A 57,671-nucleotide genomic window follows, 5' to 3' on the forward strand; every position below is an offset into this window, starting at 1 on the left:
TCTTGCGGTCAATCTGACGGTAACGCGGGAGGCAGATAATACGCTTTCCCGCCACAGAGTCAATCACTTAATTTACTCTGACCGACTCGGCTACTTTGTGAAGTTGCTCACAGCACCGTCTCGATGGATGCGCATTATAGGGAGCCGCTTCAGAATGGCAAGGGTTTATATTAAAGATTATTTCGTTTGCTGATTATTTATACACAATGATTATTTGTGCCGCATTTTTATCGCTTTTGGCAGGTCCGCTAGGCTATTAAGCACCCAATCTGCCGCCGCTTCGCCTTCTGCGGTAACAGGCTTACCTGTGCGCACCAACACTTTAGTACCAATATTTGCTGCTAATGCTGCCTGCATATCTTCAATTTTGTCACCAACCATATAAGAAGCAGCCATATCGATGTTCATTTCATTCTGCGCTTGCAGTAACATGCCCGGCAATGGCTTGCGGCATTCACATATTTCACTGAACTCTGCGACACTGCCATCGGGGTGGTGAGGGCAGAAATAGATACCATCCAAATCAACACCACGGTCAGCAAGGGACCAATCCATCCACTCGGTGAGGCTTAAAAATTGCGCTTCGGTAAACATACCGCGAGCAATGCCCGATTGATTGGTGACTAAGACCAAGGCAAAACCCATTTCTTTCAATTCACGACAGGCATCTATTACACCGTCTATAAATTGAAAATTATCTATTTCGTGAACATAACCGTGGTCGACATTAATTGTGCCATCACGATCTAAAAATATTGCGGGAACGGGCTGAGTCACTTATATGCTCCTGAAGGCTGTAAACCCCGCTAGTATCGCATGTTTCATTACCGATTGAGAATGGAAGAGAATCAGTGTTGCCAGTTGACTTAGCCGTCTAGACGCCTTAACATCCAATCCATACTTTGGTTCTGCTGAAGTTTACTTTTTATCTAGCCACGGAAATAACGATAAAATAAGAATAATATGATTAAACTTTCTCACATCAGCAAAGTGTTCCAGCAGGGTTCGCGCACGATTACCGCGCTTTCAGACGTGAGTCTACACGTCCCCGCTGGACAAATTTATGGCGTTATTGGTGCTTCGGGTGCCGGTAAAAGTACGCTAATTCGGTGCGCCAATATGTTAGAACGCCCTACTAGCGGGCAAGTTCTGGTCGATGGGCAAGATCTTACTGCTTTATCTGAAGGCCAACTGACACGCGCTCGCCGCCAAATCGGCATGATTTTTCAACATTTTAATCTGCTTTCATCTCGTACCGTGTATGGCAATATCGCGTTGCCACTCGAATTGGACAACACACCACGCGCAGATATAAAGAAGAGAGTTACCGAATTATTAGATTTAGTGGGCTTGGCCGATAAGCAAGATGCCTATCCCGCCAACCTTTCGGGCGGCCAAAAGCAGCGTGTCGCTATCGCTCGTGCACTGGCTAGCAACCCAAAAGTACTGTTGTGTGATGAGGCCACCAGCGCACTGGACCCAGCAACGACTCGCTCAATTCTGGAATTACTGAAAGACATTAACCGCCGTTTGGGCCTGACTATTTTACTGATCACCCATGAAATGGACGTTGTGAAACGCATTTGTGATCAGGTTGCCGTTATCAGTGACGGTAAATTGATTGAAAAAGACAGTGTGAGCGAAGTGTTCTCTCATCCAAAAACGCCGTTGGCTCAACAATTCATTCAATCAACGCTACATTTAGATATTCCAGAGGATTACGCCCAGCGAATGACCCAAGAGCCATCTACCGACCGTGTGCCATTGCTGAAATTGGAATTTACCGGTAAATCTGTCGATGCGCCGTTGATTTCACAAGCCGTTCGCCGTTTCAACATAGATATCGGTATCCTGAGTTCGCAAATGGACTATGCCGGTGGCGTTAAATTTGGCGTCATGTTGGCGGAGCTGCATGGCGATAATCAAGATGGTCTCGCTGCCATCAAGTTTTTGCAAGATCATCATGTAAAAGTAGAGGTTCTAGGTTATGTCTGAGGCAATGATGTGGTTAATGGGCCGAGGCGTCTGGGAAACTCTGATGATGACTTTTGTGTCTGGTTTCTTTGGCTTTGTTTTAGGATTGCCGGTCGGGGTTCTGCTGTATGTCACCCGCCCAGGGCAAATTATCGCCAATAATAAGATTTACCGCAGCCTTTCTGGGGTAGTGAATGTCTTCCGCTCCATACCTTTTATCATCTTATTGGTATGGATGATTCCATTTACCCGAATGATTGTTGGAACCTCCATTGGTTTACAGGCTGCGATTGTGCCATTAACTGTTGGGGCCGCACCATTTATTGCACGTATGGTTGAAAACGCGTTACTGGAGATCCCATCCGGTCTGGTTGAAGCGGCGCGTGCAATGGGTGCAACACCCATGCAAATTATTAAAAAGGTGCTGTTGCCAGAGGCCCTTCCGGGCCTGGTTAATGCTGCCACTATTACCCTAATTACCCTTGTAGGCTATTCCGCCATGGGGGGAGCAGTCGGTGCCGGTGGTCTAGGCCAAATCGGTTACCAGTATGGTTACATTGGTTATAACGCCACTGTAATGAATACAGTATTAGTATTATTAGTAATTCTGGTTTATCTCATTCAGTTCAGTGGCGATCGGATAGTAAAAGCCGTCACCCACAAATAGTTATCACGCTATACATTATATCGCGACTGCCTCACACAGCGGCGCACCTTAACGAAGGTCTATAGAGGAAGGGATATGTCTTTAAAATTCAAATCTATCGCGGCAGTCAGCGCACTTATTGGTACTCTGGCTCTCGTGGGTTGCGGCCCAGCAGAAAAAGATCCAAACCACATCAAAGTGGGTGTTATTGTCGGTGCTGAGCAACAAGTTGCTGAAGTCGCACAAAAAGTCGCAAAAGACAAATACGGTCTGGATGTGGAGTTGGTGACGTTCAACGACTATGTGTTGCCAAACGAAGCGCTGAGTAAAGGTGATATCGACCTGAACGCTTTCCAGCATAAACCTTATTTGGATCAGCAAATCAAAGACCGTGGCTACAAATTGGTTTCAGTCGGTAACTCATTCGTCTACCCAATTGCTGGTTACTCTAAAAAAATCAAATCATTGGAAGAACTGCAACCGGGTTCTCAAGTTGCATTGCCAAACGATCCAACTAACTTAGGCCGTTCGCTGTTACTACTGGAAAAAGTGGGTCTGATTAAACTGAAAGACGGTGTCGGCTTGCTGCCAACCGTACTGGATGTGGTTGAGAACCCTAAAAATCTGAAGTTAGTTGAGCTGGAAGCACCTCAGTTGCCACGTTCTTTGGATGACCAACAGATCGCATTAGCGATTATCAATACCACCTATGCAAGCCAAATTGGTCTGACGCCAGCGAAAGATGGCCTGTTTGTGGAAGATAAAGAATCACCTTATGTTAATTTGATCGTCGCTCGCGAAGATAATAAAGATGCGGAAAATGTGAAGAAATTCGTCCAAGCATACCAGTCTGACGAAGTTTATAACGCCGCTGATAAAGCCTTTAACGGCGGTGCAGTTAAAGGTTGGTAATCAATAATTGATTACATTGCTGGATATAACACCGGCTAAATACGGTGTTTAGGAAATATATTGCAAGACGGGCTATGGCCCGTCTTGTTATTTGCAAAATAGATTGCTTCAATAGCGCCTCTTAAATAAAAAGGCTGAGGAATTTCTATGCGCGCGTTACCTCTGTGCCTGTTGGCCCTTTCGCTAACTGGATGCTCCATGTTTCAATCAAAGCCATCCATCACAGAAACTCCGGTAAAACAACCACCGCCAGTGACTAAAACCAGTCCAACGGTCGCCCCTCGTCCTGCGCCAGTAAAACTCTATAAAAGTGCAGAAGAGCTTGTTGGTAAGCCTTTTCGTGATTTAGGCGAAGTGTCTGGTGAATCATGTCAATCGACAGTTCAGGACTCTCCACCCAGTATCGCGACTGCCCGTAAAAGAATGCAGACCCGCGCTTCTTACATGAAGGCCAATGCAGTCTTGCTACATGAATGCGAAATTCAAAGCGGTGTTCCTGGCTGCTATCAACAAGCTGTGTGCCAAGGTTCTGCGCTGAGTGTTTCATCAAAATGAGTGTTTTTTCCTTTAATCAGATCGGGGTGATCCGTTCACCCTATAAAGAAAAGTTTGCCGTACCGCGACAACCTGGTCTGATTGAAGATGGTGGTGGTGAGTTGCAATTATTAGCGCCTTATAACCAACCTGAAGCTGTGCGTGGCCTATCTGATTTTAGTCATCTTTGGGTGATGTTTGTTTTCCATCAAACCATGGAGGGTGGCTGGCGTCCCACTGTTCGACCACCTCGTTTGGGAGGCAATGCCCGAATGGGCGTCTTTGCTACTCGCTCCACTTTTCGGCCCAATCCTATTGGGATGTCTTTGATTGAGTTGAAAGGTGTGCGCTGTCAAGGCAGTGAGGTGGTTTTGGAACTAGGGAGCCTAGATCTAGTTGATGGTACGCCAGTCATTGATATAAAACCTTATTTGCCCTTTGCAGAGAGCCAACCGCAAGCACGAGCGGGTTTTGCTCAATTGGCACCTGATGCCAATATGCAGGTTGACTTCTCCACGGCCGCTGAACACCAATTGTCACAGCAGCAAAAACGCTATCCGAATCTACGACGTTTCCTTACTCAGGTGCTAGCGCAAGACCCACGCCCTGCTTATCGAAAAGAAGATAGCGAAAGCCGAGAATATGCGGTTCTACTGCTGGAGTTTAACGTGCGTTGGCGGGTTATTGACCAGCAAACAGAAGTGTTATCCATCGACCCGTGTTAAATTTGCCCTGCTCTCTTTTGACATCCCGTTCTCACTGGTAAACTAAACCACTTTTTACTTTTTTGGCTGCCTCTAACTTGCAGTGCTAATGGAACCAAAACATCATGCGTACTAGCCAATATTTGCTCTCCACTCTTAAGGAGACACCTGCTGATGCTGAAGTGATCAGCCATCAACTCATGCTCCGTGCTGGGATGATTCGTAAACTGGCATCAGGTCTTTATACCTGGTTACCGACCGGTGTACGGGTGTTGAAGAAAGTCGAAAATATCGTGCGTGAAGAGATGAACAACGCCGGTGCTATCGAAGTTTCTATGCCTGTCGTGCAACCAGCCGACTTGTGGCAGGAAAGTGGTCGTTGGGAGCAATATGGCCCTGAGTTATTACGTTTTGTCGATCGCGGTGAACGTCCTTTCGTACTCGGCCCGACTCATGAAGAAGTGATCACTGACCTGATTCGCGGTGAGATCAACTCCTACAAACAACTGCCACTGAATTTCTTCCAAATTCAGACTAAGTTCCGTGATGAAGTTCGCCCACGTTTTGGCGTAATGCGTGCTCGTGAATTCCTGATGAAAGATGCCTATTCTTTCCATACAACTCAGGAATCGCTGCAAGAAACTTACGATGCGATGTATACCGCTTACAGTAAGATTTTTGAGCGTATGGATCTGAATTTCCGTGCTGTACTCGCAGATACTGGCTCAATTGGTGGCAGTGCATCCCATGAATTCCAAGTACTCGCTGAAAGCGGTGAAGACGATATCGTCTTCTCAACCGATTCTGATTACGCCGCAAATATTGAGTTTGCTGAAGCACTAGCGCCAACAGAGCCACGGGCAGCTGCATCGGAAGAACTGCGTATCGTGGATACGCCAAATGCAAAAACCATCGCTGAATTGGTCGAGCAGTTCAAACTGCCAATCGAGAAAACAGTGAAAACCCTGTTGGTCCATGCTCATGAAGAGAGTGGACATAAGCTGGTCGCGCTGCTGGTTCGCGGTGACCACGAATTAAACGAAATCAAGGCTGAGAAATTACCACAAGTTGCCAAGCCACTGACATTCGCCACCGAAGAAGAAATTCGTGCTGCACTCGGCGCAGGTCCTGGTTCACTGGGCCCAGTTAACTTACCACTGCCGATTGTCGTTGACCGCTGTGTGGCAGTGATGAGTGATTTTGGTGCTGGTGCCAATATCGATGACAAACATTACTTCGGCATTAACTGGGAGCGTGATTTACCGCTGCCACACATTGCTGACTTGCGTAATGTCGTTGAAGGCGATATCAGTCCTGACGGTAAAGGGACGCTGCAGATTAAACGCGGGATCGAAGTGGGTCATATATTCCAACTTGGGACCAAGTATTCAGAAGCAATGAAAGCAACGGTCCAAGGCGAAGATGGTCGTAACCAAGTGATGACCATGGGATGTTACGGTATCGGAGTCTCTCGTGTGGTTGCAGCAGCAATTGAACAGAATTATGACGACCGTGGCATTATTTGGCCGGATGCAATTGCACCTTTCCAAGTTGCCATTCTGCCAATGAATATGCACAAATCTTTCCGTGTGAAAGAACTCGCAGAAGAGTTGTATGCCACGCTACGTTCTCAGGGTATTGACGTTATTCTTGACGATCGCAAAGAGCGTCCGGGTGTGATGTTTGCCGATATGGAATTGATTGGTGTGCCACACAATATTGTGATTGGCGATCGCAACCTCGATAGCGAAGAAGTGGAATACAAACATCGCCGTGCAGGTGAGAAGCAAATGATCAAAACCAGCGAAATCATTGATTTCTTACTGAGCCAGATCAAACGCTAAGTTAGGGATTTTGCTGATAAGGCCACTGGTTAACCAGTGGCTTTTTTTATCATTAATTAACGTACTTTATTGGCTGTCACAGTTTTTATTCGCATTAAACTGAATATCATCACCTGCCGGAATCAGCATTTTATCCAACTGCCCTTCTTCCATCGAAGGCCGAATATCAAAATGACCATTAAGCGTCAGGAATACAGGTTCGCCTGCATTTTTACGAGCCTTCAAATATCCCTTTTCCAACGCAATATTATTCTCTACTGGGAATGTTTTTCCCGTCGCGCAATCCGTGAAAACCGCTGCATCTGCAAAATATTTATACATACCACTTAATGGCATCGGGGTTTTAGGTGTAGCTTGATCGCTCGGCGCCAATTGATAATTCAACTTCGATTGGATAGGTAAACCTTGCTGATCGAGCATAACCAGATTCTTACCGACAGGTCGGAAATAACGCTTATCTCCCCGCCCGTTAGTTAAGACTAATTTATCCGCAGTACGCGCCCACTTACCATACTCAGCAAAGGACTGATCACCGTCTTTGCTGCCAAGATAAACCTCTTTCAGGATAAACGTACCATCGCTATCAAGAAAAAGTGAGGTATCCAATCCACTACAATCTGCACAGGGTAATACACCCTGATAACTTTGCTGCATCGGTTGTAGTGCCTGCTCAACCGGCTGATGCCGATTGTTGCAACCGAATAGTGACAGCGCACCTACTGCCACAAACAGCGAAATTGCTAATTTATTCACAGTTATTCTCCCGTACTGTGTTCGATAATAAGATTTGAAGCCTTTTTAGCATCATGCCTGATGTATTTTACCGCGCAGTGCTTTTATTGCGCCTTTGCGGACTTTGCCTTCAACTCGTCTAATTTTTGAGCCTTTGGTGGGTTTCGTCGCGCGGCGGGACTTTTCCACCACCATCGCCTGACGAATTAATGCCACCAACCGCGCTAAAGCTGCCTCACGATTCATATCTTGGCTACGGTATTCCTGCGCTTTAATAATGACGATGCCGTCAGCCGTCATCAAATGACTATTAAGTAATAATAACTTTTCTTTATAATACTCTGGCAGGCTTGATGCCTTGATGTCAAAGCGCAAATGAATAGCAGTTGAGGTTTTGTTAACATGCTGGCCACCCGCCCCCTGCGATCGAATCGCGGTCAATTCAATCTCACTGTCGGGTAAGCTAACGTTATTAGATATAATCAGCACGTTTATTGTCCATTGCTTTGCCATTCAGCAAAACTAATTTCCAGACTATTCTCATCATCTGATAGCCAGATAGTCCCTTCTTGCAGCGTAGCTTGCAATGACATATTTCGATTAGACAACGCAGCCAACTTTGCCATCTGTTCGTCATCGAGGAAACGCACTTTAAGATTGCGGTGCCCTGATAACTTCTCCTGGACTTGTGGCCACCACACTTTAGCTGCCCGTTCACTATAAGCGTACAAAACAACTTGCTGCGATTGATTGCAGGCTTTTCGTAGCCGTTTTTCTTCTGGAAGCCCTAACTCTACCCAAAGCTCGATGCCATTATGATCATTGTGACGCCAGATCTCTGGCTCATCATCAGCACTCAGCCCTTTGGTAAATTGCAAACGCTCGTCAGCATGACAAATCCATGCCAACAAGCGTAACATCATGCGCTGGTCGGTTTCAGAAGGGTGTTGCGCTATCGTCAGGTTAACATCCTGAAAAAAATTACGATCCATATCCGCGATATTAACAACAGCTTTATGGATGGTTGCTTTTAGTGCCATGAGTGACCTCTTAAATATCTGACGCACAGTGTACTTGATCAGGTCTGCCAGCAGCCAGCCAACCATGCGTAAAGAGAGCTATTAATGGTATCAATACAAGAAATAAACCTTATATAGCACTCTAATATCTCCATCACTCCTGTGCTATAGTCCTTATAAGTTCAGAGTTTATCTTCGTAGGTTGACGGTGTGGCGTATCCACTGAGAATCTACTGGGTTAAACTTTTCCAGGAGGATTACTGTGCAGCAATACTGTGAATTAGTACGCCGTTTTTATGCCGAAATAGGAAGTGGTGATCTTGGTTACGTACCAGACGCCCTGCGTTGTGTATTGAAAGCATTGGACGAAGTTGCGGCTAACGACGCACTCCCGTCCTCCGTTAGGGAACAGGCGGCCTTTGCCGCCGCTAACTTATTGGTGAGCGATTATGTCGATGAGTGAAGAGTATCAACCCATCAATTGTGATGACTACGATAATCTGGAGCTCGCCTGCCAACATCACCTGATACTGACGTTGAAGTTGAGAGGCGGTGAGATCGTAGAGGGTAAAGCTAGCGATCTGCTGCTGAGAAAAAAGGTCGAGTACCTGATTGTTGAACAAGACGGCGCTATGCGCGAGTTACGTCTAGACCATATCGCCAGTTTCAGTCACCCCGAAATTGGGACTGTCGTGGTAAGTGCCTCATAATTCCCTCGCTTTATATGGGCCGCTGAAAAGCGGCCCTAATGTTTCAGCCGCCCTCAGTTCCAGACCGTTATGGCTTTAGACTGGCTGGTTATGGTTTTAGACTGGCATAGTAAGCGGCCAGATCAGAGAAATCCTCGTCAGATAAATTAGCGACATAAGCACGCATCACTTCAGCTTGCCCCCCTGTACGCCCACCTTTTTTATATGCCGCTAAGGATTGCTCCAAATACAAGGCATTTTGACCCGCTAAATTGGGGTACATTGGCACTGATACTTTGCCATTCATACCATGGCATGCCACACAACTGGCAGACTTTGCTCGCCCGGCTTCGATGTCATTTTTGGCGAGTACTGAAAAACTGCACAATCCCAGTAACACTAACGTACTGACGACTAATTTCATCATTGCTCCTCACTCAATATCCTTCAAATTGCAGGTTGCTAGATGACTCTGGTTTGCCACCGTCCTGCACCGTACGTCGTACTTATTATTTATTTTAATTCCCCATTAGCCCAATTCAGGTACCAACAGCTCTCACCTTCTTTCGCTTGGCCGGCCTGAGTCACAAAGACGCCAGCGGCAGCAATCAATTGTTCACCGAAATAGAGTAATGGTATACGCTCCCGCTGCCATGGCGGAACACCCAGCTCCTGCCATATCTTCTTGCCAGGGCGTGAATGATGTCGCCCAACAATTTTGATGTCCCCGCGTAGTCCAAAACCGATACTGACTTCATCGCCGACAGTTGGCGTTCTAATGGCTTGGCCGCCACTGGATACAAAGCTCAAAACGCCCAAATTAGCAGGTAAGGCCAACGGTTCTGGCGGTACATCTGTATCTTGAACTATCGTCCAAGGCAAATGCTGCACATTAATCTCATCTAGCATCGGTACAAAATACAGATATTGCCGGAACCGACGAACCTGGTAAGCACCGAGCGTTAACTGTGGTTCTGCATCCTGCCTAGCCATAGCAACCTCCAGCCACAAGCGTTGCAATTGGCTATACGATGGCATTGCGGCTCCCTGTCCTGCAAGCCAACGGCGCAATAACGCTGACCGTTTTGCTTCTGAGGCCTGCGATAGCCCTTCAATCGATATCGCACCATGGGGCGTTTTCAGTTGTTGCAGATTATCTGCAAGCAGTTCGTCCAGTAGCTGTTCCTGTTCAGCACATAAACTCGCGCTACGTGCCGTCGCTTGAGCAAAATGCGGCCAGCGCTGATTGAGCAACGGCAAGACATTTAACCTCAGGAAATTGCGGTCGAAGCGATCGTCCTGATTGCTGTCATCTTCAATCCACTGCAGTAGATGCACTCGAGCATAACTTTCGAGTATTTGGCGCGAAAAGCCCAGTAAAGGTCGCAGTAACTGGCTATGAGCGAAAGGCATCTGAGCGGCCATTGCTGATAGTCCCGCAGGACCACTCCCCCGTTTAAGCGCGAGCAAAAATGTTTCACATTGATCATCCAAATGCTGAGCCGTGAGTAATACTTCATCAGACGCCAAATGAGAAGAAAATGCTTGATAGCGTGCTGTTCTGGCGGCTGCTTCGATACCATTATGGCGGGGATCAATGTTCACTCGTACCACGACGAGCGGAATTTGCCATTGATCACATTGCTGCTGGCAATGCTTTACCCACTCATCTGCTAACGGATTTAAGCCATGATGGATGTGTATAGCACGTATTTTCAGCTCAGGAATAAGTTGGTCGCGTATACAGACCAATAAATGCAGCAATACGCTGGAATCCAAACCGCCACTGAATCCTACCAAAAACTGACGATGCTTCCCCAACTGAGCGAACACAGGGTTAAGTAAAACATTTGGTGTAGCAGGGGCAGCGTTCATGTTATTCCGGCATCAACTCATAGAGTTCCAGCGGTAAGCCATCTGGATCATTAAAAAAAGTAAAACGTGATTGAGTATAAGGGTCAATGCGTATCGCTTCGCAAATAACGCCACCAGCCTCTAATTCACTGACCGCCAGTTCAATGTCATCAACCTGAAAAGCCAAATGTCGCAAGCCGCAGGCTTCCGGACGACTTGGACGAGGTGCGGATTTAGGGAATGAGAATAATTCGATGGTGTAGTGACCCTTTAGGGCGAGATCCGCTTTCCACGAATCACGTTCTTCACGATAAACCTCGCTCATCAGACTGAAGCCCAGCACTTCACAGTAGAATTTTTTGCTGACCTGATAATCTGAGCCAATAATTGCGATATGGTGAATCTGACGAATTGCCAGCATGTGCCACTCCGACTTAATGATCAACTCGCGTAGGTGATTTTACTTAGCTTGATAAAAAAATCCGGAGGCCAGCTCCGGATTTTCCAACTACGATGACATTACCGAATGAATAAAATCAGCAATAGCCGTAGTTCATCAAACGCTGATAACGACGATTCAGTAGCTCTTCTTCATTCAGTACATCTAGATCACTAAGATCTGCCAGCAGTTGTGCTTTCAATGAAGCGGCAATCGCTAAATAATCACGGTGTGCACCACCTAAAGGCTCAGGAATGACTGAGTCAATCATTTTCAGCTCTTTCAAACGATGCGCAGTAATACCCATCGCTTCGGCAGCTAACGGGGCTTTGTCGGCGCTTTTCCACAAAATGGATGCGCAACCTTCTGGGGAGATAACTGAATAAGTGCTGTATTGCAGCATATTCACTTTATCGCCAACACCGATGGCTAATGCACCGCCAGAACCACCTTCACCGATAACGGTACACACGATAGGTACATTCAGGCGTGACATCTCGCGTAAGTTACGTGCGATAGCTTCGGATTGGCCTCGTTCTTCTGCTCCCACGCCCGGATAGGCTCCTGGGGTGTCAATGAAGGTAATAATTGGCAGCTTAAAGCGCTCAGCCATTTCCATCAAACGCAGTGCCTTACGATAGCCTTCCGGCGCTGGCATCCCAAAGTTACGACGGATCTTCTCTTTGGTTTCGCGACCTTTTTGATGACCAATGACCATCACTGGGCGGCCATCCAGACGAGCAAGCCCGCCTACGATGGCTTTATCATCAGCATAAGCGCGATCACCGGCCAGTTCTTCGAAATCAGTAAAGATATTAGCGATATAATCCAGGGTATAAGGACGACGCGGATGGCGGGCCAGTTGGGCAATCTGCCATGCGCCAAGGTCCGAGAAAATTTTCCGCGTCAGCTCAAGGCTTTTCTCACGTAGACGCTGGACCTCTTCATCCAGATTAATATCTAATTTTTCGTCTTGACGGCTGACTGCAGTCAGCGAGTCAATTTTCGCTTCCAGCTCTGCAATCGGCTGTTCAAAATCAAGAAAATTAAGACTCATAGCATTCCTATTTTAGTCAAATTCCAGTTCCACCTGCTCATTACCTACCAGCGTTCGCAAATCTATCAATAAGCGATCGGTGGGCGTCACGCGCCATGTGGCTCCAAACCGTAGCCGAGCGCGAGCATCTTCCCGTTGGTAATAAAGATGCACTGGGATCGTCCCCGCTCGATGGGGTTCCAACGATTGACGGAGACGGTTCAAAAGCTGGTCATCAATTTGCCTGTCAGTCAGCGATATAGCAAGCCCACGGGCATATTTTTCACGAGCTTCACTGATGTCCATTAACTCACGGGCAGTCATTTTAAGTCCACCGCTAAAGTCATCAAAGCTGACCTGTCCAGTGGCTATCAGGATACGGTCTTTTTCCAATAAATGCTGATATTTTTCCAACGCATCGGTGAATAACATCACCTCTAGACGCCCAGAACGGTCATCTAACGTACAAATACCAATTCTATTCCCGCGCTTGGTTAACATCACCCTAGCAGCGATAACCAACCCCACTGCTGTGGTCATTTTGCCCCGATCCGTCGGATGCATATCTTTCAAACGCTGCCCACCGGCATAACGTTCTATTTCCTTTAAATATTGGGTAATCGGGTGACCCGTTAGATACAGCCCCAACGTTTCCCGTTCACCGTCCAAGACAATTTGTTCCTGCCACGGCGGCACATTAGCATAAGATTGCTCAACCTGCTCAGGTGCATCAGCCAGTACCCCGAACATATCTGCCTGACCAATGGCTTCGGCCTTGGCATGCTGGTCAGCCGCTTTTAAGGCTTCTCCCAACGAACTCATCAGTGCAGCACGGTGCGGCCCCAAACGGTCGAACGCACCGGACATAATCAGTTTTTCTAAAATTCGACGATTGAGCTTTTTGGTATCAACTCTGGCACACAAATCAAAGAGTTCTTTGAAGTGCCCCCCCTCTTTACGGGCTTCCAGCATAGCCTCAATGGGTCCTTCGCCTACGCCTTTGATAGCACCGATACCGTAAACGATTTCGCCTTCATCATTGACATGGAAATGATATAACCCGCTGTTGATGTCAGGAGGCAGAATTTTCAGCCCCATACGCCAACATTCATCAACCAAGCCCACCACTTTATCGGTATTATCCATATCAGCGGTCATGACAGCCGCCATAAATTCAGCCGGAAAATGCGCTTTCAGCCAAAGCGTTTGGTAGGAAACTAAAGCATAAGCTGCAGAGTGAGATTTGTTAAAACCATAACCGGCAAATTTCTCTACTAAGTCAAAGATTTTAATGGCCAGCTCACCGTTCACACCCTGCTCTTTTGCACCATCTTCAAATACAGAGCGCTGTTTAGCCATCTCCGCCGGATTCTTTTTACCCATCGCACGGCGAAGCATATCTGCGCCACCGAGTGAGTAACCAGACAGAACCTGAGCAATCTGCATGACCTGTTCTTGATACAGGATAATGCCGTAGGTCGGTTCAAGCACGGGCTTCAGGGATTCATGCTGCCATTCAATATCCGGATAAGAGATTGCTTCACGGCCATGCTTACGGTCGATAAAGTTATCTACCATCCCCGATTGCAATGGGCCAGGCCGGAACAAGGCCACCAGTGCGATCATGTCTTCGAAGCAGTCAGGTTTCAGCCGCTTAATAAGATCTTTCATGCCTCTGGATTCAAGCTGGAATACGGCTGTCGTTTCTGAACGTTGCAGCATATCGAAGCTTTTTTTATCTTCCAGCGGAATAGAAGCGATATCAATGGGCTCTAATCCCGTTTTGGCGCGCCGAGCATTAATCATCTCTAATGCCCAGTTGATGATAGTGAGTGTTCGCAAACCAAGGAAGTCGAACTTCACCAGCCCAGCGTATTCCACATCATTTTTATCAAACTGGGTAACGGGGTTATTACCTTCAGCATCGCAATAAAGCGGGGCGAAATCGGTAATTTTAGTCGGCGCAATAACTACGCCACCAGCATGTTTACCGGCGTTACGAGTGACCCCTTCCAGCTTACGCGCCATATCAATCAGCGCTCTAACCTCTTCATCTGCCTCATAGATTTCAGGCAGTTGAGGTTCAGCGGCGAAAGCTTTTTCCAGCGTCATACCAGGGTCTGGCGGGACTAATTTGGATATTCGATCGACAAAACCATAGGGATGGCCCAGAACACGGCCCACATCGCGGATAACCGCTTTGGCCGCCATCGTACCAAAGGTAATGATCTGGGAAACCGCATCACGACCATACATGTCCGCAACATGTTCAATCACCAGATCGCGTTTCTCCATGCAGAAGTCAACGTCGAAGTCGGGCATAGAAACACGTTCTGGATTAAGAAAACGTTCGAACAGTAAGTCAAATTCCAGCGGGTCAAGGTCGGTAATTTTTAGCGCATAGGCAACGAGTGAACCCGCACCTGAGCCTCGCCCTGGCCCTACTGGTACGCCATTATCTTTGGACCACTGGATGAACTCCATGACGATCAAGAAGTAGCCGGGAAAACCCATCTGGTTGATAACTTTTAGTTCAATATCCAAACGCTCATCATATTCAGGGCGCTTTTGCGCCCGAACTTCCGGATCGGGAAATAAGAACTCCAACCGTTCTTCTAAACCTTGTTTGGACTTTTCAACCAGAAAATCTTCTGTACTCATCTCACCCGTTGGGAACTGTGGTAAGAAATACTCCCCAAGACGGATGGTCACATTACAACGTTTAGCGATTTCTACACTGTTGATCAGTGCCTCAGGAATATCCACGAACAGCTCACACATCTGCTCTTCGTTGCGCATAAATTGCTGAGGGCTATAATTTTTGGGGCGCTTAGGATCGACCAATGTAAAGCCATCATGAATGGCAACGCGAATCTCATGTGCGTCAAAATCTGATTCATCGATAAAGCGCACATCATTGGTCGCCACGACTGGCAGACCCCGTTCAGTCGCTAATGCGACAGCGGCATGCAGATAGTTTTCTTCATCTGGACGACCGGTGCGAATCAATTCTAGATAATAACTGTCAGGGAAATGTTCTTGATAAAACGCCAAGCATTGATCAACCTGAGCTTGATTTCCACGCAAAATAAACTTGCCAACATCCCCCATCCGGCCACCAGAAAGCAGGATCAATCCGTCTCTGTGCTTGATCAACCAATCACGGTCAATAATAGGACCAGCGGCACCATAACCTCGTTGATAAGCTTCGGAGATCAGCAGAGTCAGGTTTTGATAACCTTCGTTATTACGTGCCAGTACAGTGATATGAGCTAATTCATCCCCCAGCAGATCACTCTGTACGTAAAAATCTGCACCGATAATGGGCTTAATGCCAGCACCATGCGCGCTACCGTAGAATTTCACCAAGCCACAGAGGTTAGTAAAATCAGTGATGGCCAGAGCGGGCATGCCTAATGCTGCAGCTCTTTTCACCAAAGGTCCAATCTTAGCTAATCCATCAATCATGGAATAGTCACTGTGAACACGAAGGTGGATAAAACGAGGCTCGGCCATATCGAGGATACTCAAAATTAGTGGATGGAATCATGCCATCAGCAATTCATTGCTGAGAAATCATATCCAAATGCAATGAATATTAAGTTGCGCTTTACACCAAACCCAGCACACGTTTAACTGGGCCAAAACTACGGCGATGATGTTTTGTCGCACCGAAGGCAGACAATTTTTCCAGATGGACAGCGGTTGGATAACCTTTGTGCTGCGCAAAACCATATTCAGGAAAGACCTGATCTAACTCGGTCATTTCACGATCTCGGGTCACTTTAGCCAGAATCGAAGCTGCGCTAATTTCAGCTACTCGGCTATCACCTTTCACCACAGCTAACGATGGCATAGCCAATTTCGGGCAGCGATTCCCATCAATCAAGACATAATCAGGTGCGATATGCAGCCCCGCAACCGCTCTTTGCATCGCCAGCATCGTAGCATGCAATATATTCAGTTGGTCTATCTCTTCTGGTTCAGCACGACCAAGGCTCCATGATAGGGCCTTTTCGGTAATTTCGTCATACAGTGATAAGCGACGCTTTTCACTCAATTTTTTCGAATCAGCCAGCCCAATGATAGGCCGTTTTGGGTCAAGAATCACAGCAGCCGTGACAACTGCGCCAACAAGGGGGCCACGGCCGACTTCGTCCACACCGGCAATGAGATTTGCCTGCGGGTAGATAAATATTTCCGTCATCGTCCAGCTAACTCCATGACTGCTTGCGCTGCCTGCTCATCGGCACCACAGCGAATACTCTGATGCAAAATCAGAAAACGCGCTTTTAATTCTTCAACCACTTCACCGCCTTGCAACAACGGCAACAATGCATCAGCCAATTCTTGCGGCTGACATTCTTGTTGCAGCAATTCCGTCACCAACTCTTCCCCTGCTAACAAGTTTGGTAATGATACATAGGGGGTTTTGACTAGACGTTCAGCCAACCAGAAAGTGAACGGTTTCATACGATAACCGACGACCATTGGGCATTTTGCCAACATACATTCTAATGCAGCAGTACCGGATGCCAACAGCGTCGCATCGCTGGCTATCATTGCCGCACGAGCATTACCGTCCAGTAAATGTACCGATAGATCAGGAGCAACCTCAGCTTTGATACGTTCAAATTGTTCGCGTCGCTTACTATTGACCAGAGGCACCAAGACTTCCAGTTCAGGCAGTTGCTGCTTCAGGAGGACAGCGGTACGCAGAAAATCACCACTGAGCATTTCAACTTCTGAGTGGCGGCTTCCTGGTAGTAAAGCTAAACAAGGCACGTTTGACGCAATGCCTAATTCAGCTCTTGCTGCTGACTTATCTGGGGTTAATGGCATGGCGTCGGCCATGGTATGACCAATAAAGCGGCAAGGAACATTAAAACGATCGTAAAACGCTTTTTCAAAAGGAAGAAAAGCGAGCACCATATCAGTCGCTTTACCTATTTTGAAAACACGTTTTTGTCGCCAAGCCCATACTGATGGACTGACATAATGAATGGTACGAATACCACGTTGCTTCAAGCGCCCTTCTAGGGTGATATTAAAATCAGGCGCATCAATGCCCACAAAAACATCAGGAGCTAACTCACTAAAACGTTGAGTTAGCTCTTTTCGGATTTTCAGCAACCGTGGCAAGCGTTCTAGTACTTCAACAACGCCCATCACTGCCAATTCTTCCATCTCAAACCAAGCTTCACATCCTTCAGCTTGCATCAGAGGCCCCGCAACGCCAACAAAGCGAGCATTAGGCACCTGAGCTTTCAGCGCACGAATTAATCCGGCACCTAAGATGTCGCCAGATGTTTCTCCAGCGACTAAACCTATCGTTAAAGGACGTTCGCCACTTAATGGACGATCAACAGCTAATGGGCTAATTTGCATAGATCAGCGAATAATGCCGCGAGTCGAACGAGCAAAGAAATCACTAAATGCTTGAACGGCTGGATATTGCTCCGCCAATTCAGCAATTTCAGGTTTCACTTCATCTAACGTTCTACCACTGCGATACAGTAACTTGTATGCATTGCGGATAGCATGAAGCGATTCTTTGTCGAAACCACGACGTTTCAGCCCTTCGATATTGATACCGAACGGTGTCGCGTGGTTACCTTGTGCAATGACAAACGGAGGCACGTCTTGAGCAACGCCAGAACAACCACCCACCATAACATGCGCACCGATCACGCAGAATTGGTGAATGGCAGTCATACCACCGATAATGGCATAATCGTCAATTTCCACATGACCACCCAGCGTTGCATTATTCGCAAGAATGCAACGATTGCCGATAATACAGTCATGGGCAATATGGGCATTGATCATCAGTAAATTATCGCTGCCTACTTTCGTCAATTCCCCACCTTGCACTGTGCCACGATGGATAGAAACGCTTTCACGGATACGGTTACGATCACCGATCTCGACTCGAGTTGGCTCACCTGCATATTTCAGATCCTGATTTGCTTCACCAATAGAAGCAAATTGGTAAATCTGATTATCGCAGCCGATTTTTGTTATTCCATTAACGACGACATGGGATTTCAGTTCCGTGCCAGCGCCGATTTCCACCTGGGATCCGACAAAGCAGAAGGGGCCAATACGAACGCCTGCGCCAATAACAGCGCCTTCTTCGACGATAGAACTTGGATGGATAACGGCCGTTTTGTCAATCACGTATCAGGACTCCTTTGCAACTACAGGTTCTGCTGGCGGTGTCGCGGGTTTGCTACGAGCACACATCATGGTAGCCGTACAAACAATCTCACCATCGACTTTGGCAACACCGGTAAAACGAGTCAAACCACGACGTTCTTTGACAAACTCAACTTCCATGATCATTTGATCACCAGGAACAACCGGACGCTTGAAGCGGGCTTCATCAATACCAGCAAAATAATAAAGCTCGCCAGGTTCAAGCTTACCACGGCTCTTAAACGCCAAAATCCCTGTAGCCTGCGCCATCGCTTCTAAAATCAGCACGCCTGGGAAAATAGGTTTGCCCGGAAAGTGGCCTTGGAAAAATGGCTCGTTGAAAGAGACGTTCTTCACTGCACGCAGAAATTTTCCTTCCTCAAAATCAAGGACACGATCTACCAGCAAGAACGGAAAACGGTGCGGGAGTAGATCCAAAATCTCTTCAATATGCAGAGTATGAGTGTCAGTAGTCAAAATACTCTTCCTGTCTAAAAAACTGATGCTATCAACAACACGGCCTGCACTGCCCCAAAAGGGAGGCATTAGGCAGGCCGCAAATTAGGAACTCTGTATACCCTTCATATTTGAAACTGCTGGAGCTGGCGCTACTTTTATACCCAAGCACTCACTTTAAACATTCACGTGAGAAAGTCTCAGGATTCATTCGCTTACAACCAGCCTGCAATATCCATTTCTGTGGGTATCTACTTTTGGCATCAACTGCCAATAGCTTAATTATTTGCTCAGAGTGTCTGGCTTGAGTGATTATTCTTTATCGATTTTACGTTCAATAGCTTTTAATCGCTTATTAATCCCATCAATATTCATCACTAAAGCAGCTGTCTTGCGCCAAACTTTATTCGGTTGTAGCGGAATACCGGAGGAGTATAACCCAGGTTCAGTGATTGGACGCATCACCATTCCCATTCCAGTCACAGTGACTTTGTCACAAATCTCCATGTGACCATTGATCACACTGGCTCCACCTATCATGCAATAACGGCCAATTTTCAGGCTGCCAGCCATGATAACACCACCCGCAACTGCGGTATTGTCGCCAATCACAACGTTATGTGCAATCTGACATTGGTTATCAATGATGACGCCGTTACCAATTATCGTATTATCTAACGCACCACGGTCAATCGTTGTACAGGCACCAATCTCTACACGGTCACCAATATGCACAGAACCAAGTTGCGGGATTTTTATCCAGTTACCACGATCATTTGCATAGCCAAAACCATCTGCACCAATGACCGTACCGGACTGAATCAGGCAATTTTGCCCAATCACAACTTCATGATAAACGGAAACATTGGCCCACAAACGGCTACCAGCGCCAATGTGAGTATCTTTACCAATAAAGCAGCCAGCACCGATAACAACGTTATCGCCCAGCACAACACCTGATTCTATCACTGCATTTGCGCCGACAGAGACGTTCTCTCCCAGCGTTGCCTGTGAAGAAATCACCGCACTCGGAGCAATATCTTGCGCCGGTTGAGGTGTGGTATCCATTATTTGCGCCATACGTGCATAGGTTAAATAGGGATTCTTAACCACAAGCGCCGCAGATTTACAAAAAGGTAAGTCAGCCTCAGTTAACACCACAGCACCTGCATGACAAGTGGCGAGTTGTTCCTGATAACGGCTATTTGACAAAAACGTGATTTGCTCAGGTTGGGCAGAATGCATAGAAGCGATGCCGGTGATGACGATATCGCCATCACCGTGCACCTGTGCATCCAACTGCTGGGCTAAATCAGCCAGTCGAATTGAAGGCATGTTTTATTTAACCTGTTTCAGCACGTCAGCAGTAATGTCTTTTGAAGGGTCAGCGTATGCAACAGCATTCGCATCAATCACCACATCATAACCGCCTTTGCTAGCAACAGATTTAACAGCATCCTGAATACGGCTCAGAATTTTGTTACGTTCTTCCATCTGACGACGACGATTATCCTGCTCAAAAGCCTGAGCTTTAGTTGAGAAGGTTTCACGTTGTTTCATTACATCGTTTTCCAGCTTAGTACGGTCGCTGGCTTTCATGGTAGAACCATCACGTTGCAGTCTCTGCATTTTAGTCTGCAGATCTTTTTCCATTCCTTGCAATTCGGTTGCACGGCCTTTGAATTCATTCTCCAGCTGCTTAGCTACGGTTTCACGCGCAGGTAATTGTTGGAAGATGCTGGAAACATTAACAATAGCAATCTTGTCAGCGGCTTGAACGCTGGCTGAAGCAGCCAATGCTAAACCAAGACCTGCGGCACACAACCACTTTTTCACTATAAACTCCTTACCATTACCCGTTTGTGTCAGAGACACCTTGAAGTGCACTTAATACTGAATAACACCTAAGATAGCGCCAGCCAGAGCCAACGCCGTCTTAGGTTATTTCAACTACCAGTGCTGTCTTTAAAATTCGGTCCTGCTTTGCCAAACAATTACCAAGTTTTACCGATGTTAAACTGGAATTGCTCTGACTTATCACCTTCGTAATCTTTAACCGGTTTAGCATATGAGAACACTAATGGTCCCAATGGAGACATCCATTGCAATGACACACCGGCAGACACACGAATATTACTCGCTTTACTGTAATCAGGTATGCCAGCAGCGCGTGTTGCTGCCGTATTTTCCCAATTGGTATCCCATACTGTACCGGAATCAATGAAGAATGAAGTCCGTATAGAGTTAGAGTATTTCTCACTGATAAACGGTGTCGGTGTAATCAGTTCTAAACTGGCCACCGCCATCGCGTTACCACCGACTGCATCGGTAGAGTTTCTGACAGTTCCATCAGTATTATAGTACGCCGCTTTTGGACCGATGTTATTTGATCGGAAACCACGTACTGAACTGGAACCACCCGCATAGAAGTTTTCGTAGAATGGCATCTCTTTAGAGCCGATACCGTCGCCATAACCCAAACGACCACGGCCTAACAGCACCCACGAATGATCTTCATCTATCGGCTGATAAGCAGACGTATCAAACGTCACTTTGTAGAACTCGTTATCAGAACCCGGCACAGTCACTTTGGTATTGACTGATGACTTAACACCCTTAGTTGGGAAGAAACCACGGTCAAGGTTGTTATATGTCCACCCCATATTCAGCGTGAAATCGTCTGCGGTGAAGCCTGCACGGTCAACTAGGTTAGGATCTTGACCAACAGAGTCAAGGTATCGCCACATAGCGACTTGCGGTTCCATATCTGACAGGTCGTTATGGACGTAACCTAAGCCAACACGCAAGGAGTTATACTCATTGATTGGGAAGCCTAAAGTACCATCAACACCATAACTACTGTTGGTATAGCCAGACAGGTCTGCATTATCTGCTTTAAAGTCATTATAGAAGATACGCCCACCCAGACTAACACCATCAACAGTGAAGTAAGGGTCAGTCAACGTAAATTCAGCATACGTCTGGTAATCGTTTTTCGTACCGTTAATACCGACAGTATTACCCGTACCTAACCAGTTTTCCTGCTGAACGCCGACTTGGAAGCTCACACCACTTTCAGTACCGTAACCGATACCAAAGTTGAGGCTACCCGTATTTCGTTCTTTAACTTTGTAAGTAATGTCTACCTGATCAGGTGTTCCAGGAACACGTTGAGTTTCAACTTCAACGGTTTCGAAGTAACCAAGGCGGTTCAAACGCTCTTTACCCGCTTCAACTTGATCATTCCCTAGCCAAGCACCTTCCATCTGGCGCATTTCACGGCGCAATACGGAATCTTTACTGGTGTCATTACCTTCGAAGCGAACATTACGGACATAGAAGCGGTTACCCGCATCGACATTGATATGCAGTTTCACTGTTTTATCAGCATCGTTAATTTCAGGCTGCGACACGACACGCGGATAAGCATAGCCATAACGGCCCAACATCTTCTTGATGTCATCTTCCATTCGCGTGACTTTACTGCCGTTAAACAGTTCACCTGGCTCAATCTGTACCAGCTTATCCGCCTCAGACTGGTGCCCCGCAAGATTACCGCTCACAACCACGCTATTAAGCTTGTATTGATTGCCTTCGGTAATGTTGATGGTGATATAGATGCCTTTTTTATCTGGCGTCAAACTGACCTGAGTCGAATCAATGTTGAATCGCGCATAACCGCGATCCAAGTAGAAACTACGCAAGGTTTCAAGGTCACCTGCCAACTTCTGCTTCTGATATTTGCGATCGCCAACCACGTTCCACCACGGCACTTCATCTCGCAACTGGAAGCGAGAGATGAGCTCATCAGTTGTGAAACTGTGATTACCGACGATGTTGATCTGCTGAATTTTTGCAGAAACACCTTCAGTGAAGACTAATTTAAGATCGACACGGTTACGCGGCAACGGTGTAACAACAGCCTTCACAGAAGCGCTGTATTTACCCACGCTGTAGTAGAAATCTTCGAGTCCTTTTTCAATGCTGGATATAGTGGTACGGTCCAGGGCTTCGCCAACCCGGACGCCAGAGGCTTCCAGATTCTGCTTGAGCATGTCATCTTTCACCGCTTTGTTACCGGAGAAAGTGATGCTGGCAATCGTTGGGCGTTCTTTGACTTGAACAATCAGCGTATCACCATCGCGCAGGACGCGAACGTCCTCGAAGTTGCCTGTAGCAAACAACGCACGAATAGTATTACCGATGTCATCATCACTGACGGTATCGCCTACGCGAACCGGCATATTAAGTAACGCCGCACCGACGGCGACCCGTTGCAGGCCTTCGAAATGAATATCTTTCACTACGAACCCGTCTGCACCGTATACGGTGGCGCTGCCAAACAGCAGCGACGCTATGAGCAACTTTTTCATCGCCATCGTTGTTATGCGTTCTTCCTAACCTATCCCCTGCCGTTAAAGACGGGAGAAATCATTGAAAAGTGCAAGCCCCATTAATAACACCAGCAAAATAGAGCCAATGCGATAACTGAAGTCTTGTACTCGCTCAGAAACCGGCCCACCCTTGAGCTTCTCTATCGCCAGGAAGAGCAGATGTCCACCATCTAATACCGGTAACGGGAACAGATTGATAATGCCCAAGTTGACACTGATTAGCGCCAAAAACATCAGGTAATACACCAACCCGTACTCAGCTGATACTCCAGCGCCTTGTGCAATAGATATCGGGCCACTCAAGTTATTCAGTTTAACGTCACCAGTAATCAGTTTACCCAACATGCTTACCGTCAACCGCATCAACTGCCAGGTTTTATCCCCAGCTTGATAGAGTGCGGTGAACGGGCCATATTGGCGAATCGTTCTATACTCATCCGGAAGCGGTATCACTTTCGGCACTACACCCGCAAAACCTTCACTGCGGTTTTCTCCAACCGATTTTGTATCTGGAATCAAAGTTAAAGACAAGGGGGTACTTCCCCTTTCAATCTCTAATACCAGCGGTTTACCGGGATTATCACGAACCTGTAAAACAAAAGTCTGCCACCGATCCAGTGCTTGACCGCCAACTTTAACGATCCTATCCCCTGCTTGTAAACCTGCCTTTTGTGCAGCAGAGCCAGATTGTACTTCAGCCAGAACAGATTCGATCTGTGGGCCGCGGGGAATTATACCCAGTGCAACAACAGGATCTTGCTTATCTGGTTCAAATTGCCACTGCCGTAAATCCAACGTCTTCTGCACGATATTGCTAGTGCCTGATACCTCATGACCAGCCGTGAATGGTGCGACGCCAACTTGCGTTTGCTGATCACCAATTTTACTGATTAGTGCCAAGCGAACAGAATCCCAGTCAGGCGTTTCGATACCATCTACCGACTTAAGTTCCATTCCTGGAGAAATATTGGCTTGCGCAGCAATAGATTGTGGCGAAATATCACCCACAACAGGACGCACACTTGGCACACCAATGATGAACACCAGCCAGTAAGCAATGACAGCAAAAAGGAAGTTAGCAATAGGACCCGCGCTGACGATTGCCGCACGTTGCAAAACAGTTTTATTGTTAAAAGATTGATGGCGAAATTCTGGCGCAACAGCCTCTACGCGTTCATCCAACATTTTAACATAGCCGCCTAGTGGAATCAGGGCGATGACATATTCAGTACCCTGACGATCGGTGCGGCGCCATAAAGATTTGCCAAAACCAATCGAAAAGCGTTCTACGCGGACACCACAACGCCGTGCCACCCAAAAGTGGCCGAATTCATGCACAGTGATTAAGATCCCCAGTGCGATAATAAACGCGGCCAGGCTCCAGAGTATGCTCATCATATTCCCTAAACTCCCCGTCAGTGACGGATTAAAACACTAACAGCATTAAGCAGGCAAATACCGGCACAGCTGCGGTCAGGCTATCGATACGATCCAGTATCCCACCATGACCAGGAATCAAATGACCACTGTCTTTGATTCCCGCTTCACGTTTAAACATACTTTCGGTCAAATCGCCGAGTACCGAGGCCAATGCTGCGACCACGGAACAGATTAACAGTTTTTCTGGGATGATATCCAACGGCGCGTATCGACCAAACAGCCATGATATCAGAGCTGATGTCACTAAACCGCCAATTAATCCTTCCCATGTTTTACCTGGTGAGACTTTAGGCGCTAATTTATGTTTACCGAATAGCTTACCGAACATATAAGCGCCCGAATCTGCCCCCCACACCAATAGCATTACGTATAACAACCACCAAGCTCCAATATTATGATGCTGGTCATAACCGTACTGGCGTAGTGCCACCATCCCCCAGAAAAACGGGACAATGGTCAGAATACCGAAAATGATACGTAAGAGACGCGAATCACGCCAAAATGCAGCGGAACGGGGATAAGTCAGTACCAATAGCAACGCAGCAAGCCACCACCCCATAGAAAGCCAGAGTGGGACACTAACTTGCGGAAGATGAGCTGAATGTTGATAAGCTGGGAGGCTTAGCAGCATCAAGACAAGTAGTAAACCGCAGAGCATAGCTAACCAGATACGCTGAGAACGACTGGCAAATCCAGCTAATTGCCCCCACTCCCAAGCTGCGAGCATACAGACAAAGAGAGTGACAATAGCAAAGCCAACCGGCGGAAGCAGGAACAGTGCACCAATGACAACTGGAATCAAAATCAAAGCAGTTATGAGACGATACTTCAGCAAAAGTTCCCCCTAGGATGCCGTGGCATCGATAGGTGTAGTTCCCCCGAAGCGACGCTCGCGTTGAGCAAATGCATTCAGCGCACCTTCAAAGACATGTTCATCAAAATCAGGCCAGAGTACATCAGTAAAGTAAAGTTCAGCATAGGCAATTTGCCACAACAAGAAATTACTGATGCGATGTTCACCACCGGTTCTGATCACTAAATCCACCTCAGATTGCTCATGTAGGCAGACATGCGAGTTTAGCGATTCTTCATTGATATCTGTGGGTTGCAGCTCCCCTCGCTGTACTTGTTCAGCTATATGGCGCACACCCTGAATAATATCCCAACGCCCACCATAATTGGCAGCAATGTTAAGTTTCAGACCGTCATTATTGACTGTAAGCGCTTCTGAGCGACGGATCCGTTGTTGCAAACGTTCACTAAACCGACTGATATCACCAATAACCGATAAACGAACATTATGTTTATGCAGGCTTTTGACTTCGCTGTCCAGTGCGCGAACAAAAAGCTCCATTAAAGCGGTGACTTCCTGAGCAGGACGATTCCAGTTTTCACTACTGAAAGCATAAAGTGTGAGTGCATCCAAATGATGGGTTGCAGCAAAACTTACCGCACGCCGAACCGATTTCACACCTGCTTTATGACCGAAAACTCTTAATTTTCCGCGATTTTTAGCCCAGCGCCCATTACCATCCATAATGATTGCAACATGGCGCGGCATCAGGGGGGACAAGCTAGCCCTATCTTCATTTACAGACGACATAATGCGGACTCATTTCCTCAAAAATCAATTGTTCGTCCCGAACATTAGGCAGTAAATGCACAAAAAAAGCCGTGTACCAAGTCACGGCTTCTTAAGTGACAGCCAAAATAGACGGCTTAAATACTTATTGGGCCACTAATCAACAGCCTATATCTCTATCGGCGGTGCAGACTATATCATCTCAGCCTTACCCTAACAAATTCCCAAATCAGATAGTAATTCTGAATTATTTAATTTTGCGATAGCTCGGGCCGCCGTTGTACGAGCTTTGCGATCGATCACCAGAACTTCATCCACACTAGCGGGTTCAGGTAACGATAAATGCTCTACTACTGCTCGATTAACAGCTGCGATATCAGTAAAACGAATCTGTGAATCTAAAAATGCCATGACTGACACTTCGTTCGCAGCATTCAATGCTGTCGTTGCGGCCTGTCCCGCATTACATGCATCAATTGCCAGTTTCAGACACGGGTAACGTAAGTAATCCGGTGCAGCAAAAGTCAGTTCGCTTATTTTACAAAAATCCAGCGACGCTACACCTGAATTAACGCGTTTTGGATACGCCATCGCATGCGCAATAGGTGTGCGCATATCAGGTGTGCCCATTTGTGCCAGAACACTACCATCATAATAGCGCACCATAGAATGAATGACGGATTGAGGATGTATAATGACCTCAATTTGTTGTGCACTTGCATTAAATAGCCAACGAGCTTCGATATACTCAAGCCCTTTATTCATCATTGTTGCAGAGTCGACGGAAATTTTACGACCCATAGACCAGTTTGGATGGGCACAAGCTTGATCAGGTGTGACATCTGCAAATTGCGACAATGGAATTTCGCGTAATGGCCCACCAGAACCTGTCAGAATGATACTCGAAACGCCATTATCACTCAGTGAAGAATAGCCCAATTGGTGCTGAACATTTTCAGGTAAACTCTGAAAAATAGCATTATGCTCACTGTCGATTGGCAACAGTTGCGCTTTACTGTTTTTCACCTCATCCATGAACAGTTTGCCACAAGTAATCAGGGATTCTTTGTTGGCCAGTAATACCTGTTTACCCGCACGAATAGCCGCTAGTGTGGAAGATAGCCCAGCCACACCAACAATCGCGGCCATTACCTGGTCAACATCATTTAGCGCAGCCATCTCACAGGCAGCTTTTTCGCCTGAGAGCACCTCGGTTTTTGAGCCGTTCTCAGCTAAAAGCAGGCGCAATGCTTTCGCAGATGTTTCATCACTCATTGCAGCATAACGGGGAGAGAATTCGAGACATTGCCGAGCCATCTGCTCGACATTCCGACCAGCAACCAATGCAGTGACGTTGAATAATTCAGGATTAGCACGCACAACAGCCAATGTGCTGTTGCCGATAGAACCAGTAGAACCAAGAATAGTCAGTTGCTTCATGAGAGTACTCTGAATAACTGTTTTTGTGATAGGCGAGGTATTAACCTTCCTGCAAGACAGGCGGCATACTCATATCCTCAAGCCCAATTTTATGACGCTGTAAATCAAATGACAAATTAACTGACAATATAATTTTCCGATATCATATTGATATGATTAAAATTTTTATCGGTTGAGAATATTAACTCAGCTAAAAACAAAGCGCCCCCTAGGCGGCGCTTTGTTATGGTGAATAAGGATTAAAAATCCATTAACTCAGCTTCTTTGGCCGCTAATGCCGTATCAACTTTTTTGATAAAGGCATCAGTCAGCTTTTGTACGTCGTCCTGAGAGCGGCGATCTTCATCTTCGCTAATCTCTTTATCTTTCAACAACGCTTTTACTTTTTCGTTAGCATCGCGGCGTACGTTACGAATAGAGACACGACCTTGCTCTGCTTCTGCACGCACAACTTTGATGAGGTCTTTACGGCGTTCTTCAGTCAACGCTGGCAATGGAACACGGATTACAGTACCAGCAGAAGAAGGGTTTAGACCCAAATCAGACGTCATAATTGCTTTCTCAACGGCAGCGCTTAGGCTACGGTCAAAAACAGTCAAAGCCAGAGTGCGAGAGTCTTCAACAACGATGTTAGCCAACTGACGTAATGGTGTAGCAGTGCCATAGTATTCAACCTGAATGCCATCAAGAATACTTGGAGAGGCACGACCGGTACGAATCTTGCTGATATGGTTCTGGAAGGCTTCAAAGCATTTTTCCATGCGCACTTCAGCGTCTTTTCTAATTTCGTTAATCACGTTGTTAACCCTTGAAAACTGGTTACTTGGCAGGCCATAGCTTCAGTATAGCCGGTGAATATACAAACCAACAGTTGCTGGCTAAAGAGGCAGCCTTTAAGCGAAACGCCCCTAGGCCATTCGAGCATCTGCTTATTTAGCGATTGATGTCACTTCTTTGGTGATCAACGTCCCTTCATTCTCCCCCATCACCACGCGACGCAGTGCACCAGGCTTATTCATGTTAAAGACGCGGATAGGTAGATTATGGTCACGTGCCAAAGTGAAGGCCGCCAGATCCATAACTTTAAGCTCACGCTCTAAAACATCCTGATAGGTTAACTGTTCGTACAGTGTTGCGTCAGGATTTTTCACCGGATCTGCGGAGTAGACCCCATCAACTTTGGTCGCTTTCAGCACCACATCAGCTTCGATTTCGATACCACGCAAGCATGCAGCTGAATCTGTCGTGAAGAATGGATTACCTGTACCGGCGGCAAAAATGACCACACGGTTATGACGCAGCAAGCTGATAGCTTCAGCCCAACTGTAATTATCACATACGCCATTCAATGGAATAGCTGACATCAAGCGAGCGTTCACATAGGCACGATGCAGTGCATCTCGCATTGCCAGGCCATTCATTACAGTAGCCAGCATTCCCATGTGGTCGCCCACAACGCGGTTCATCCCTGCCTGTGCCAAACCGGCACCGCGGAATAAGTTACCACCGCCAATGACCACACCGACCTGAATGCCCAATTCGACAAGCTCTTTAACTTCTTGAGCCATGCGATCCAAAACGCTTGCGTCGATACCAAAACCTTCTGCACCTTGCAGGGCTTCGCCACTAAGCTTAAGCAGGATACGCTGATATACGGGTTTTGCATTGGTTGCCATGGTGTTCTGTCCTAGCAGCAGTAGTGATATGGGGGAGACTTGTCCGTCAGACATTCAACACAATTCTATGCGTTAAAACTGAACGAAATAAATTCTGTGTGAATAAAATGGAACCGCCTATTGGCGGCCCCATTTTTAGCATTAAGACTGTTTGCTCATCGCTGCAACTTCAGCAGCAAAGTCAGTCTCAGCTTTCTCAATGCCTTCACCTACTTCAAAGCGAACGAAGTTGACAACGTCAGCTTTGTTTTCTTTCAGCAGATCGCCAACAGTTTTGCTTGGGTCCATAACGAAGTTCTGACCAGTCAGAGAAACTTCGCCAGTGAACTTACGCATACGGCCTTCAACCATCTTCTCAGCAATTTCACGTGGTTTGCCGGATTCGATAGCGATGTCCAACTGGATTTGGTGCTCACGAGCAACAACTTCAGCAGGGACATCTTCTGGCTTAACATATTCAGGCTTGCTCGCAGCAATGTGCATAGCAATGTGCTTAACCAGCTCTTCATCAGCGCCAGTTGCCGCAACCATAACGCCGATACGTGCGCCGTGCAGATATGTACCCAGAACATCGCCTTCCAGTGCAGCAATACGGCGAATATTGATATTTTCACCGATTTTAGCAACCAGGTTTGCACGTGTTTCTTCGAACTTAGCTTTCAACACGTCGATATCAGTGATTTTGTCAGCCAGCGCTGCGTTAATCACTTCTTCGCCGAATGCTTTAAAACCAGCATCTTTAGCAACGAAGTCAGTTTCACAGTTCAGTTCTAGAATCACACCGAATTTACCGTCGGCTGAAACTTTAGCCAGAATGATACCTTCAGCAGCGATACGGCCTGCTTTCTTGGCAGCTTTAGCCTGACCAGATTTACGCATATTGTCGATGGCAAGCTCGATGTCGCCGTTAGCTTCAACCAACGCCTTTTTACATTCCATCATGCCTGCGGCAGTACGCTCACGCAGTTCTTTTACCAAAGCAGCGGTAATAGCAACCATTTCAATTTCCTCGGTTCTCTTGTGAAGACAAGATCTCACATTAGATACGCAAAGGGGGCCTATAAAAGGCCCCCCTAACCAACATTTTTCAATACCTGGTTAATAAGGGCTCCTGCGAGCCTGACTTATTATTCAGCTTCTACGAAGCTTTCTTCCGCTTGAACGGCCAGATCTTGAGAACGACCTTCATTGACAGCAGTAGCAACAGAGCTCAGGTACAGTTTAACTGCACGGATTGCATCGTCGTTACCTGGGATGATGAAGTCAACGCCATCTGGATCGGAGTTAGTATCAACGATAGAGAATACCGGGATACCCAGGTTGTTAGCTTCTTTGATAGCGATGTGTTCGTGATCAGCATCAACAACAAACAGAGCATCTGGTAAACCGCCCATGTCCTTGATACCGCCCAAGCTGTTTTCCAACTTGTTCAGTTCACGAGTACGCATCAGCGCTTCTTTTTTAGTCAGCTTGTCAAAAGTGCCGTCTTGAGACTGGATTTCCAGATCTTTCAAACGTTTGATGGACTGACGAACAGTTTTCCAGTTAGTCAGCATCCCGCCCAACCAGCGATGGTTCACGAAGAACTGATCGCAGTTGTTGGCAGCTTCTTTTACCGCTTCGCTTGCTGCGCGTTTAGTACCAACGAACAAGATCTTACCTTTACGGGAAGAAATCTTTTTCAACTCAGCCAGAGCTTCGTTGAACATTGGAACAGTTTTTTCCAGGTTGATGATGTGAACTTTGTTACGTGCGCCGAAGATGAAAGGCTTCATTTTCGGGTTCCAGTAACGGGTCTGGTGACCGAAGTGAACACCGGCCTGGAGCATATCGCGCATGGAAACAGTTGCCATGATTAAAACCTCTATAGTATCAGTTGGGGTTATGCCTCCACGTATCCCATAACGCCGACCCCACAAGTGATTGATAATTATCAAAAACTTTAGGGCACCCCGGCGTATGTGTCGACACGTGTGTGTTATTTACACATATGAGTGCGTTTGGTATTACTCAGCTAAATCACACATTTGTCACTAGCACATGACTAAGAACGCAGTGCGATTCGCCGGCGCGCTTTATACCATAAACTGCCGCAATACACCAACTTTTGTTGCATATAGTGCCGCCACTGCAAACGAAAGTTTGGCAGCAAATTGCAGGGCTGATACCATTAGCGCCAGATTTTTTATGAATCGACATTCATCTGTTTTTTCTACAACTATTGTTTTCTACAACAACTATTGTTTTCTACAACTATGCCCAGATAATTTAGCGTGGCAGGCCGGTAGCGCTCTCCCCCCTGCGATAGCGACAACGATGAAGGGTATAATTAATAACGGCGGCTGATACATACAGCCCTCACGGACACTTGCATGGCAATCTCAATCAAAACACCTGAAGACATTCAAAAAATGCGCGTTGCTGGCCGCTTGGCTGCTGAGGTGCTGGAAATCATTGAACCTCATGTAAAACCAGGGGTCAGCACCGGCGAACTTGATCGTATTTGTCACGACCATATCACCAACCATCAGCAAGCTATTTCTGCCTGCTTGGGGTATCACGGTTACCCAAAATCAGTTTGTATCTCAGTGAATGAAGTCATCTGTCACGGCATCCCAAGTGATGAAAAAATCCTGAAAGATGGCGATATCGTCAATATCGACGTTACCGTGATTAAAGATGGTTTTCATGGCGACACCTCCAAAATGTTCATCGTCGGCAAACCAACTATTTTGGGCGAACGCCTGTGCCGCGTGACACAAGAGAGCCTCTATTTGGCCATCAAGATGGTCAAACCAGGTATCCGCCTGCGCACGCTGGGTAAAGCTATCCAGCAGTTTGTTGAAGCAGAGAACTTCTCTGTGGTGCGTGAGTATTGTGGTCACGGTATTGGCGAAGGCTTCCATGAAGAGCCTCAAGTTCTGCACTACGATGCAGATGACGGTGGCGTGGTCTTGCAAACAGGTATGGCGTTCACGATTGAACCCATGGTGAATGCTGGGGATTACCGAATTCGCACCATGAAAGACGGTTGGACGGTAAAAACTAAAGATCGCAGCTTGTCGGCGCAGTATGAGCATACTATTGTGGTAACGGATAACGGCTGCGAAATAATGACGTTGCGAAAGGATGACACCATTCCCAACATCATAACGCACGAGTAATGATGACAAGCCGGCTTCCGCCGGCTTTTTTATGGGCTGCGTTTCTTATCAGGTATACATTCATCTCAGGTTTACATTCATCGGGAAAGCATATGTCTGAAAATCATACCGGGCACGCTGTAGCACTGGCGCTCACCATTCCTGAGCAGCCCGCTTCACCCAGTACCTATCTTGATGGTGAGCTTAATTGCGCGAGCCTCAAGCAACGGCTTGAAGCATTTCAATCCTGGTTAGCTGAAGCATTCAATGGCGGAATCAGCGCTGAGGCTTTAATTGCAGCACGCAGTCATTACATCGACCAATTGTTGCAGCGTTTGTGGGCATATTACGGCTTTGATGACGTTCCCGAAACTGCGTTAGTCGCCGTCGGGGGTTATGGGCGTGGTGAACTGCACCCCCTATCAGACATTGATGTATTAGTCCTAAGCAAACAGCGCTTGAATGATGAGCAAGCTCAGCGAATCGGCCAGTTGATCACACTACTCTGGGATCTGAAGCTAGAAGTGGGCCATAGCGTGCGTACTTTGGAGGAGTGTTTATTGGAAGGATTGGCCGATCTCACCGTCGCCACCAACATGATTGAATCTCGTCTAATTTGTGGTGACGTGGCTCTGTTCTTACAGATGCAAAAGCACATTTTTAGCGATGGTTTCTGGCCTTCGCCTCAATTTTTCCATGCCAAAATTGCCGAGCAGCATGAGCGGCATAAGCGCTATCACGGCACTAGCTATAATCTGGAACCGGATATTAAAAGCAGTCCCGGCGGGTTAAGGGATATTCATACTCTATTGTGGGTCGCGCGCCGCCATTTTGGTGCCACGTCCTTAAGTGAGATGGTAGATTTCGGCTTTCTAACCAAAGCTGAGCGCAATGAGCTCATTGAAAGTTTGAGTTTTTTATGGCGTATTCGTTTTGCCTTACATCTGGTTTTGACTCGCTACGATAACCGATTGTTGTTTGATCGCCAGTTGAGTGTTGCCCAACTCCTGCAATATCAAGGCGAAGGTAATGAGCCGGTCGAGCATATGATGAAAGATTTTTATCGCATGACGCGCCGAGTCAGTGAACTCAACAACATGCTGTTGCAGCTGTTTGATGAAGCCATACTGGCACTGGATACCAATGAAAAACCACGCCCACTCGATGATGAGTTTCAGTTACGTGGTGACCTAATTGATCTGCGCGATGAAAATCTCTTTGTTCAGCAACCTGAAGCCATTATGCGCATGTTCTATCTGATGGTGCGCAATCAAGAAATCAAAGGGATTTACTCCACTACAGTACGCCGTTTACGCCATGCTCGTCGGCATCTAAAACAACCTCTATGCCAGATTCCTGAAGCTCGTAAGCTGTTTATGGCTATTTTGCGCCATCCAGGTGCGGTTTCTCGCGCATTACTGCCCATGCATCGCCATAGCGTGCTGTGGGCCTATATGCCGCAATGGGGCAGTATTGTCGGCCAAATGCAGTTTGACCTTTTCCATGCTTATACCGTTGATGAACACACGATTCGGGTACTGCTTAAACTCGAAAGCTTCGCGGATGAGAAGACTCGCCCGCAGCATCCCCTGTGTGTCGAGCTTTATCCGCGCCTGCCGCAGCCTGAATTACTACTACTCGCGGCGCTATTTCACGATATAGCCAAAGGACGTGGCGGTGACCATTCAATCCTGGGTGCTCACGATGTATTGGAATTTGCTGAGCAGCACGGACTTAACTCGCGCGAAGCGCAGCTCGTTGCTTGGCTTGTGCGCTGCCATTTGTTGATGTCAGTCACTGCCCAGCGCCGTGACATTCAAGACCCCGATGTTATCCAGCAATTTTCCGCTGAGGTGCAGAGTGAAACTCGCTTGCGTTATTTAGTCAGCCTGACCGTCGCTGACATCTGCGCCACCAATGAAACCTTATGGAATAGCTGGAAGCAGAGCCTATTACGCGAACTTTATTTTGCGACAGAAAAACAGCTTCGACGTGGGATGCAAAATAGCCCTGACTTGCGTGAGCGTGTTCGCCATCATCGACTACAAGCCTTGGCATTGCTACGGATGGATAATATCGATGAAGAAGCATTGCATCGTATCTGGAGCCGCTGTCGAGCCGATTATTTCCTGCGTCATTCGCCTAATCAATTGGCATGGCATGCCCGTCACTTGTTGGCTCATGACTCGACCAAACCACTGGTGTTGGTCAGCCGCCAAGCCACCCGAGGTGGAACCGAAATATTCATCTGGAGCCCTGACCGTCCATCATTATTTGCCGCTGTTGTCGGTGAATTGGATCGTCGTAATCTGAGCGTCCACGACGCGCAAATCTTCACTAACCGTGATGGTATGGCGATGGACACCTTTGTCGTGTTAGAACCGGATGGCAGCCCACTGGCGCAAGATCGGCATCCCGTCATTAGTCATGCCTTGGAACAAGCCATGACGCAACCAAACTATCAACATCCGCGTGTGAGAAGGTTGTCACCGAAACTGCGGCATTTCAGTGTGCCGACTGAAACTAATTTCTTGCCGACTCATAACGAGCGTCGGACTTATCTGGAGTTAATTGCGCTGGATCAGCCGGGCTTGTTGGCCCGCGTGGGTGAGGTCTTTGCTGACTTAGGATTATCGTTACATAGCGCACGGATCACGACGATAGGCGAGCGGGTGGAGGATTTATTTGTGTTAGCCGATAAAGATCGCCGCGCATTAAGCCCCGACACGCGCCGCGAATTGGCACAACGGTTGACAGATACCCTCAATCCAAACGATAAACTGTGATACAAATAACTTTTTAGCCATTAATTTACTTACAACCACGACCCTAAATCATTGGCGTTGTAGCAAGCACATAAATCCAGATGAGCTTTCATCGATGAGCACTTTGGGTGAATTAGAGCAGCTAACACAGTAACAGCGTCAAGTTAGCAGGGTATAAATGTTAGAAAGGGAAGAGAACAGAATGCAACAACTACAAAACGTGATTGAAACTGCCTTCGAGCGCCGCGCAGACATTACTCCGGCTAACGTAGATACCGTTACGCGCGAAGCGATTAACCATGTCATTGACCTGCTCGATACTGGTGCACTGCGTGTCGCAGAAAAATTGAAGGTCAGTGGGTGACTCACCAATGGCTGAAGAAAGCTGTACTGCTCTCTTTCCGCATCAATGACAACCAAGTCATGGAAGGCGCTGAAACTCGTTATTACGATAAAGTCCCGATGAAATTCGCCGGTTATGATGAAGCGCGTTTCCAGCGTGAAGGCTTCCGTGTTGTGCCTCCAGCAACCGTGCGTAAAGGGGCATTTATTGCTCGTAATACGGTACTGATGCCCTCTTATGTCAATATTGGCGCTTTCGTTGATGAAGGCACGATGGTTGATACTTGGGCGACGGTCGGATCTTGCGCACAAATTGGCAAGAACGTTCACCTATCTGGCGGTGTAGGCATCGGTGGCGTATTGGAGCCTTTACAAGCCAACCCAACGATTATCGAAGATAACTGCTTTGTTGGCGCACGTTCCGAAGTGGTTGAAGGGGTTATCGTCGAGGAAGGGTCTGTTATCTCAATGGGCGTGTTTATCGGTCAAAGCACCCGTATTTATGACCGTGAAACCGGTGAAGTCCACTATGGTCGAGTGCCCGCAGGATCTGTGGTGGTTTCAGGTAGTTTGCCATCAAAAGACGGCAGCTACAGCCTATACTGCGCGGTTATCGTGAAAAAGGTTGATGCAAAAACGCGCGGTAAAGTCGGTATCAATGAGTTATTACGCACCATCGACTAAGATTGAAGATAGCGGGAAAATCTCCCGCTATTTTTTTGCCTTGTGAGTTAATCACATATTTTGGCGAGATTTACCGTCATAATCATAAACTGTGGAATATACCCTTCAAAGAATTTGAATTGCACATCAGCAGCAAATTTGATGAGGGATAAAACTAAAAGGTGGCGCTATGTATGACAATCTGAAAAGCTTAGGAATCACACAACCAGAAGATGTCGATCGCTATAGCCTGCGTCAGGAGGCCAATAACGACATTCTGAAGATTTACTTCCGCAAAGATAAAGGCGAGTTTTTTGCTAAAAGTGTGAAATTCAAATATCCACGCCAACGCAAAACGGTAGTGGCTGATAATGCAGGTCATGGTTACAAAGAAATCAATGAAATCAATCCTAACCTACGTTATGTCATTGATGAATTGGACCAACTGTGCAAACGCGACCAGATTGAAGTTGATTTAAAACGTAAGATCCTTGATGACTTGCGTCATTTAGAAAGCGTTGTCGCCAATAAGATTTCCGAGATTGAATCTGATCTGGAAAAATTAACTAACGGCCGTTAATCCGATCGCTGAAAATTAAGTCTGCCCGTATTGTGTTGTAATGTTATGCCACAATACGGGCTTATTTACGCCATACTCAACGATATTAATTCTGATGTGTTATTTAGCGATAAGCCGAAACTTTAGACGAGAGTGAATTCATCGCCTGTACAGCATCAATCTTATTAGGTATGCCCATGGGAATACCGTAATCTATAGTATAACGATCAGGTGTAGAATAATAAGGGATCGCATTACCTGCCATAATCGTTGATAGCAACCCGTACCCTTGAGAATAGGATTCACTCTCGCCACCATGCGATAGACCCATATTATGGCCCAGTTCATGGCGCATGACAGTCGTTCCACAATTTATTGAACCGGTTGCTACCATATTACGGTCCCTTCCCCATGAGCCTAACCATGCCAATCCACAGCCATCTTCAGTGCCTTCATAATAAATACCATCGGCTTTTAAAATATTCCGCCAGCCCTGCACTGTTGCATCTTCTCGTAACTCCTCAAGAGGATTACTCAGCGAGTTCCAGTGAACTTTTGCCTCCACCTGCCGTAAGCCAACAATACGATAGCGGAAATTAGCACCCGAATTTTCCAACGCTTCATTCGTCAGAATAAAGCCTTCAATTAAGCGTTTACGCATTGCGTCTTCGCCTAAACGATCTGCGGCTTTATCGCTGTAAAGTAATAACAGATCAATAGTGACGGTTTCACGATTCCAATTTCCTTGCTCATCCACCTTGAATGCGACTGTCTCCCCATTAGAGATTTTATAGTTTGAATTATCTGCCAAAACGGATATCTCTAATTCAGCTTCACTGTTAATAACAACCCGACTACCTGGTTCCTGTGCGGCAGGTAAGTATAAATTAGGCTGATAATTACCATTGGCAGTGTTAATAACAGTCCGTGGTGTCTGTAGTTCAGGAATCTTGCCATCGATAATATCTTGCGCTTCATAAAAAGTATCCGGTGAGTCTATTAACTGCCATTTTCCTTTTTCACCAATATAAAAGAAATCATATTGTTGGCCATTGCTAAGACTCATAGACCCCGAGTTACTAATATTGGCTGTATCAATAAGCGTTACAGCATCAGTTAGTGATTTTAACGTCATTTTATCACGATCAGCGGATTTAGCTGGTAGCTTCACTTTCTCTCGCCAATGGCTATCCGTCAGCGTGACCACTGTAGTTTGAGCTGTTGGTGTAGGGAGTTCACTAGAACTAATGTCCACCTCAACGTTTCTTATTGGCGAAGAATTCAATGCCCAGCGATTAAATCCTTTTAGATATTTGAATACATATTGATCGCCTGATTTTATCGTCGTGGTACTGGCATATAATAAATTATCCGCAGAGACCTTTGAATCGTTGGATGCGGTGGAGCGAATAATAATAATCGAATCATCCTTGGCAGTTGATGGGAGAGTAATTTCAGGTACCCAATCATTATTTTCCATCTTATAATAAACGATACCTTGAAGATTATCAGAAATAAGACTGCCGTCACTATTTGGTGTTAGATGAATAACCCCTTGCCCTTGAATATCCCATTGTTGTATATCTTCGTGATATTCAAGAGTGTATTCACTACCTGATGTAATCTTTAATTGCGTGAATGGAAGATGCAAATCAGCATCATAGGTTGCCGTTGATTTAATCACCACACGTGTTCCATCTACTGGCTGTAGCGGCAATATAACGTCTTTGGTCCAATTACCGTCATACAGTTCGAATACAATATCATCGTAGCCTGATGGTAATACTCCGCTACCAAGTTGATCTGGTGTGGTCGACAATTTATTAGAGATAGAACGTTTTTTTCTCTCTTTAACCTTCTCAAGAATAGTGTCACCAATTTCATTTTCATCAAAAATACGAGTATTCTTGATTGAATTAGATATCTCACCATTAATATCGGATAAACTTCCCTCGATGGTATGTTTAGGTATTTTATTACCATCAATACTGTTACTTTCAATTAGATTAGGGATTACATGACTAGTATCATCGAAGGGTTCGAGATTAACTGAATCGCGAATCCAACCACTCAGATTACAAGATGACTGATACTTAAAAACATACTGCTCACCATGCTCAATTACTGTCTCACCACTATATAATATATTGTCAGCAGAAACTTTTGATTTCTTACAAGCGATGGAGCGAATAAGAATAGTATCGCCATCTTTTGCTATGGCTGGCAACGTAACCTCTGTGGCATAATTGCAATTATTCATCGAGTAATAGGTCATGTTTTGTGGGTTATCTGGAATAACGTGACCGACACTGTTCGGTGATAAATATTGAATACCTGAAACCTTGATATTCCATTGTTGAATATCTGCATCGTACTCAAGCGTGTATTGACTTCCAGCCTTAATTTCTACGGGGCCGACTAATGGGAGTTGTAGCACCGCATTCCAAGTGGCTGAAGTACGAATCACAACACTGCATTTATCCTCAGGGTATTCAGGTAATACAATATTGTTAATCCAGTTGCCATCTGAAAGTTCAAATATAACTTCATCATATCCTGAAGGGAGTACGTTTCTGCCTAATTCATTGGGCGAGGTAAATAAAGTGTAGCCTTTCATCGTGTTGCGTCTCTTAAGTGAATAGATTGAGTCACTGCATTTGCAGCGGCAGCAACTTTACACAGAGACGATTCACACACTACTCATAAACGAACTAATGATGAGAAGAGGAGATGTTTTGAAAGTTTTAAAGAAGTAGCCTCAGTTTTATTACTGATATTCACTATTAAACATGAGGCCTAATATGTACGTTGACTACTGAATTAAGCGCCCCCACTGTTCAACCCATGGTGCTGAAACAGTTTCTGGCTCCGAGTGCTCAATGGCATCAATTTCTAATCTTTCGCCGATTCGTGTCGCACCTTGTTCCTGTAGTAGCTCATCGAATGCACGACCTGCACCGCAGAAATTGTCATAACTACTGTCGCCCAACGCAATGAGGCCATAACGCAGCTCTGGTTGGAAGCCCACATGATCACGTACAGCAGTGAAAAGCGGCGCAATACTGTCAGGAAAATCGCCCTGCCCAGTCGTTGACGTCACCACTAACACATAATGTTGACGATAATATTGCCAGGCTTCTAACGTTCCCTCATCGAACACTTTTACTTCGTGGCCTTGCTCTTTCAATATGTTCTCGGCCTCTTCTGCCACTAACAATGCGTTACCGTAGACAGTGCCGACAAAAACCCCAATCTGGGCCATAAGATAGATACCTTTCTAACGAGAAAATTATTCACTATCCTGACCGGCGGTGGCAGAAAACTCAACCCTTTCAAGATGAGGGACAATGCCAGACCAGCCAAAATGTGACATCAACTCTTGCCAGGACTCATCCCAACGAGCAGTGAGCGACAGTGGTTCACCCGTCACCGGATGATTGAGCGATAAGTGGCTAGCATGCAGCATAAGTCTAGAACAATCAAAATGTTGTGCAATACCACGATTCTGCCGCAAATCTCCATGGGTACTATCACCAATGATCGGATGGCGGATGTGCGCCATATGCCTCCGCAACTGATGTTTACGCCCAGTTTCTGGTTTCAGTTCCATTAAACTGAAGCGTGCTGTGTCATAACGGCCAATAGCAACAGGCACTTCTACTTGCGCTAAAGGCTGATAGTGAGTGATTGAAGGTTGCGGCGCTTTCTCTGCGCGAGAAAACTTATCGGCGATCTTATCCAGTTCCTCAGTCATTTCGTAATCAATCGTTCCTTCCTCCAGCACATAGCCACGAACCACCGCATGGTATGTTTTCTGGATTTGGTGCTGCTCAAACTGCAAAGAAAGCGCGCGAGCAATATCACTGGAAAGTGCCATTAACAGCACTCCCGATGTCGGGCGATCCAATCGGTGTATGGTGTAAACATGCTGACCAATCTGGTCTCGCACTGTTTGCATCACAAATACCGTTTCATGACTGTCTAACCAGCTCCGATGAACCAACCAACCCGCAGGCTTATTCACCGCAACTATATGTTCGTCTTGATAAATTATTTCTAGCATTAGTGACTTTCTTTATTCAGTAGATCATCAAGACGCTGTAAGTGAACCAGCAGTGACGTGCAGTCAGGCCGATCATGGACACTCAGTGCCTCTTCAAAATAGGGGGTGATGGCGAAACGGTTAGGAAGTGGGCCATTCGATTCCAGCAATGCATACATGCGAGGAATCAATACCCACTGTAACCACTGCTCAGCATCCATGGTATCGATGCTAAAGGGTTCGTTGCTTTCGAAGGCTTCTGCTTGTGGAGGCACTGCTTGCCAGAGATCAACCGCTCGCATAGCAAGCTCAATATTCTGAAGACTTTGAAGGACTTGATTTTTTGTATTCATGATTATGCTCTCAACCAAAAAACAGCCATTTACCAGGTCGGTTCAACGGCGGCAAAGCATACCACTGAAGCAAGCGATGCCCAAATTCACACCATAGACAACAGTTGCAGGTTAAGCAAAATGTGGATAAAAAAAGGGGTACTGTTTTACCAGTACCCCTAGATTCGTTTTATAGCTATCCAGCTAAAAATGATGCTCCCTGCTCATTCCTTGAAAACTTTTCCGTTTGGTTATCCTAACCAGCAATCCTTAGCGAAATCCTACACCATCCCGGTGTTAATCCTGAAGCTATCCTAGCCCACCATCCATCCTGAACCGGCTCTCAATCTCCATCCTGGAGGTGTCCTTTGTTTCATCCTGAAACATCCCTTCACTCATCCTAAGCAGTCCCTGTTTTCTTCATCCTGAAGCGGTAACATCCAATACCGTCCTTCTCCGCCAGATCCTATCCGGCGAGTAGAAGGATCGCTTAATCGACAAAGGGTGACAAGGTACTGTAAGGATAATGATGCAGACACTTTTCATATAAAAAAATGAACGTTTATAACGAAATGATTTTATTGAAATTAAATTTAAAGTCAGAATTTCACATTTGAATAATAGAAGTGATGTCTCACAGGCCATGTGCGAGATCTCTTACACACATTTGCATTGAAATACACGATAACCACTTATTTATTCTGGTAATACGGGGCGTAATGCATCCAGAAAATGCGTAAGATTCGATGCCAATAGCGTGCGTTTACTACGGCCAAATTCCTCGAGCACGACGTTACCACTGACATTACAAAATGAAGCCATAGTCATTTCTGACTCAGTCGTTGCCAAAAATAGCGTTGGCGAGAGCTTCAGCCTTTTTTGCGTAACCAAATGCCCAATCAAGTTCTCCTGCAAGCGGATAAAATCGTCTTCGCTCCACACTTGCAGCAAGTTGAAACGATGATCACCAAGGTCAGCCATCATGTCGCCCGCATATTGGCAAGTGTAAAATTCATGAATATCTGGGTGAAGCTGAATCTCCAATGCACGCTCAATATTGTTCAAATTGGCATCAGCAACAAAAGGTTGAGGCAACCAAATCACCTCATTGTCTTGCGTCTCTACAATGCAAGGTGAGGGTACACCGTAGAGTTCTTTACTGGCTGGGGGATGCCCAGTGTTTTGCTGCCATAAATCGATATACCGTTGAGTAAAACTGTTCAGTGCCGTTGAAATGTTCTGGTCCATACTTAATTCTCAGTATCGCGGCAGCTTGTACTACAGCAAAGGGGACAGGTTCCCCCCAGAAATGCAGTTAAGCGCGGCATAAATTGGTAAACTATCACCAAAGAACTTGACGTTGTTGGTAGACCAGTAACATCAAGTAAGAAGGGTATAATGCTATTGTACCGATCTCTCACCATGGAAACAGTATGTCTTCATATCAAGACCACAAAGCACTCGCTGAGCTGACGCTGGGTAAACCAACCGCTTACCACGATCACTATGACGTGACCTTATTACAGGCCGTCCCACGCAGTATGAACCGCGAACCTCTCGGCCTATATCCAGATAACCTGCCCTTTCATGGCGCGGATATCTGGACACTTTACGAACTTTCTTGGCTAAACAGTAATGGGCTACCACAAGTCGCTGTGGGTCAAATAAGTTTGAATGCGGATAGCGTCAATTTAATTGAATCGAAAAGCTTTAAGCTCTACCTAAATAGTTTTAACCAAACTATTTTTGCTGACTGGGAAAGCGTCCGAACGACTTTGCAGCGTGACTTAGCCACCTGTGCAGTGGGGGATGTCAGTGTCACGCTATACCAGCTTGACGAAATAACCGATCAGCCCATTGCTAACTTTTCTGGTGAATGCCTAGATCAGCAAGATATTCGTATCGATAGCTACGAATTCAGTACAGATTATCTGCAAGGTGCCATTGGCGCTAATCACGTACAGGAAAGCCTTGTTAGCCATCTGCTGAAATCTAATTGCCTGATAACTCACCAACCCGATTGGGGCTCGGTACAAATCAGCTATAGCGGCCCGCAGATAAACCGTGAAGCCTTGTTGCGCTACCTCGTCTCTTTCCGGCATCACAATGAATTTCACGAGCAGTGTGTAGAACGTATTTTCAATGACATTATGCGTTTTTGTCAGCCCGATACCTTGTCAGTCTATGCACGCTATACCCGACGAGGAGGCTTGGATATCAATCCTTGGCGTTCCAACACTCACTTTGTACCCTCGACAGGCCGTCTGGCACGGCAATAAATGCGCGCATGTGCGCAACATTTTAGTGTTGTGCACGTTAATGTTGGCAATCTGTGAGGGACAACGTTAAGGTTAATTACAGTATCTTCAGACTATCTTTAGCCAAAAAATACAGACTTAATGCCTGAAGAACTTCCTGATATTCATAAACAAATAGAAAGTCGCATTTTGATTCACGGGCACTACCCCCTAAAGGTATAAAGGAGTAACTTTGATTACACATATCAGCCCACTCGGCTCAATGGATCTGTTATCACAGCTAGAAGTGGATATGCTTAAGCGCACAGCTAGCAGTGATCTGTACCGCTTATTCCGTAATTGCTCGTTGGCCGTTCTCAACTCAGGCAGCCTGACTGATAACAGTAAAGAGCTTTTATCGCGCTATGAAACCTTTGATATCAATGTATTACGCCGTGAGCGTGGTGTTAAACTTGAGTTAGTTAATCCCCCCGAACATGCCTTTGTTGATGGTAAAATCATTCGCTCATTGCAAGCAAACCTCTTTGCCGTGCTACGCGACATCTTATTCGTGAATGGCCAAATAGTTAGTGCAGAGCAAGATCAACATCTCAATACAGAAGACTCTAGCCATTTAACCAACTTGGTTTTCTCCATTTTACGTAATGCTCGTGCCCTGCATATTGATGAAGAACCGAATATGGTGGTTTGTTGGGGAGGGCATTCAATCAATGAAAATGAATATTTGTACGGCCGAAAAGTTGGTAATCAGCTTGGTTTACGTGAGTTGAATATTTGTACTGGCTGTGGCCCTGGCGCGATGGAAGCACCGATGAAAGGTGCGGCTGTCGGTCATGCACAGCAACGTTACAAAAATAGTCGTTTTATCGGTATGACTGAACCTTCAATTATTGCAGCAGAGCCACCCAACCCGCTGGTTAACGAGCTGGTTATCATGCCAGACATTGAAAAACGGTTGGAAGCCTTTGTCCGTATTGCACACGGGATCATTATCTTCCCTGGCGGTGTAGGGACTGCGGAAGAGCTACTCTATCTATTAGGTATTCTGATGAATCCCGAAAACAGTGAGCAAGTGCTGCCACTGATTTTGACGGGGCCAAAAGAGAGTGCTGATTACTTCCGCGTTGTCGATGAGTTCATCATGAATACGCTGGGTGATGGTGCACGCAAATACTACCAAATCATTATTGATGATCCAGATGAAGTGGCCCGCCAGATGAAAAAAGCGATGCCATTAGTCAAAGAGAATCGCCGTAACACGGGTGATGCTTATAGCTTTAACTGGTCGATGCGTATTGAACCTGATTTACAACACCCATTTGAGCCGACCCATGAAAATATGGCGAATCTGAACTTGTCCCATAACCAACCACCAGAAAAGTTAGCGGCTGCGCTGCGTCGGGCTTTCTCTGGAATTGTGGCGGGTAACGTTAAAGAAGCGGGGATTCAGGCGATTGAAACTTACGGGCCATTCAAATTACACGGTGACCCGCAATTGATGAAGCAAATGGATAGCCTATTACAAGGCTTTATCGCTCAATATCGAATGAAATTACCGGGCAGCGATTACACCCCTTGCTACGAAATCTGTAGCTAATAAAGAGCGCAATCAACGGGCAGTGCTGAACTCTAGTTCTGCCCGACTTCACGCTGACATACGCCCCTATATAAGACAGGCCATGCAAATCCACCTTCTTATCATTGATGCTCTCAATTTGATTCGCCGCATTCATGCGGTTCAAGGTTCGCCATGCATCAAGGCTTGCCAACATGCATTACAACAACTCATTCAGCACAGTCATCCCACACATGTCGTCGCTGTGTTTGATGAAGATGATCGTTCTGACAGTTGGCGTCATCAATGCCTGCCAGATTACAAAGCGGGCCGCTCCCCAATGCCAGATAACCTGCAACAGGAAATGCCCCTTATTCGCGAGGCTTTTAATTCATTGGGTGTTGCTTGTTGGCACTCGCCGGGTAATGAGGCTGATGATCTAGCCGCTACGTTAGCGACTAAAATTAGCGGCGCAGGGCATCAAGTCACGATCGTGTCGACTGATAAAGGCTATTGCCAGCTATTAGCACCGAATGTGCAGATTCGTGATTATTTCCAAAAACGTTGGCTGGATATGCCTTTCGTGAAACAAGAGTTCGGAGTGTTACCAAATCAATTGCCCGATTACTGGGGGCTTGCGGGGATTAGTAGCAGTAAGATCCCTGGTGTTGCGGGGATTGGGGCAAAAACGGCCACATTGCTATTACAACAAGCCAGCACGCTTGAGGCGCTCTATCAGGGGCTAGACTCAGTGCCGGAGAAATGGCGTAAGAAATTACAACAGCACCAAGAGATGGCATTCATTTGCAAACAGATCGCCACCTTGAAAACGGATTTACCCTTAGATGGCAACTTGCAGCAACTGCGTTTGCAAAAAGAGTAAGGGGCCAAAGGACACCAAGGTTAGTGACAAAGTGCCCATTGCGGAGAGGACAGGCAGATCGTAAAGACGCCGTGAAATCATCCCTGATGGCTCGAGCCGCGCCATCCTTGGCGCGGACGCTTTACTCTTCTGCCTGTTATCACCGTTACAGATCGAGTTATCGGGGCTTGCCAGCAACCTATAAGGCAAAAAGCCCTTAACCTATATTAACGTTCGTCGCGACGCCCCGGCACACCAGACCAGATACGGCGCACATGGACCGTGACTTCTTCACGGTCATGGTAAAGCTGCTTGGCCTGAATATGGGCATTAATACCATTTTCTTTAAGTTGCTCATCCATCATTGCCAAGTTTTCTGAAACAACTTCAAACCGTTTTTTCATCGGCAATTTAAGGTTGAAAATCGCCTCTCGACACCATCCATTCACCAGCCATTTGATGATTAACTCGGTGACTTTAGCCGGTTTCTCCACCATGTCGCATACTAGCCAGTAAATATTGCTTCGCGTTGGTTCATATTTAAAACCATCAACACGATGATGCGTTACCTGCCCCGTATCCATCAGGCTTTGTGCCATAGAACCATTATCAATGGCCTGAACCATCATGCTGCGTTGTACCAACTGATAAGTCCAACCACCCGGGCAAGCACCTAAATCAACAGCATGCATACCACTGGCCAAACGCTCTTCCCATTCATCGGCTGGGATGAACATATGGAAAGCTTCTTCCAGTTTTAACGTTGAACGGCTAGGTGCATCGGATGGGAATTTAAGACGCGGGATACCCATATAGAATGGCGAGTTATTATTGCTATAGGAATAACCGACATAACAGCAACCTGACGCAATAAAGAACACATGCACCACTGGACGATGAGGATTTTCACGTACAGAAAGAATTTTTTGCTCACGCATAGCGCTGCGTAGCGGCACCGTGAGCTTACGACAAAATTTAAGTAGCTCTTTGCTTTCGTTAGTATCAGGGACTTCTACCCGCAGTTCACCGGCTTTTTCAATAACGCCGACCAACATCCCCACGATAGGTGACACGCGATCTTCCGGTGGTAAGTCTTTCAACAATTCGCCCACCACCATCATTTGGCGGGCAAAAATTAACTCACGGAATGGCACTTCGCGAATCAAGCGATCGGCATCGTCCAACTGATAGCATTCAAACAGGACATAACCGCTGTTCTCTTTAACACGGGCGAAACCAAAAATTTCGAGCTGTGCGGCTTTGGCGGTAATTTCTGCCGCACACTCTTTCTCAAAACCTGAGCGGCAATATAAAGCAATTTTATTATTCATGGCGTTCTGCCCTTTTTCTTAGACGCAGCGCGCCAATCAACATCAAAACCCATCCTGCCAAGAAACATACTCCGCCGATTGGCGTGATATAAACCCACAGTTTCAGGTGTGATAAAGCCAGGCAGTATAAACTGCCGCTAAAGAGTAGGGTTCCAAGCGCTAACAACGCCCCACTCCAATAAAACCAAATACTGATCTGCCGTTGCATCGCAACAGCCAGTGCCAAGATAGCCAACGTATGGAAGCCTTGATAATCCAGCCCCGTATGGATCCAAGCCATTTCATTCGGCCCCAATGTGGTACTCAAAACATGGGCACCAAAGGCCCCTAAAGCCACATAGACAAAACCGCTCAGTGCGGCAAATATCAGCATTAAACGACCGTTCATCGTCATTAACCTTGAATTAGATTGAGTGAGATTCAGGATACTTGGCGCTGCAAACGCACTAATTGCAACACCACGATTGATCATTTGTCGTAGCGAAAACGCAACTTGTCCTGTTCACTGGCAGCTCTTGCCAGTATCCACTGACGAAAGGCGGCTATTTTACCCAGTTCTGCCTGACTGTCATGACAAACCAGATAAAAAGCATTTTTACTCACCAAAACATCATTAAACGGGCAGACCAAACGCCCAGCTTCTATCTCTGACTGAGCCATCACGTTATTCACTAAAGCAATCCCCTGCCCGTGGACAGCAGCTTGAACCACCATGGCGCTATGACTGAAAATAGGTCCTTGTTGCACATTAATCTGCGGTACACCCAATTGACGGGTATACGCCATCCAGTCTCGGCGGGAAGTATCATGCAACAACGTGTGATTAGCCAGATCTGCCGGCACTTTTAATCCATGCTCACCCATTAATAAGCTGGGCGCGCATACAGGCAACAAATATTCAGCGTATAAACGTTCAGTACGTAACCCCGTCCAATTGCCCCGCCCATAAAATATCGCGACATCGACGTCATCAGCGAGTTTGTCCTCTTCTCGATCCACCGCTTGAATCCGGACATCAATACCCGGATAAGCGGCATTAAATCCAGACAGACGCGGGACTAACCATTGGATAGCAAAACTAGGCGGCAAGCTAACCGTCAGAGCACCTTTCGCACTACGGGCCTGTAACTTACGGGTCGCTTCATTGATAGAGGTGAAAATTTCTTTGATGTCGAGATAATAACTTTGACCTTCTTCGGTCAGGAGTAAAGAGCGGTTACGGCGGCGGAACAATTTTAGTCCGAGAAAATCCTCCAGAGACTTTATCTGGTGGCTAACGGCTGCTTGGGTAACAAACAATTCATCCGCCGCTTTAGTAAAACTCAGGTGGCGCGCGGCCGCATCGAAAACCCGTAAGGCGTTCAGGGGTGGTAATCGTTTAGACATGAGTTGGATACTTTTTTATAACGGCTCATCCGCAGATGAAACCCTTTGTTTACTTATTAGTTTTTATAATCCGAGGCATTATAAATTGTCCGTTGATGATGTGCCAGCAAATACCTATAGTGGCAGCACTTCCCAAGCCGGAACGAAAAGTAGGTTTAGTATCCAGGTACTGAAATGCTTTTGGCTTTGTGGTTGTGATGTTGTGTTTGCAAATGGTCTGGTGTACCAGACATAGTAGCTAAGCTACTGTTTTTTTTCACTTCCTGTACATTTACCCTGTCTGTCCATAGTGATTTTATGCAGCACCGCCATTTTCGCGGTGCTTTTTTTTGCGCTTTTTTTGGGAAGTGACTTCATTGTGAGTGCTTAAATGTAAGCGCCACTTTCTGTTGAACACCAGTCAGAGCTTACATTTAAGTTGTTACTGAAGGGTTTGAAGCCTTATCCGGCCTCATTTGAAGGCACTCGTGTTGACTTAGTTAGTCTCCACCATCTCTCTTACTTCTGAACGATTAATTTGCAACTCGGTGCCATTGGCATCGGTGTAACTAATCATCCCTGTCTCGTCATCGACTTTAGGTTTACCATCAGCAACGATAGTGCGACCATCATTCGTATGCATGGCATAGTTGCTGGAACAGGCTGCTAAGGTAAAGGTGAGCATTAGGGCAGAAATAACGGCTGCTGTCTTTTTCATGGGTGACTCCTTGCAGATTAAAATGCTGGAAAACTCGTTTCCATTACCAGACAAATGGTTGTGTCCGTTACTATTCAGCATAACCCGCTCATGACATATTTCCAGCCAACGGGGCAAGAAGCGTACAAATTATGCACAAAACACGCCAAAATGAGACAGTTCCGAAGTGAACCAAAAAATGAGAAAAACGGTATGAAGGCCTTTAATCCAACGGATTTTCGTCAGGAATTTCCGGCAATTAGCGATGAGATTATCTATCTAGACAGCGCGGCGACGGCGCTAAAGCCCCAAGCGATGATTGAGGCAACACAACTTTTTTATCAGCAAGATGCCGCAACGGTGCATCGCAGCCAGCATCAATCAGCCTTATCATTGACGGTCCGCTTTGAAGAAACGCGCCAACAGGTAGCCGACTTTATTAATGCCCCTGCAGCAGAAAATATCGTTTGGACGCGAGGCACTACCGAAGCCATTAACCTCGTAGCACAAAGTTACGCCCGTCCGCGCCTGCAAGCTGGGGATGAAATTATTGTCAGTGAAGCAGAGCATCATGCGAATTTAATCCCTTGGCTGATGGTGGCTGAGCAAACCGGTGCTAACATCATTAAATGGCCTATCGGCCATGACCATCTACCTGATTTACAACAACTACCGCGATTATTAAGCGATAGAACGCGTATCTTAGCGCTAGGGCAAATGTCCAACGTGACGGGTGGTAGCCCAGCATTGGCGAGCGCAATAGACCTCGCTCACCAATATGGCTGTATTGTGATGGTCGATGGCGCGCAGGGGATTGTTCATCGTCCGGCAGATGTTCAAGCACTTGATATTGATTTTTATGCATTTTCCGCCCATAAATTGTATGGTCCGACAGGTATTGGAGTGCTCTACGGGAAATCTGAATTACTGGAGGAAATGCCAGCGTGGCAAGGCGGAGGGAAAATGCTCACTCATGCCTCATTCGGCGGTTTTACGGCCCATGAGGTACCATACCGCTTTGAAGCTGGTACCCCCAATATTGCAGGCGTGATTGGCTTATCGGCAGTACTGAGTTGGCTCGAACACATTGATTTGGAAGATGCTGAGTCATATAGCCAAAACCTGGCGACAATGGCGGAGAATAAGTTAGCGGAATTACCCGGTTTTCGTAGCTTCCGTTGCCAGCAATCGAGTTTATTAGCATTTACTTTCGATGGTGTTCATCATAGCGATTTAGTGACATTACTGGCAGAACAAGGCATTGCGTTACGCGCAGGCTTACATTGTGCCCAGCCACTCATGGCCGCACTTGGGCTCAATGGCAGTCTGCGGGCTTCTTTTGCACCCTATAACACAGCTAACGATGTTGAAATGTTATGTGCCGCAATCGCAAAGTCATTGGCACTCTTGCAAGATTGAGTACTATCAAATGATAATTCCGATCAATATCAACCAGCAATAAAGCGGAAAAACGATGATTGCACCACACCCTTTTGGCCACGAAATTACAGCGACTCACCTCATTGAGACATTCAGCGCTGATAAACAGTGGGAAGATCGTTATCGCCGGTTAATTTTATTGGCTAAGCAACTCCCACCGTTGCCGGCATCATTGAAGCAAAATGAGCTGGAATTGACTGGATGTGAAAATCGAGTGTGGTTGGGCCATCAGCGTCAACCAGATGGCCGCTTACATTTCTATGGTGACAGTGAAGGGCGTATCGTTCGCGGGTTACTCGCCGTCATTTTAACCGCCGTAGAAGGTAAAACACCGCAACAGGTCTTGGCTGAAGACCCATTGGAATTGTTTGATAAGCTAGGACTACGGCAGCAACTGAGTACATCTCGAGCCAGTGGTTTACAAGCACTGACACAAGGTATAAAGACAATCGCAACCCAATATATCGAAGGGTAACTAGCGTGGATGGTGATTACGCCTGACGTGACGCTTTCGCCATCATTTTTTTCAATGCGTGGGATACCGCCACAAAACCAAAAGTCGCGGTAACCATGGTTGCCGAACCAAAACCTGACGTACAGTCCATTTTCTTTGGCCCCTCAGCGGTACTACGAGAGGCGCACACCGAACCATCCGCCTGCGGATAAACCAAGGGTTCACTCGAGAAAACACAGTCAATTCCCAGCTTACCTTTGCTATTTTTTACCACGTTGAAATCATTTTTTAGCCTTTCACGTAGCTTCGCCGCCAGCGGATCCTGAATGGTTTTTGCCAAATCGACGACTTCAATGCGCGTTGGGTCGATTTGTCCACCAGCGCCACCGGTGGTGACAACAGGGATTTTATATCGCCGACAGTAAGAAAGCAGCGCTGCTTTCGGGCGAACGCTGTCTATCGCATCAATGACATAGCTGAAATTGTTATTTAAAAGTTCTGCGACATTATCCGCAGTAATAAAATCATCAATACAAGTCACTTGGCACTCAGGATTAATCGCCAGAATACGTTCCGCCATCACCTCGGTTTTCGCCTGACCGACATTGTGTCGCAGCGCATGGACCTGCCGATTAGTATTTGTGACGCAAACATCATCCATATCAATCAACGTGATCGCACCAATCCCAGTACGAGCTAGTGCTTCCGCAGCCCATGAGCCCACACCACCAATGCCAATAACACAAACATGCGCCTGTGAAAAAAGCGCCAGTGCTTGCTGCCCATAAAGGCGGGCAATCCCCCCAAAACGCTGTTGGTATGCTTCGGAAAAGGCTGTGCTCATAAACGGGTTACCTTAATAACTTAGAATTAATAAATAGCTGCAATCAGATCGACAGTGTAAATGCAAAAGCGGCCAATTGGCCGCTCGATAAAGCGTGAAATCTACCGCACTAATCAGCTCACTGCCCCTGATTATTGACCAATAACGGAGACCCGTTACCTGTCAGGGCGGTTTTGTCGCCACTTTGATAGGCTGTAAACAAGGGTCCGTTACTTTGAGCATTTTTCAGCACCCAAACACGGCCATAGTGGTTGTAGAAACCAGCGGCTTGCCCTGCTTCATGGCCAATCCCCTGATAAATATCAAAGTGTTGGCCCTTTATTGCGCCCCCAACATCCAACGCGACCATCAAGCGCATCTGATATTGGCCAGTGAATTTCCCCTGATTATCCAGCAAAGGCACTTCAGCCAACAGTGTCGTACCCGGTGGGATCAACGAACGATCAGAGGCGACAGAGGCTTTTGCGATCAAAGGAACCGCGCTGGCTCCTTTCACAGGGGCGTACATTTCCGGTTTAAAGAAGACAAAGGACGGATTTTGCTCCAATAACTCTCTGACTTCAGCTTCGCTGTGTGTGTCTGCCCAATGACGAATGGCCTGCATCGACATGTCAGCTTTGGCGACTTCTCCTCGGTCAATCAATACCTTACCGATGCTACGGTAAGCATGGCCGTTTTTACCTGCATATCCGAAGAAGGTCAATGGCCGCCCATCGCCATAATCGACGTAGCCACTCCCCTGCACTTCCATCATAAAGTTATCTACCAACGAATTGGTGTACGCGATAATTAAGTTACGGTTATCCAATGCACCAGCATAAATTGAGGCACGATTAGGCAAACGCCCTTTCCCTTTCGATGGCATACGATAAAGCGGATGGCGGAATTCGCCTTGTGGTGTATAGCGAGCCTGAAGCACTGGAGTGTAATAACCGGTAAATTGCACATTACCGAAGTTATCCACGCCTTCCATCTGGTAAGCATTCAGACCAAACAGATGTAATTTACTGGTATCAGCGCCGGCCAACATCCAGTTCTCAACGGCATTGAATGTACTACTATTACGGCCATACAAACCCGGTGAAGATTGATTAATCACTTTCACCTGATCAGAATAATCTTTTGCGTTGACTGGCTTACCTGTTGCATTTGGTTCATTCACTAATCCTAGCGGCTGTTCCAGATGCCCATCTTTATATTGCTGCCCACGATCTGTTGGCCGAGATTGGCAACCTGCCAAAACAGCAATCATTATTCCACTCAGTAGGTATTTGCCCCAACGACTTGTCATCTCGCGCCTTCTCTTACTTATTTTATCTACCGGCGAACGATAACAAACGCCTATAGATAAAGGAATCAGCAGGTGGAAAAAAATCCCTTGATGCCGTTGTGGGGAAAAAGGGAACAGATAGTGGATAAATTAATCGAAAAACCCTATTTACCTAAATTAAGTGGCAAAAATACTTGCAACAGATCTCATCCAGAGTATAGTGCGCTCAATCGGACGCGGGGTGGAGCAGCCTGGTAGCTCGTCGGGCTCATAACCCGAAGGTCGTCGGTTCAAATCCGGCCCCCGCAACCAATTACACAGCAAGATAGAAAAAGTATTAAGACGGACGCGGGGTGGAGCAGCCTGGTAGCTCGTCGGGCTCATAACCCGAAGGTCGTCGGTTCAAATCCGGCCCCCGCAACCAATTCTTAATCATTTAACTATCAACATCAGACACCCTAAAGGGTGTTTTTTTGTTTCTAGCGCCTGCTACGATCTGTTATCTACTGCCTATCAATTATCAACTGCCTACTGAGTATCAATAACCTACTGGGTCTCAACACCCTATCGAGAGTCGTCGGTTGCTAGCGTCAGTAAGCGATGGAACGACCAAACAAGGGCCATGCCCCTGCTCGATATCAATTTCCCATCGATTACACGCGCGCCATTGCCCCACCATTAGCGAAATAGGCTTTGATGCCAGCAAAAATAGACTCAGCAACTTGTTGCTGAAAATGGCTGGTGCGGAGTTTCCGCTCTTCTTCCAAATTACTGATAAACGCCGTTTCAACCAGAATAGATGGAATATCAGGGGCTTTTAAAACCGCAAATCCCGCTTGATCGACACTGTTCTTATGCAGCTTATTTATTTTACCCATTCGATTGAGTACTTCTTTGCCAAACTTCAGGCTGTCACTGATCGTCGCCGTTTGCAGTAAATCAATCATGGTATGGTCTAAATAGCGATCGCCGCTCTTGCTAACTCCGCCGATTTGGTCCGCCTCATTTTGCGTTTGGGCCAAAAATTTTGCTGCCGTACTGGTTGCTCCCTTAGTGGAAAGCGCAAATACGGAAGACCCTCTGGCAGCCTGACTGGTGAATGCATCAGCATGGATCGAAATGAATAAGTCTGCACGTTGCTTACGGGCTTTTGCTACCCGCACTTTTAGTGGAATAAAGACGTCTTCATTGCGGGTCATAAACACTCGCATGTTGGCTTCTTTCTGAATCAGTGCTCGTAATCGGCGGGCAATTTGCAGCACAATATCTTTCTCGCGTGTCTTATTTCGCCCTATGGCACCGGGGTCTTCGCCACCATGACCGGGATCCAGCATGATAACAATTGGTCTATCTCGCCCTGCTTTACCTGCTTTGGGTGCCTCTGCGGGTAAATTACGTTCCACGTTTCCTTTATTATAATCTTCCAATAATGCCAACAAAGGATCGTCTTCCACCGAGGTACTGCCCTGCTCCGGATATAAATCCACGACCAAGCGATTACGAAATTTTGCGAAGGGCTTCAACGTAAATAACTGTGGACTGATGCTTTGCTTTAACTCTAAAACCAGCCTGACGGTATTTTTATCAAACTGCCCAACACGAGCTTGCTTGAGGTAAGGGTCACTAGACTGAACCTGATTGCTGATCTCTTTCAGGACACTGTCAAGGTGAACACCCTCAATATCAACCACAATGCGATCAGGATTTTTCAGCGCAAACTGTTTATATTTCAGTGGGGTACTAGATTCTAACGTCACTCGAGTATAGGTTGAAGAGGGCCAAACTCTGACAGCAATAATGTGTGAGGAAGCAGCAAATCCAACCCTGCTGACACTCAGCATCCAGGCTGCGGCGGCACCTTGTAATAGACGGCGACGCCCAGAATTATGATTTGAATCTGCCATGTAACTCCAAAGTAACTACCAATATATGAATAAAAAACAAACAAAAAAAGTTTATGAGGAAAAACTTTAACGAATCAATCCCATGCTGTCATTAGAAAAACATTTTTTTACGTTATTCAACTTACTAATACATACCCACCATATATATGCATTTGATTGTAATTTGTTGCTTGCCATCTTGGTCAAAAAAGAATAAAAATACAAAAATATCGAATAAAAATTCAATGAGGGTCTGCCGTGAAGGAACGTAGTACTGAACTGGTCCAGGGATTTCGTCACTCAGTTCCCTATATCAATGCGCATCGTGGCAAGACCTTTGTCGTTATGTTGGGCGGTGAAGCGATTGAACATGAAAACTTCACTAGCATCGTTAACGATATCGGCTTACTGCATAGCCTTGGTATTCGGCTGGTTGTTGTTTACGGTGCTCGCCCACAAATCGATAGCAATCTGGCGCAGCATCACTACGAGCCAATCTATCACAAACATACTCGAGTAACAGATGCCCGCACACTGGAAATGGTTAAGCAGGCTGCTGGCTTATTGCAGCTAGATATCACGGCCAGATTATCCATGAGTTTGAATAATACTCCGCTACAAGGTGCGCATATTAATGTGGTCAGCGGTAACTTTATTATTGCTCAGCCTTTAGGCGTCGATGACGGTGTCGATTATTGCCATAGCGGGCGCATTCGGCGTATTGATGAAGAGGCCATTCATCGCCAATTAGATAACGGCGCTATCGTGTTATTAGGACCCGTTGCCGTCTCGGTCACGGGTGAGAGTTTTAATCTCACCTCAGAAGAAGTCGCGACACAGTTAGCCATCAAACTTAAAGCAGAAAAGATGATCGGGTTTTGCTCATCTCAAGGGGTGACAGATAACGAAGGAAGCATTATTTCAGAGCTGTTCCCCAATGAAGCTCAAAAACGAATCGAAGATTTAGAACAAGAAGGGGATTACAACTCAGGAACAGTGCGTTTTCTACGTGGCGCGGTCAAAGCATGCCGTAGTGGTGTGCGCCGCAGCCATTTATTGAGCTATCAGGAAGATGGTGCACTGGTACAAGAGCTGTTCTCTCGTGATGGTATCGGTACACAAATTGTTATGGAAAGTGCGGAGCAAGTCCGCCGTGCGACCATTAATGATATTGGTGGAATACTGGAATTGATCCGTCCATTGGAACAGCAAGGGATTTTGGTTCGTCGCTCACGCGAGCAGCTTGAGATGGAGATTGATAAATTCACTATTATTGAGCGAGATAATCTGACGATTGCCTGTGCTGCACTTTATCCATTCCCAGAGGAACAAATCGGTGAAATGGCCTGTGTTGCAGTCCATCCGGACTATCGCAGTTCCTCACGTGGTGAAATGCTTCTCAAACGTGTAGCAAATCAGGCGCGCCAGATGGGCCTTAAAAAACTGTTTGTGCTCACTACCCGCAGTATTCACTGGTTCCAAGAGCGTGGTTTTACCCCGGCTGAGGTTGAGGTTTTACCGGTTCAGAAGCAGGAATTGTACAATTATCAACGGCGCTCAAAGATTCTGTTGGCTGATTTGTAGATTCTGTTGGTTGACTTGTAAATGTTGAGAACGCTCGTTCTGAATCAAAAGTTAATGTTATTCATAAATGGTATCAAGGGGGCCTTGGCCCCCTCAGTTTTATGTCTTCAGCTCATTTAACCGATCAACTAGTCCGCTGCGACGCTGCGTGGGTGTTCGTATTGCATGACTCAAAACCGCATCGTTGCAATACAGGGTCAACCGCTGGCGAGCGCGGGTTATCGCGGTATAAACCAGTTCACGAGTCAGCACTGGCATAAAAGTGTTAGGCAATACTAAGGCCGTGTGTTCGAATTCTGAGCCTTGGGATTTATGAACCGTCATCGCATAAGCGGTTTCATGGTTGGGAAGGCGGCTAGGTTGTACCGACTTAATGTTGCCATCGGGTAGCTGGAAGTGTACACGTAACTCGCCTTCTGAATCATATAACGCGATGCCGATATCACCATTGAACAGGCCAAGCGCACTGTCGTTAAGCCCAATCATCACTGGCCGACCAACATACCAACGCCCATTGGGTCCTGATGCTCGCTCAATTAGCCTCTTACGATGTAACAACTGCTCAATTCGTTCATTTAAACCGCTAACACCAAATGGGCCACTTCGTAGAGCACACAGCAGTTGATAACGACCAAACGCCGCTAACACATCAACCGCCCGAGCACCTGATGTCGCCAATTGAAGATAATGCTGATACCCCGTCACACAGTCTT

55 protein-coding genes, 2 tRNA genes and 1 pseudogene (1 of these 58 running past the window's edge) are annotated in these 57,671 nt (G+C 46.5%); 21 read left to right on the forward strand and 37 right to left on the reverse strand.

Translation table 11 applies throughout. The features are described 5' to 3' along the window. Positions 1-193 (forward strand): hypothetical protein (locus BN68_RS24345; protein WP_231294036.1); only part of this gene is annotated, 193 nt, incomplete at its 5' end. Between the two features lie 17 nt (positions 194-210). On the opposite strand, the gene gmhB is transcribed toward BN68_RS24345, so the two are convergent. Continuing rightward, entirely contained in the window at positions 211-777 is a 567-nt protein-coding gene (gene gmhB / locus BN68_RS12590) for a D-glycero-beta-D-manno-heptose 1,7-bisphosphate 7-phosphatase (RefSeq protein ID WP_019211516.1), read from the reverse strand. 186 nt (positions 778-963) lie between these two features. On the opposite strand from gmhB, the gene metN reads away from it, so the two are divergent. The 6 genes from metN (at position 964) to proS (ending at position 6,614) form a co-directional block, all read left to right on the forward strand. Continuing rightward, a complete protein-coding gene (gene metN, locus BN68_RS12595; protein ID WP_019211517.1) occupies positions 964-1,995 on the forward strand; it encodes a methionine ABC transporter ATP-binding protein MetN in 1,032 nt (343 codons plus the stop codon). Continuing rightward, on the forward strand, positions 1,988-2,641 hold the full coding sequence (locus tag BN68_RS12600) for a methionine ABC transporter permease MetI (protein ID WP_019211518.1): 654 nt from the start codon (positions 1,988-1,990) through the stop codon (positions 2,639-2,641). The genes metN and BN68_RS12600 overlap by 8 nt, the downstream gene beginning before the upstream one ends. A 75-nt stretch (positions 2,642-2,716) precedes the next feature. Next, entirely contained in the window at positions 2,717-3,532 is an 816-nt protein-coding gene (locus BN68_RS12605) for a MetQ/NlpA family lipoprotein (protein ID WP_019211519.1), read from the forward strand. 147 nt (positions 3,533-3,679) lie between these two features. Then, complete coding sequence (gene rcsF, locus BN68_RS12610; protein WP_042806743.1) at positions 3,680-4,087, forward strand: Rcs stress response system protein RcsF; 408 nt, start codon at positions 3,680-3,682, stop codon at positions 4,085-4,087. Further along, entirely contained in the window at positions 4,084-4,791 is a 708-nt protein-coding gene (tsaA, locus tag BN68_RS12615) for a tRNA (N6-threonylcarbamoyladenosine(37)-N6)-methyltransferase TrmO (RefSeq protein WP_019211521.1), read from the forward strand. The genes rcsF and tsaA overlap by 4 nt, the downstream gene beginning before the upstream one ends. A 104-nt stretch (positions 4,792-4,895) precedes the next feature. Continuing rightward, on the forward strand, positions 4,896-6,614 hold the full coding sequence (gene proS, locus BN68_RS12620) for a proline--tRNA ligase (RefSeq protein WP_019211522.1): 1,719 nt from the start codon (positions 4,896-4,898) through the stop codon (positions 6,612-6,614). Between the two features lie 66 nt (positions 6,615-6,680). Here the strand turns inward: proS and nlpE are convergent, their stop codons facing one another. From nlpE to BN68_RS12635, 3 genes are read right to left on the reverse strand one after another with little or no spacing between them, the layout of a single operon-like run. Continuing rightward, the gene (nlpE, locus tag BN68_RS12625; protein ID WP_019211523.1) at positions 6,681-7,367 is read right to left on the reverse strand and encodes an envelope stress response activation lipoprotein NlpE; all 687 of its coding nucleotides are present in this window, start codon (positions 7,365-7,367) and stop codon (positions 6,681-6,683) included. Between the two features lie 51 nt (positions 7,368-7,418). Next, complete coding sequence (gene arfB, locus BN68_RS12630; RefSeq protein ID WP_042806744.1) at positions 7,419-7,835, reverse strand: alternative ribosome rescue aminoacyl-tRNA hydrolase ArfB; 417 nt, start codon at positions 7,833-7,835, stop codon at positions 7,419-7,421. A 2-nt stretch (positions 7,836-7,837) separates the two neighbouring features. Continuing rightward, complete coding sequence (locus BN68_RS12635) at positions 7,838-8,386, reverse strand: YaeQ family protein (protein ID WP_019211525.1); 549 nt, start codon at positions 8,384-8,386, stop codon at positions 7,838-7,840. A gap of 241 nt (positions 8,387-8,627) precedes the next feature. Here BN68_RS12635 and BN68_RS12640 point away from each other — a divergent pair, with 241 nt between their 5' ends. Both BN68_RS12640 and rof read left to right on the forward strand, forming a co-directional pair. Then, complete coding sequence (locus BN68_RS12640; protein ID WP_019211526.1) at positions 8,628-8,828, forward strand: YaeP family protein; 201 nt, start codon at positions 8,628-8,630, stop codon at positions 8,826-8,828. Then, a complete protein-coding gene (gene rof / locus BN68_RS12645) occupies positions 8,815-9,075 on the forward strand; it encodes a Rho-binding antiterminator (protein WP_019211527.1) in 261 nt (86 codons plus the stop codon). The genes BN68_RS12640 and rof overlap by 14 nt, the downstream gene beginning before the upstream one ends. Positions 9,076-9,163: 88 nt before the next feature. Here the strand turns inward: rof and BN68_RS12650 are convergent, their stop codons facing one another. The 20 genes from BN68_RS12650 to rpsB form a co-directional block, all read right to left on the reverse strand. Then, entirely contained in the window at positions 9,164-9,481 is a 318-nt protein-coding gene (locus BN68_RS12650) for a c-type cytochrome (RefSeq protein WP_042806745.1), read from the reverse strand. 86 nt (positions 9,482-9,567) lie between these two features. After that, on the reverse strand, positions 9,568-10,929 hold the full coding sequence (tilS, locus tag BN68_RS12655) for a tRNA lysidine(34) synthetase TilS (protein WP_019211529.1): 1,362 nt from the start codon (positions 10,927-10,929) through the stop codon (positions 9,568-9,570). 1 nt (position 10,930) lies between these two features. Beyond that, complete coding sequence (locus BN68_RS12660; RefSeq protein WP_019211530.1) at positions 10,931-11,329, reverse strand: VOC family protein; 399 nt, start codon at positions 11,327-11,329, stop codon at positions 10,931-10,933. 115 nt (positions 11,330-11,444) lie between these two features. After that, entirely contained in the window at positions 11,445-12,404 is a 960-nt protein-coding gene (accA, locus tag BN68_RS12665) for an acetyl-CoA carboxylase carboxyl transferase subunit alpha (RefSeq protein WP_019211531.1), read from the reverse strand. Between the two features lie 12 nt (positions 12,405-12,416). Continuing rightward, entirely contained in the window at positions 12,417-15,899 is a 3,483-nt protein-coding gene (gene dnaE, locus BN68_RS12670; protein ID WP_042806746.1) for a DNA polymerase III subunit alpha, read from the reverse strand. A 94-nt stretch (positions 15,900-15,993) separates the two neighbouring features. Next, a complete protein-coding gene (gene rnhB, locus BN68_RS12675; protein ID WP_019211532.1) occupies positions 15,994-16,590 on the reverse strand; it encodes a ribonuclease HII in 597 nt (198 codons plus the stop codon). Beyond that, a complete protein-coding gene (gene lpxB, locus BN68_RS12680) occupies positions 16,587-17,771 on the reverse strand; it encodes a lipid-A-disaccharide synthase (RefSeq protein WP_019211533.1) in 1,185 nt (394 codons plus the stop codon). The genes rnhB and lpxB overlap by 4 nt, the downstream gene beginning before the upstream one ends. A 3-nt stretch (positions 17,772-17,774) precedes the next feature. Next, positions 17,775-18,563: an acyl-ACP--UDP-N-acetylglucosamine O-acyltransferase gene (lpxA, locus tag BN68_RS12685; RefSeq protein WP_019211534.1), complete on the reverse strand. Its 789-nt coding sequence runs from the start codon at positions 18,561-18,563 to the stop codon at positions 17,775-17,777. Positions 18,564-18,566: 3 nt separating this feature from the next. Continuing rightward, complete coding sequence (gene fabZ, locus BN68_RS12690; RefSeq protein WP_004874503.1) at positions 18,567-19,058, reverse strand: 3-hydroxyacyl-ACP dehydratase FabZ; 492 nt, start codon at positions 19,056-19,058, stop codon at positions 18,567-18,569. Positions 19,059-19,349: 291 nt separating this feature from the next. Continuing rightward, positions 19,350-20,372, reverse strand: a complete 1,023-nt coding sequence (lpxD, locus tag BN68_RS12695) for a UDP-3-O-(3-hydroxymyristoyl)glucosamine N-acyltransferase (RefSeq protein WP_019211535.1) — start codon at positions 20,370-20,372, stop codon at positions 19,350-19,352. Positions 20,373-20,375: 3 nt separating this feature from the next. Next, a complete protein-coding gene (skp, locus tag BN68_RS12700; protein ID WP_019211536.1) occupies positions 20,376-20,873 on the reverse strand; it encodes a molecular chaperone Skp in 498 nt (165 codons plus the stop codon). Between the two features lie 158 nt (positions 20,874-21,031). Next, positions 21,032-23,416: an outer membrane protein assembly factor BamA gene (gene bamA / locus BN68_RS12705; RefSeq protein ID WP_019211537.1), complete on the reverse strand. Its 2,385-nt coding sequence runs from the start codon at positions 23,414-23,416 to the stop codon at positions 21,032-21,034. A 36-nt stretch (positions 23,417-23,452) separates the two neighbouring features. Continuing rightward, positions 23,453-24,829 (reverse strand): sigma E protease regulator RseP, encoded by a 1,377-nt coding sequence (rseP, locus tag BN68_RS12710; protein ID WP_019211538.1) that lies wholly within the window; start codon positions 24,827-24,829, stop codon positions 23,453-23,455. A 28-nt stretch (positions 24,830-24,857) separates the two neighbouring features. Beyond that, positions 24,858-25,706 (reverse strand): phosphatidate cytidylyltransferase, encoded by an 849-nt coding sequence (cdsA, locus tag BN68_RS12715; protein ID WP_019211539.1) that lies wholly within the window; start codon positions 25,704-25,706, stop codon positions 24,858-24,860. Positions 25,707-25,715: 9 nt separating this feature from the next. After that, positions 25,716-26,474 carry a (2E,6E)-farnesyl-diphosphate-specific ditrans,polycis-undecaprenyl-diphosphate synthase gene (gene ispU / locus BN68_RS12720; RefSeq protein WP_019211540.1) on the reverse strand — a complete coding sequence of 253 codons (759 nt, stop codon included), beginning with the start codon at positions 26,472-26,474 and terminating at the stop codon, positions 25,716-25,718. A gap of 192 nt (positions 26,475-26,666) precedes the next feature. After that, positions 26,667-27,893: a 1-deoxy-D-xylulose-5-phosphate reductoisomerase gene (gene ispC, locus BN68_RS12725; protein ID WP_019211541.1), complete on the reverse strand. Its 1,227-nt coding sequence runs from the start codon at positions 27,891-27,893 to the stop codon at positions 26,667-26,669. Positions 27,894-28,132: 239 nt separating this feature from the next. Next, entirely contained in the window at positions 28,133-28,690 is a 558-nt protein-coding gene (gene frr / locus BN68_RS12730) for a ribosome recycling factor (RefSeq protein WP_019211542.1), read from the reverse strand. A gap of 132 nt (positions 28,691-28,822) precedes the next feature. Then, positions 28,823-29,569, reverse strand: a complete 747-nt coding sequence (gene pyrH, locus BN68_RS12735) for a UMP kinase (RefSeq protein ID WP_005185746.1) — start codon at positions 29,567-29,569, stop codon at positions 28,823-28,825. A 141-nt stretch (positions 29,570-29,710) separates the two neighbouring features. Continuing rightward, positions 29,711-30,568 carry a translation elongation factor Ts gene (gene tsf / locus BN68_RS12740; RefSeq protein WP_019211543.1) on the reverse strand — a complete coding sequence of 286 codons (858 nt, stop codon included), beginning with the start codon at positions 30,566-30,568 and terminating at the stop codon, positions 29,711-29,713. A 128-nt stretch (positions 30,569-30,696) separates the two neighbouring features. Beyond that, a complete protein-coding gene (rpsB, locus tag BN68_RS12745; protein WP_019211544.1) occupies positions 30,697-31,422 on the reverse strand; it encodes a 30S ribosomal protein S2 in 726 nt (241 codons plus the stop codon). A 519-nt stretch (positions 31,423-31,941) separates the two neighbouring features. Here rpsB and map point away from each other — a divergent pair. The 4 genes and pseudogenes from map to BN68_RS12765 all read left to right on the forward strand — a co-directional run bounded on the left by map (position 31,942) and on the right by BN68_RS12765 (position 37,062). Then, positions 31,942-32,733: a type I methionyl aminopeptidase gene (gene map / locus BN68_RS12750; protein ID WP_019211545.1), complete on the forward strand. Its 792-nt coding sequence runs from the start codon at positions 31,942-31,944 to the stop codon at positions 32,731-32,733. Between the two features lie 92 nt (positions 32,734-32,825). Next, positions 32,826-35,498, forward strand: a complete 2,673-nt coding sequence (glnD, locus tag BN68_RS12755) for a bifunctional uridylyltransferase/uridylyl-removing protein GlnD (protein WP_019211546.1) — start codon at positions 32,826-32,828, stop codon at positions 35,496-35,498. A 181-nt stretch (positions 35,499-35,679) separates the two neighbouring features. Further along, positions 35,680-36,503: pseudogene (dapD, locus tag BN68_RS12760) on the forward strand (2,3,4,5-tetrahydropyridine-2,6-dicarboxylate N-succinyltransferase). Between the two features lie 169 nt (positions 36,504-36,672). Next, positions 36,673-37,062 carry a DUF3461 family protein gene (locus BN68_RS12765; RefSeq protein ID WP_004706707.1) on the forward strand — a complete coding sequence of 130 codons (390 nt, stop codon included), beginning with the start codon at positions 36,673-36,675 and terminating at the stop codon, positions 37,060-37,062. A 103-nt stretch (positions 37,063-37,165) separates the two neighbouring features. On the opposite strand, the gene BN68_RS12770 is transcribed toward BN68_RS12765, so the two are convergent. The 5 genes from BN68_RS12770 to syd all read right to left on the reverse strand — a co-directional run bounded on the left by BN68_RS12770 (position 37,166) and on the right by syd (position 42,663). Further along, positions 37,166-39,658, reverse strand: coding sequence for a zinc-dependent metalloprotease family protein (locus BN68_RS12770; RefSeq protein ID WP_042806747.1), 2,493 nt, complete (start codon positions 39,656-39,658; stop codon positions 37,166-37,168). Between the two features lie 195 nt (positions 39,659-39,853). Beyond that, positions 39,854-40,303 (reverse strand): flavodoxin, encoded by a 450-nt coding sequence (locus BN68_RS12775; RefSeq protein WP_019211547.1) that lies wholly within the window; start codon positions 40,301-40,303, stop codon positions 39,854-39,856. 27 nt (positions 40,304-40,330) lie between these two features. After that, positions 40,331-41,104 carry a tRNA pseudouridine(65) synthase TruC gene (gene truC, locus BN68_RS12780; RefSeq protein WP_019211548.1) on the reverse strand — a complete coding sequence of 258 codons (774 nt, stop codon included), beginning with the start codon at positions 41,102-41,104 and terminating at the stop codon, positions 40,331-40,333. Further along, a complete protein-coding gene (locus BN68_RS12785) occupies positions 41,104-41,436 on the reverse strand; it encodes a YqcC family protein (RefSeq protein ID WP_019211549.1) in 333 nt (110 codons plus the stop codon). Before BN68_RS12785 ends, truC begins: the two co-directional genes overlap by 1 nt. Before the next feature lie 675 nt (positions 41,437-42,111). Then, a complete protein-coding gene (gene syd / locus BN68_RS12790) occupies positions 42,112-42,663 on the reverse strand; it encodes a SecY-interacting protein (RefSeq protein WP_019211550.1) in 552 nt (183 codons plus the stop codon). A 185-nt stretch (positions 42,664-42,848) separates the two neighbouring features. Here syd and queF point away from each other — a divergent pair, with 185 nt between their 5' ends. The 3 genes from queF to xni all read left to right on the forward strand — a co-directional run bounded on the left by queF (position 42,849) and on the right by xni (position 46,111). Further along, entirely contained in the window at positions 42,849-43,694 is an 846-nt protein-coding gene (queF, locus tag BN68_RS12795) for an NADPH-dependent 7-cyano-7-deazaguanine reductase QueF (RefSeq protein ID WP_019211551.1), read from the forward strand. Between the two features lie 211 nt (positions 43,695-43,905). Then, a complete protein-coding gene (gene ppnN / locus BN68_RS12800; protein ID WP_019211552.1) occupies positions 43,906-45,270 on the forward strand; it encodes a nucleotide 5'-monophosphate nucleosidase PpnN in 1,365 nt (454 codons plus the stop codon). Positions 45,271-45,352: 82 nt separating this feature from the next. Beyond that, positions 45,353-46,111 (forward strand): flap endonuclease Xni, encoded by a 759-nt coding sequence (gene xni, locus BN68_RS12805; protein ID WP_019211553.1) that lies wholly within the window; start codon positions 45,353-45,355, stop codon positions 46,109-46,111. Between the two features lie 206 nt (positions 46,112-46,317). Here xni and rlmM read toward each other — a convergent pair whose 3' ends face one another. From rlmM to BN68_RS12825, 4 genes are all read right to left on the reverse strand, one after another. Beyond that, a complete protein-coding gene (gene rlmM, locus BN68_RS12810) occupies positions 46,318-47,421 on the reverse strand; it encodes a 23S rRNA (cytidine(2498)-2'-O)-methyltransferase RlmM (RefSeq protein WP_019211554.1) in 1,104 nt (367 codons plus the stop codon). Beyond that, on the reverse strand, positions 47,414-47,809 hold the full coding sequence (locus BN68_RS12815; protein ID WP_072085274.1) for a DUF423 domain-containing protein: 396 nt from the start codon (positions 47,807-47,809) through the stop codon (positions 47,414-47,416). The genes rlmM and BN68_RS12815 overlap by 8 nt, the downstream gene beginning before the upstream one ends. An 80-nt stretch (positions 47,810-47,889) precedes the next feature. Next, on the reverse strand, positions 47,890-48,807 hold the full coding sequence (locus BN68_RS12820; protein ID WP_019211556.1) for a transcriptional regulator GcvA: 918 nt from the start codon (positions 48,805-48,807) through the stop codon (positions 47,890-47,892). Between the two features lie 475 nt (positions 48,808-49,282). Beyond that, on the reverse strand, positions 49,283-49,504 hold the full coding sequence (locus tag BN68_RS12825; protein WP_019211557.1) for a YgdI/YgdR family lipoprotein: 222 nt from the start codon (positions 49,502-49,504) through the stop codon (positions 49,283-49,285). A gap of 192 nt (positions 49,505-49,696) precedes the next feature. Here BN68_RS12825 and csdA point away from each other — a divergent pair, with 192 nt between their 5' ends. Beyond that, complete coding sequence (csdA, locus tag BN68_RS12830) at positions 49,697-50,902, forward strand: cysteine desulfurase CsdA (protein ID WP_042806775.1); 1,206 nt, start codon at positions 49,697-49,699, stop codon at positions 50,900-50,902. 55 nt (positions 50,903-50,957) lie between these two features. Next, positions 50,958-51,398: a cysteine desulfurase sulfur acceptor subunit CsdE gene (gene csdE / locus BN68_RS12835; RefSeq protein WP_019211559.1), complete on the forward strand. Its 441-nt coding sequence runs from the start codon at positions 50,958-50,960 to the stop codon at positions 51,396-51,398. A gap of 16 nt (positions 51,399-51,414) precedes the next feature. On the opposite strand, the gene tcdA is transcribed toward csdE, so the two are convergent. Continuing rightward, positions 51,415-52,221 (reverse strand): tRNA cyclic N6-threonylcarbamoyladenosine(37) synthase TcdA, encoded by an 807-nt coding sequence (tcdA, locus tag BN68_RS12840; protein WP_019211560.1) that lies wholly within the window; start codon positions 52,219-52,221, stop codon positions 51,415-51,417. A gap of 118 nt (positions 52,222-52,339) precedes the next feature. Beyond that, positions 52,340-53,512, reverse strand: coding sequence for a murein transglycosylase A (mltA, locus tag BN68_RS12845; RefSeq protein WP_019211561.1), 1,173 nt, complete (start codon positions 53,510-53,512; stop codon positions 52,340-52,342). Positions 53,513-53,726: 214 nt separating this feature from the next. Between mltA and BN68_RS12850 the strand changes: the two genes are divergently transcribed. Next, positions 53,727-53,803: transfer RNA gene (locus BN68_RS12850), tRNA-Met, on the forward strand. 35 nt (positions 53,804-53,838) lie between these two features. Next, positions 53,839-53,915: transfer RNA gene (locus BN68_RS12855), tRNA-Met, on the forward strand. 229 nt (positions 53,916-54,144) lie between these two features. Here the strand turns inward: BN68_RS12855 and amiC are convergent. Further along, positions 54,145-55,395, reverse strand: coding sequence for an N-acetylmuramoyl-L-alanine amidase AmiC (amiC, locus tag BN68_RS12860; protein WP_019211562.1), 1,251 nt, complete (start codon positions 55,393-55,395; stop codon positions 54,145-54,147). Between the two features lie 237 nt (positions 55,396-55,632). Here amiC and argA point away from each other — a divergent pair, with 237 nt between their 5' ends. Further along, positions 55,633-56,958, forward strand: a complete 1,326-nt coding sequence (gene argA, locus BN68_RS12865) for an amino-acid N-acetyltransferase (protein WP_019211563.1) — start codon at positions 55,633-55,635, stop codon at positions 56,956-56,958. 99 nt (positions 56,959-57,057) lie between these two features. Here the strand turns inward: argA and recD are convergent, their stop codons facing one another. Then, positions 57,058-57,671, reverse strand: the 3' portion of a protein-coding gene (gene recD / locus BN68_RS12870; RefSeq protein WP_019211564.1) for an exodeoxyribonuclease V subunit alpha. It continues 1,273 nt past the right edge of the window; 614 of the gene's 1,887 nt are visible here — the last part of the coding sequence; its start codon lies off the right edge, out of view; its stop codon occupies positions 57,058-57,060.

The sequence above is a fragment of the Yersinia massiliensis CCUG 53443 genome (assembly GCF_000312485.1).
In the GTDB taxonomy this organism is placed as follows: Bacteria; Pseudomonadota; Gammaproteobacteria; order Enterobacterales; family Enterobacteriaceae; genus Yersinia; species Yersinia massiliensis.

What these genes read in the sequence shown, in the direction of transcription:
- metN (WP_019211517.1), top strand. Translation starts at nt 964, where the DNA reads ATGATTAAACTTTCTCACATCAGCAAAGTGTTCCAGCAGGGTTCGCGC.
- BN68_RS12600 (WP_019211518.1), top strand. Translation starts at nt 1,988, where the DNA reads ATGTCTGAGGCAATGATGTGGTTAATGGGCCGAGGCGTCTGGGAAACT.
- BN68_RS12605 (WP_019211519.1), top strand. Translation starts at nt 2,717, where the DNA reads ATGTCTTTAAAATTCAAATCTATCGCGGCAGTCAGCGCACTTATTGGT.
- rcsF (WP_042806743.1), top strand. Translation starts at nt 3,680, where the DNA reads ATGCGCGCGTTACCTCTGTGCCTGTTGGCCCTTTCGCTAACTGGATGC.
- tsaA (WP_019211521.1), top strand. Translation starts at nt 4,084, where the DNA reads ATGAGTGTTTTTTCCTTTAATCAGATCGGGGTGATCCGTTCACCCTAT.
- proS (WP_019211522.1), top strand. Translation starts at nt 4,896, where the DNA reads ATGCGTACTAGCCAATATTTGCTCTCCACTCTTAAGGAGACACCTGCT.
- BN68_RS12635 (WP_019211525.1), bottom strand. Translation starts at nt 8,386, where the DNA reads ATGGCACTAAAAGCAACCATCCATAAAGCTGTTGTTAATATCGCGGAT.
- rof (WP_019211527.1), top strand. Translation starts at nt 8,815, where the DNA reads ATGTCGATGAGTGAAGAGTATCAACCCATCAATTGTGATGACTACGAT.
- BN68_RS12650 (WP_042806745.1), bottom strand. Translation starts at nt 9,481, where the DNA reads ATGATGAAATTAGTCGTCAGTACGTTAGTGTTACTGGGATTGTGCAGT.
- tilS (WP_019211529.1), bottom strand. Translation starts at nt 10,929, where the DNA reads ATGAACGCTGCCCCTGCTACACCAAATGTTTTACTTAACCCTGTGTTC.
- BN68_RS12660 (WP_019211530.1), bottom strand. Translation starts at nt 11,329, where the DNA reads ATGCTGGCAATTCGTCAGATTCACCATATCGCAATTATTGGCTCAGAT.
- accA (WP_019211531.1), bottom strand. Translation starts at nt 12,404, where the DNA reads ATGAGTCTTAATTTTCTTGATTTTGAACAGCCGATTGCAGAGCTGGAA.
- dnaE (WP_042806746.1), bottom strand. Translation starts at nt 15,899, where the DNA reads ATGGCCGAGCCTCGTTTTATCCACCTTCGTGTTCACAGTGACTATTCC.
- rnhB (WP_019211532.1), bottom strand. Translation starts at nt 16,590, where the DNA reads ATGACGGAAATATTTATCTACCCGCAGGCAAATCTCATTGCCGGTGTG.
- lpxB (WP_019211533.1), bottom strand. Translation starts at nt 17,771, where the DNA reads ATGCAAATTAGCCCATTAGCTGTTGATCGTCCATTAAGTGGCGAACGT.
- lpxD (WP_019211535.1), bottom strand. Translation starts at nt 20,372, where the DNA reads ATGCCTTCAATTCGACTGGCTGATTTAGCCCAGCAGTTGGATGCACAG.
- bamA (WP_019211537.1), bottom strand. Translation starts at nt 23,416, where the DNA reads ATGGCGATGAAAAAGTTGCTCATAGCGTCGCTGCTGTTTGGCAGCGCC.
- rseP (WP_019211538.1), bottom strand. Translation starts at nt 24,829, where the DNA reads ATGATGAGCATACTCTGGAGCCTGGCCGCGTTTATTATCGCACTGGGG.
- ispU (WP_019211540.1), bottom strand. Translation starts at nt 26,474, where the DNA reads ATGTCGTCTGTAAATGAAGATAGGGCTAGCTTGTCCCCCCTGATGCCG.
- ispC (WP_019211541.1), bottom strand. Translation starts at nt 27,893, where the DNA reads ATGAAGCAACTGACTATTCTTGGTTCTACTGGTTCTATCGGCAACAGC.
- pyrH (WP_005185746.1), bottom strand. Translation starts at nt 29,569, where the DNA reads ATGGCAACCAATGCAAAACCCGTATATCAGCGTATCCTGCTTAAGCTT.
- tsf (WP_019211543.1), bottom strand. Translation starts at nt 30,568, where the DNA reads ATGGTTGCTATTACCGCTGCTTTGGTAAAAGAACTGCGTGAGCGTACT.
- rpsB (WP_019211544.1), bottom strand. Translation starts at nt 31,422, where the DNA reads ATGGCAACTGTTTCCATGCGCGATATGCTCCAGGCCGGTGTTCACTTC.
- map (WP_019211545.1), top strand. Translation starts at nt 31,942, where the DNA reads ATGGCAATCTCAATCAAAACACCTGAAGACATTCAAAAAATGCGCGTT.
- glnD (WP_019211546.1), top strand. Translation starts at nt 32,826, where the DNA reads ATGTCTGAAAATCATACCGGGCACGCTGTAGCACTGGCGCTCACCATT.
- BN68_RS12765 (WP_004706707.1), top strand. Translation starts at nt 36,673, where the DNA reads ATGTATGACAATCTGAAAAGCTTAGGAATCACACAACCAGAAGATGTC.
- BN68_RS12770 (WP_042806747.1), bottom strand. Translation starts at nt 39,658, where the DNA reads ATGAAAGGCTACACTTTATTTACCTCGCCCAATGAATTAGGCAGAAAC.
- BN68_RS12775 (WP_019211547.1), bottom strand. Translation starts at nt 40,303, where the DNA reads ATGGCCCAGATTGGGGTTTTTGTCGGCACTGTCTACGGTAACGCATTG.
- truC (WP_019211548.1), bottom strand. Translation starts at nt 41,104, where the DNA reads ATGCTAGAAATAATTTATCAAGACGAACATATAGTTGCGGTGAATAAG.
- BN68_RS12785 (WP_019211549.1), bottom strand. Translation starts at nt 41,436, where the DNA reads ATGAATACAAAAAATCAAGTCCTTCAAAGTCTTCAGAATATTGAGCTT.
- syd (WP_019211550.1), bottom strand. Translation starts at nt 42,663, where the DNA reads ATGGACCAGAACATTTCAACGGCACTGAACAGTTTTACTCAACGGTAT.
- queF (WP_019211551.1), top strand. Translation starts at nt 42,849, where the DNA reads ATGTCTTCATATCAAGACCACAAAGCACTCGCTGAGCTGACGCTGGGT.
- xni (WP_019211553.1), top strand. Translation starts at nt 45,353, where the DNA reads ATGCAAATCCACCTTCTTATCATTGATGCTCTCAATTTGATTCGCCGC.
- rlmM (WP_019211554.1), bottom strand. Translation starts at nt 47,421, where the DNA reads ATGAATAATAAAATTGCTTTATATTGCCGCTCAGGTTTTGAGAAAGAG.
- BN68_RS12815 (WP_072085274.1), bottom strand. Translation starts at nt 47,809, where the DNA reads ATGAACGGTCGTTTAATGCTGATATTTGCCGCACTGAGCGGTTTTGTC.
- BN68_RS12820 (WP_019211556.1), bottom strand. Translation starts at nt 48,807, where the DNA reads ATGTCTAAACGATTACCACCCCTGAACGCCTTACGGGTTTTCGATGCG.
- BN68_RS12825 (WP_019211557.1), bottom strand. Translation starts at nt 49,504, where the DNA reads ATGAAAAAGACAGCAGCCGTTATTTCTGCCCTAATGCTCACCTTTACC.
- csdA (WP_042806775.1), top strand. Translation starts at nt 49,697, where the DNA reads ATGAAGGCCTTTAATCCAACGGATTTTCGTCAGGAATTTCCGGCAATT.
- csdE (WP_019211559.1), top strand. Translation starts at nt 50,958, where the DNA reads ATGATTGCACCACACCCTTTTGGCCACGAAATTACAGCGACTCACCTC.
- tcdA (WP_019211560.1), bottom strand. Translation starts at nt 52,221, where the DNA reads ATGAGCACAGCCTTTTCCGAAGCATACCAACAGCGTTTTGGGGGGATT.
- mltA (WP_019211561.1), bottom strand. Translation starts at nt 53,512, where the DNA reads ATGACAAGTCGTTGGGGCAAATACCTACTGAGTGGAATAATGATTGCT.
- amiC (WP_019211562.1), bottom strand. Translation starts at nt 55,395, where the DNA reads ATGGCAGATTCAAATCATAATTCTGGGCGTCGCCGTCTATTACAAGGT.